We start from the raw sequence: 43,267 nt of genomic DNA, 5'->3' as shown, positions 1-43,267 counted from the left end.
TGCTACCCAGACTGACCGCGATGACAACATCTCGGCCCCGGGCAGAGACAGCGCCATGCTGGATACCGTTGCGCCAACTGCACCGACGGTGACTATTGTGGATGATGCCAACAATGATGGACTCATCAGTCGTCCGGAGCTGGGCACTGATGATGTGCAGCTGTCTGCAACGGTCAACCATGCTCAATTTGCCGCCGGAGATTTGGTTACCCTGCAGATCAGCAACGGCAGTACCGTCAATACCGTGAAGCTGAAGTTGGTCAATGGCGAGCTGCAGTTCGATGATGGCTCTGCCGCGACCGGTTACAGCTATAACAATGGTGTCATTACCTGGACTGAAATTGTTGCAGCCGGGGCGACCATTACCGTGACGGCGACCCAGACAGATCCTGCCGGCAACGTTTCCGGTACAGGCAGCGATACCGCTGTGGTTACCGGCACCAACAATGATGTTGTGACCTCGCCTGAAGATGTCACTCTGCATGGCAACGTATTGACCAACGATCCGGGCAATACCACAGTCGTCAGCTTCGTCATCGCAGGCAGTACCACCACTTACAACGCCGGACAAACAGCCACCATCAGCGGCATAGGTACCATAGTTATCAATGCCAATGGCAGCTATACCTTCACCCCCAATGCCAACTGGAATGGGGAAGTGCCGGATATTACCTACACCACGTCAACCGGTGATACCGCTGTACTTGATATCACTATCTCGCCGGTCAACGATGAATTCACCGACAACGATGAAAACGTCAATGTCGATGAAGACAGCACCACGGGTATCTCCGGAAACGTGATTGACGGCAGCAGTGTCGATGGCCCCGTCACGGTTCAAAGCTTCAGCATTGCCGGTCAAACAGGGCCATTTGTACTGGGTACCGCTTACGTCATTGATGGCGTCGGAACGCTGACTCTGTCCACCAATGGTGCGTACAGCTTCATACCGGCACTGAACTACTTTGGCAATGTCCCCGCTATCACCTATGTGTTGACTGACGGTGACAGCACAAATACCTCAACACTGAATATCACTGTGAATCAGGTTGATGATGCCGTCAGCATCACAGATCCGGCTGCCATGAGCTTTGATGAAGGCGATTTGCAGGGGGGCACCAATGGAGGCAGCAGTCCTCAGGTACAGTCTGGTCAATTTACCGTGACGGCACCTGATGGTCTGAACCGCATTGTATTCAGCGTCGGCGGTAACACCACGTCAGTAACTCTGGCTATGCTGCTGGCAGCCACTCCTGAGTCACCCGTTGAGATTCAGGGCCAATATGGCACTGTAGAAATCACTGATTTCAGCAATGGCGTAGTGAGCTTTAACTATGTGCTGTCCAGCGCCCAGAATCATTCTGCCAATGATCCTTTGGTTGATAGCTTCAGCATCACCGCCTATGACACAGATGGTGATTCCAGCAACACCAATCTGAACGTCAGTATCTATGACGATGATGTTCAGACAACCATAGACACCAATGGCATTGATGTTCTGGTAGATGGCTTTGAGGCCTCCGGTATTGTCGGGGAATGGACCGCATGGACAGGTGGTAATCCTTTGAGACGTTTCGACAGTGACGATAACGATACCGGCCTTGACCAAATGCGCTGGGGTGCAGCCACTGACTCTGCGTCATCAGGTTATGGCTTCATCGACAACGACGCGGCATTAAATGGTGTACTGAGCCTGAACCAGGATATTAATCTTGGGGTGTTCACTCACTACAACCTGCCCATTTATGGTCAGGCGATTACAGCAGCAACCTTGACCGTCACCTTCACCATTACTGACTCTTATGGGGTTGTGACACCGATAACCATCAATATCAACTTCACCCACAATGAGACACCCAACAACAGTGATCCTGAGGCATCAAGAGATATCATTACCATTGGTCAGCCTGAAGTTACCTTCGAGTATGAAGGGGACTTCTACACCATTAAGGTACTGGGTTTCGTTGATGAACAGGGGCAACTGGTAAACACCGTCAGAACCTATGAAAACCAGTCCAACAGCTATCAACTGATCGCCCGCATTGTTGAAGGCGTGGGTTATAGCCTGCCGGATAAGGAAGGTAATGTACTCAACAACGACTTGGGTGCCGATGAATTGTCGGTAGTGGGAGCCGCCGCCGGTACAGATACCGGAACCCCGGTTTACACAGGTGTGGGTACACAAATTCAGGGAACTTACGGGGTACTGACCATCCAGGCTGACGGCAGCTATGTGTATCAGCTGACGGCCAGTGCAGATACCATTCCTGAAGGCGCTCAGGAGAACTTTATCTACACTGCCCGGGATGCCGATGGGGATGTCTCAACCAACCGCCTGATTATTGGCGTTACACCTGAAGACTTTAACGGTATTCCGGTTGGTACAGATCTGACAGTTGAAACCAACGACGGTAACGACACGGTTATAGTGCAGAACGGTGACAACTCCAGTACGCCGGATCAGGTACAGGTATTCATCGCCGATAACCTTGAAGGCACCATACTCAACAGCAGTGGCGTTGAAACCACAGTCACAACACCGTCCTCGCCAGTGACCGGCTATACCAATGGCAGCGCCAACCAGGTCATCAGTACCGGTCAGGGACAGGACTATGTTGAAGCAGGTACAGGTAACGATGTCATCTATGCCGGTGCAACAGGTAACTCCCAATCTGGCAATACCGATGCCGATATCGAGTTGACTTCAACCTTTATCAGCAATCTGCGGATCATGACCGGAAACCTGGGTTCTATTACCGATAGCAATGGCCTGCTTAAAGCCGCAGACATTAACGGTCTGACTGCCGACATAGTCAATGGCGGTGAGGGCAATGATGAGATCTACGGTCAGTCCGGCTCCGACATTCTGTTTGGCAGTGATGGCAACGATGTGCTGGATGGCGGACGCCACAATGATGGTCTGCGCGGCGGTGCCGGTGACGATACCCTGATCGGTGGCCTGGGAGACGACATCCTCAGGGGCGACAGCGGCAGTGATACCTTCGTATGGCAGGCCGGTGATTTCGGTACTGACCATGTGATGGACTTTAACGTCAACCGGGATGTGCTGGACCTGGAAGATATACTTCAGGGCGAAAACCAGAATACTCTGGAAGACTATCTGAACTTCTCACTGGATAACGGCTCAACGATCATCTCTATCGACGCCGACCTCAATGGCATCTACGAGCAGTCGATTGTGCTGGATGGCGTTGACCTGTTCAATCTGTACGGCATGACAGAGTCAGACATCATCAACGGCTTGTTTGATGATGGCGCTCTGGTGGTCAATATCGCCGATACCTCACCGGCACCGAATCCTATCCTGCCGGATCCAATTGATGACAACGGAGGAATAATTCCGTAAACGAATCTAGACAGAGGCTTGTAAAAATGCACGCCTCTGTCACAATTCAACCATTAAAATAACTTTCACGTTTTCATTTGCATAAGGGATCGCAAGCGTCGTGGTAGCAACTGTATCCAAATCGTCAGAGCAATGGACTATCTCAGCATCACAGCGAGTTACTGAAGACCCGTTGCTGGATGCTTTGGTGTTGCTGACCCAACACTTTGGCAATCCCTGCTCCGCTGATTCGCTGTCGGCAGGATTGCCGATGTCGGAAGCGGTACTCACGCCGGATCTGGTACCTCAGGCCGCTTCTCGCGGAGGCCTGAGTGCCAAGCTGTTCCGTAAGGGGCTGGATCAGGTTTCCGACATCATGTTGCCCTGTATCCTGTTGTTGAAAGACAAAAAAGCCTGCCTGTTGATGGAGCTCAACCTGCAGGCCGATACGGCAACGATTCAACTGCCCGACAGTGGTGGCAAACAAACCCTGTCTATTGAAGAACTGGAAACCCTGTATGTAGGTTACCTGTTTCTGGTTAAACAGCTGTACCGTGAAGATAAAGGGATGGATGCCTTTCTCCACCAGACAGATAAACACTGGCTGTGGAATATCATCAGGGATTCAGCCCCGATCTATCGTGATGCCATGATTGCCTCTATTCTGGTCAACCTGTTTGCGCTGATCTCGCCGCTGTTCGTAATGAACGTTTATGACAAGATCCTGCCAAACCTGGCATTTGAATCACTCTGGGTATTGTCTATCGGTGCCGGGCTGGCTTATCTGTTCGACTTCATAATGCGCCAGCTGAGAAGCTACTTAATTGATGTTGCTGGTAAAAAGGTCGATATCATAGTGTCGTCCAAGCTGTTTGCCAAAGCCATGGGTGTCCCCTTGGCCAAGCGCAGCCCCAGTGTTGGGGCCATGGCAAAACAGCTGGGGGAATTTGACAGCATTCGTGAATTTCTCGCCTCAGCCACAGTAACCACTCTGGTGGATCTGCCCTTTGCGTTGCTGTTTTTCACCATCATCTATGTAGTATCGGGTGATCTGGTGCTTGTCCCCATTCTTTGCGGCGCGATCATCATAGGCTACACCCTGTACATCCAGCCCAAACTCAAGGATGCCGTTGAGGAAAGCAGCAAGTTTTCCAGCGTTAAACATGGTCATCTGATTGAAAGCCTGGCCTCATTGGAGTCCATCAAAGCCTATGGCGCTGAGGGACTGGTACAGAAAAGCTGGCAGCAAATGACAGGCCACTCGGCAAACTGGCAGCTCAAAGCAAAGAAGTTGACCAACAGTGTATCCAACGTGGCCAACTTTGTTGTTCAGCTCTGTGTGGTATGCGTGGTCGTGCTCGGGGTATACCGTATATCCGATGGTGATATTTCCATGGGGGGCATTATTGCAGCAGTAATGCTCAGCAGCCGGGCTATCTCTCCCCTCGCCCAGCTGGCTAACCTGATGACCCGTGGCAATCACACCATGAGCGCGCTGAAGCAGTTGGATCAAATCATGACTCAGGATGATGAGTTCGATGACAAAGGTCATCTGATCAGCATTGAGCGGCTCAATGGCAAGATCGAACTGGATCATGTCAACTTTGCCTACCCGGAAACCGAAAATAATGTGCTGAATAATATTTCGCTGTCCATTCAGCCGGGCGAACGCATCGCCATCATTGGCCGTAACGGTTCCGGCAAGAGTACTCTGGCCAAATTGATCATTGGTCTGTTCCAGCCCAGCAGCGGCAACATACGCTATGACGGGTTGGATTCACAGCAAATACACCCGGCTGATTTACGTCGTAATTTTGGTTACTTGCCTCAGGACGTCACTCTGTTTCATGGCTCTATCCGGGACAACATATTGTTCGGCACCCGCCAGGTCACAGAACATCAGCTTATCCGTGCCGTACAGTTGTCCGGCGTAGGTTTATTTACCCATCAGGAATCCGAAGGACTGGAGAAACAGGTCGGTGAAGGCGGCCAGTCACTGTCCCGGGGGCAACGCCAGTGTGTCTCTTTGGCGCGGGCCATTTTGAATGACCCTCCGATGTTGATGATGGATGAACCTACCGCCAGTCTGGATGCCCGGGCCGAAAAGCAATTCATCCGCGCCATGCAGAATGTCAGCCAGCAACGCTCACTGTTGCTGATCACCCATAAAATGCATCTGCTCAAACTGGTTGACCGCATCATAGTGCTGGACAAAGGCCGTATGCTCGCCGATGGCCCACGGGATAAGGTACTGGATCAACTCAGCCAGGGATTGATGGCCGGGGAGGCAAAATCATGAATAAGCGCCTCACCGCTGAAGATATGGAAATGGTTGATGACATCTATGGTGCCATGCTGACCGACGCGCCCAGCGGGCACAGACTGATCATCTGGTCCCTTACAGCGATGATGCTGATCTTCTTTATCTGGGCTTACTTCTCGGAACTGGATCAGGTGACCACAGGTGAAGGCAAGGTTATCCCCTCATCCCAGGTGCAGGTAATTCAGAGTCTGGATGGCGGTATTCTGGAGGAACTCTATATCACTGAAGGAACAGTGGTCACCAAGGGACAATCACTGGCACGTATCGATGATACCCGCTTCCGCTCTGACTTTGCGCAGCAGGAACAGGAATCCGATAGCCTGCAGGCCAACGTGATCCGTCTGCAGAGTGAACTGGATAGTCTGGTGGTGGCAGACATGTCTACCGACTGGAAAGAGCAGGTGCAAATCAACAAACAGTCCCTGAATTTCCCAGCTGATTTGTTACAGCGACAGGAACGGCTGATCAAAAGACAGATGGATGAATACCACGGGCGCCTTGATAACCTCAGCAATCAACTGGAGATCCTGGCCCGGCAAATCCAGCAGCGACAGCAGGAGTCCGCTGAGCTGAACTCAAAAATCAACACCCTGACCAACAGCTTTCGCCTCGTCAGCCGCGAGTTGGAGTTGACCCGCCCGCTGGCAGAAAAAGGCATTGTCGCTGAAGTTGAACTGCTCAAGCTGGAACGGACAGTCAACGATATTCAGGGTGAACTGCAATCCTTACGCCTGATGCGTCCCAAAATCAAAGCATCATTGGATGAAGCGATCCTCAAGCGCCGCGAAGCCGTGTTTAACTTCGGCGCAGAAGCCAGGGCACAGCTTAATGAATTGCAAACCCGCCTGTCCCGAATGAATGAAGCTCAGGTCGGCGCGGCGGATAAGCTCAACAAAGCCGTTATCTCCTCTCCCGTAAACGGCACGATTAAAACCATGCATATCAATACCCTGGGTGGCGTGGTCAAACCCGGCGTGGACATTATTGAAATTGTCCCTTCGGAAGACCAGCTGCTTATTGAAACCAAGATCCTGCCAAAGGACATTGCTTTCCTGCACCCCGGCCTTCCGGCTGTGGTTAAGGTCAGCGCTTATGACTTCACGCGTTACGGCGGGTTGCAAGGCACAGTGGAACACATCAGTGCCGATACCAGCCAAGACGAAGAAGGCAACAGTTATTATCTGATAAGAGTAAGAACCGAGCAGTCCAGTCTTACCAAAAAGGACGGAACGCTCATGCCCATTATCCCCGGCATGCTGACATCAGTGGATATCATTACCGGCAAGCGTTCTATTCTTGAATACATTCTTAACCCAATCTTGCGAGCCAAAGACACTGCTCTGCGGGAGCGATAAGGCTTGATATACAGGGGGAGTCCGATGAAATTGTTTAACAAATCTGCGAGATACAGTGCGACAGCGGTAGCTGTGGCGGCCCTGTTGATGCCAACACTGGGTTACAGTGACACACTGGAGCAAGCAGTCGCCAAAACACTGGATACCAATCCAGAGTTAAAAGTTGCATTCAATCGATTCAAAGCCAAGGAAGCACAAATAGATCAAGCATTCTCAGGCTATTTGCCAAATGTTGAAGTCAGCGCCGGTTGGGGACTGGAAAATACCGACAGTCCCTCGACCCGACGCAATACTCTCAACAAAAGTGGCGAAATCGAACTAAAACGTGGCGAAGCCGGGATCAGCATCCGCCAGATGTTGTTTGACGGCATGCGCACCAGCAGTGAAGTCGATCGCTCGACCTATGAAACCACAGCAGAGCAATGGACCCTGATTGCTGCCGCCGAAGATATCGCGCTGGAAGTGGCGCGGGTTTATCTTAATTTTCTGCAGGCAGAGCAGGTGCTGACTCTGGCCCAAAAGAACCTGCAAACGCACACCGAGATCTACAACCAGATCAAACAACGCACCAATTCCGGTCTGGGGTCGACAGCCGATCTGTCTCAGGTGACCGGTCGTCTGGCCAGAGCCAACGCTAATGTGATTGCCGCGCAAAACAACCTGTATGATGCCATTGCTGAATACCGCAATATCACAGGGGCAGTGCCCAGTGACATGATCATGCCGGTACCGGATGCCGACCAAATTCCGGCAACCTATGAAAACGCCATCAAAACAGCCAGTGAATATCACCCGGTACTCAAGTCAGCCAGTCAGGATATTCTGGCTGCGGAAAGTGAAAAGGGTGCCCGGGAGTCCAGCTACTACCCCAGCATCACCATTGAGCTGAATGGTAACTGGAACAATGATCTGAACGGAGAGAATGGTCGCAGTTTCACCAGCGATGTCGGAGGCTACAGCAATGACCTGCAGGCCATGGTGCGGATGAGATATGACCTGTTTGCCGGTGGTCGTGATGCCGCCCAAAACCGTGAGTCGGCTTATAAGATCAATGAAGCCAAAGAGATCCGCGAACGCGCATATCGCCAAATCGTGGAAGGTGCCTCACTGGCATGGAATGCCTATGAGTTGTTGCCCCCTCAGAAACAGTACATTCGTCAGCACGTCGTTGCGGCCAAAGAAACTCAGGTCGCCTACGCCCAGCAATTCAATCTGGGACAGCGTTCACTGTTGGATTTGCTGGATACGGAAAATGAACTGTTTGAAGCAAGGAAAGATTATCTGCGAGCAGAGTTCGACGAAACGCTGGCCCAATACCGGGTATTGAATGCCACCGGACAGTTACTGAACTCCATGCAGGTAACCCGTCCGGATACCTGGCGAGGTGACAGTGACTATGAAGGCGGCGCCTTTTAATGGTCACATCTGGGGCTGCCAAGGCAGCCCCTTCTTGCAAAACTCACAGGACAGTTCCCAAGAGGATGGGTTAATCTTTAATATTATTGGAAAAATACTCAGGAAGGTTTGATTTGGCGACACCCAAACAACCCACACCTTCCCGAACAATAAGGATGTTTACTTCTGGATACGCAACGCAGGGACAGGCTTAACGGCAGCTCGCACTCGGTCATCCGGCTGGGTCTGGTGTTGCTGCTCGCTGCAATCAGTCCTATCTCCGCAGCGCCCACCCAAACGCTCAATGCCAACCTTATTGTTACCCAATTAGAAAGAAATTACGGCCCCCGAGCAGGGAAACGAGCCACAGCCTGGTTCAATACCATGCGGGCAGCGCAACACCTGTCTGAGCGGGACAAGCTGACAGAGGTAAATCGATTCTTCAATCTATTTACCTTTATTGATGACATCAAACTCTGGGGTGAGTCCAATTACTGGGCTACACCGCTGGAGTTCATTGGTGCCAGCGGCGGAGACTGTGAGGACTTCTCCATCGCAAAATATTTTACCCTGCTGCAAATCGGGGTCCCTGAAGACAAACTGCGTATCGCTATGGTTAAGGCGAAAACGGTAGATCAATACCATATGGTACTGACCTATTACGAAACGCCCGGCTCAGTACCTTTGGTGCTGGATAATCTGGATCCTCAGATAAAACCGGCCACCCAGCGCCGGGATCTGGTTCCCGTATACAGCTTTAACGGTAAGCAGCTTTGGCTTAACAAACAAAAAGGACAGGGTGAGCTGGCTGGCTCTGCCAAACGGCTCAAAAAATGGAATGATCTTACCCACAGACTTGAGGTTGACCGGTTACGGCAACCCAAAATTAAACTGGAGTAGCCTCTCATGACACTGTTCCGACAGCTCTATTCGCTGCTGTTTGGCCTGTTTCTGTTGGTTGTTACCGGACTTGGTCTGGTGCAATTCACTGAAACCCGCAGCTTTCTGACCAAGCAAATGGAATCGGACCTGAACAATGCCAGCAATTCGCTGGGCCTAATGCTTTCACCGGCCCTGGAAGCCGGGGATAACGCCACCGTCGACACTCTGGTGAACGTTATCTTTGAAGGGGGTTACTACCAGAGCATCGAGCTGACCTGGCTAGTCGACGGTCATCAACAGGTTTGGAAAAATCCGACAAAAATCAGTGGAGTACCTAAGTGGTTCATCGATCTTGAGCTGTTTGATCAGATCAATACCGAAACCACCATTACCTCCGGCTGGCTGCAGTTGGCCACATTGAAAATCACCGCCAACCCGGGCATTGGTTATCACGAACTGTGGCGCATTCTGAGCAACACTTTTATTTTGTTTGCGCTGTTCTTTCTGGTTGCCATCCTCAGTGCCCGCCTCGGATTAACCTGGATCCTAAGGCCTCTGCATCAGTTGTCAGTACATGCCCAGGATGTTGCCAACCGAAAATTCGGACCGGACATGCCGCTGCCCAAAACCACAGAGCTGCAGCAGGTGGTACTGGCATTCAACAGCATGGCTAACCAGCTTAAGCAGGTATTTCAGTCACTGGATGATGAGGTGACGGCGCTGCGCAAAAAGAATCTGGTCGATCAGGTATCCAATCTCCCCAATCGTCAGTACCTGATGGATCGGGTCTCCAGCTGGCTGGATGAACCCGGCTCAGGTGCGCTGTTTCTGGTGAAGATGGACTGGCTTGAGCAGGTTCACAGCAAATTTGGTTATCAGGTTCGGGACGAAACCATACGTTTGCTGTCCAGCCGGCTGCAGGAAAATCTGCAGAGCATTGCACCGGGGGTTATCACCCGTATTGCTGCGTATGAGTTTGCTTTCCTGGTCACAGATGTGGAGCGGGAACAGCTAAACCAGTATCTGCAAACTCTTATCAGGACAATCAATCAGGAAGTGGCCAAAGCGGAAGGCAAGCCTAATCAGGGATACGCCATAGGTATCGCCGAACGGGTCGGCGACATGACTCAGTCAGATATCATGGCGCAAACCGACAATGCACTGCAGCAAGCCATTAAAGAAGCCAAGGTTTATCATTGGTTTGCAGTCAATCAGCAGCAACTGTTCTCGCGTGAACAATGGCGTGAAAGATTAACCTGTGCATTCGACAACAGCCAATTCTTCTTCCGCTGGCAGGAAGTGGCTGACAGCACACATCAGAAAGTCATCCATAGGGAACTTTTCTGTCAGCTGCAACTGGCAGACGGTCAGCGCATCCATGCCGGTCAGTTCATGCCTTATGTAGAATTACTTTCAATGGGTTCTCAGCTTGATAAGTGTTTGATCCAGAAGCTATCTGATGATCAATTGTTGGCACGCAATCCCGAGCCTGTCGCCGTCAACCTGACCCATCAGAGCATCAGCGATCCTGAATTCCATACCTGGCTGAACAAATTTCTCGCCAAGTCAGACAAGGACAACAAGCTGTGCTTTGAAATCCCTGAGTCTGCGGTATACAGTGCTCCGGAAGCCTGTGAAGCACTTTGCAGCATCATTCATGAACATGGTGCCCAGTTTGGCATCGACCACTTTGGTCGCCAGTTTGGTTCGATGAACTACCTGCAAACCCTGCGTCCAGGCTATGTCAAACTGGATCAGGCATTTGCCCACTATGATGAGAACCAGCACAACAGTGAGCTGTGCCGGGCTTTGATCAATGTCGCGAAGGGACTGAGTATTCAGGTGATTGTCACCGGCATTCAGGAGGATCTACAGCTGAAGAGCTTCAGCGGCCTGGATATTCAGGGATTTCAGGGCTTTATCAAGCCCCCTCAGGATGTCTGAGACCAACCCGGAAACGTGGAAAGCAGCCACAAATCGGATAGCAAAAAGCCCGCAGATGATGCGGGCTTTTTGTTGTATTTGGTCGGTGATAGAGGATTCGAACCTCTGACCCTCTGCTCCCAAAGCAGATGCGCTACCGGACTGCGCTAATCACCGATACTTTTGCACTTGATTATCGACTGTGCTGCCGATTTCACCCCTGGGTAGGGGAATGGGGTGGCTAATGGGACTCGAACCCACGACAACTGGAATCACAATCCAGGGCTCTACCAACTGAGCTATAGCCACCACAGTTCTGCTAACAAAAAACCCGCATAACCTGCGGGTTTTTTGTCGTATCTGGTCGGTGATAGAGGATTCGAACCTCTGACCCTCTGCTCCCAAAGCAGATGCGCTACCGGACTGCGCTAATCACCGAAAGAAACTTTTAAACTGGTCGGTGATAGAGGATTCGAACCTCTGACCCTCTGCTCCCAAAGCAGATGCGCTACCGGACTGCGCTAATCACCGATACATTTGCACTTGATTGTCGACTGTGCTGCCGATTTTCACCCTGAGGTGGCGGAATGGGGTGGCTAATGGGACTCGAACCCACGACAACTGGAATCACAATCCAGGGCTCTACCAACTGAGCTATAGCCACCATATCCGTGTTGCTGACAACTTCAAGGTCCAACTGGTGCACCCAGAAGGATTCGAACCCTCGGCCTCACCCTCCGGAGGGGTGCGCTCTATCCAACTGAGCTATGGGTGCCTGCCTTGTCAGCGGGGCATATACTAGGATTTTCTCCGGGGCTCGTCCAGCACTGTTTTTGCTTTTTTTATCTAACTGCTCAACTTTTAACTACACAGGCCTGTTTTTGTAGTTTCATACCCCATATTTATTACTTGGTTATTAAGCACATATATGTTAATTGTATGACTGGTAACCAGGCCGGAATAAATCCAATAATTATTCATAACAGGCGATATGTTCAGGGACCGTTTAGACAGGGATGAAGATACCGGGGACGCCACCATCATAACCCGGGGATTGAGAGCCAAGATCAGGCGCCAGCAGGATCTTGTTGCCAAGTACCGGCGCGCCGACAAGATCCAGAAAGCCCTGCTGGAGATCTCCAACGCAGCCATCAAAGCCAGTTCCCTGTCCGAGTTTTACAGCTTCCTGCATCAGCAACTGAATAACGTTATCGCCGCCGACAACTTCTACATCGCCACATACGACCCGGTATCCAGAGAATTCGCTATTCCGTTTTTCGCCGATGAGAAGGACTCCCACCCTGCTGAACTCTACCCGGATCAGGATCTGAACCAATTACTCAGCAAAGGGATGACAGGTTATGTATTCCGTACCCGCCGTTCGTTATTGGCGGACAATCAAATCTATCAGCAACTGTTGGCCGCCGGAGAAGTCATAGGTCTGGGCAGTGACTGCCACCAATGGCTGGGCGTACCTATCCTGTCAAACAATGTCACGACTGGCGTACTGACAGTGCAAAGCTATGATGACAACATTCGCTACAGCGAAGTGGAAGTCGAGTTATTGGAGTTCATCAGCCAGCATATTTCCGGTGTACTTGACCGACTGGCGCAACAGGAACAACTGGAGCGTGCCATCTCCCAGCGAACCCGCGAGCTGAGTCAGGCCTATGACAAGCTGAAAGGTGAAGTGGCTGACCGGCGCAAAGCTGAAGCCTTACAAAAATCGCTCTATGAAATTGCCAACCTGGCCGCCGCCAAACTGGACGACACCGCGTTTTACCGACAGATCCACCGGGTGCTGAATCATCTGCTGCCTGCCAGCAATTGCTATATTGGCCTGTTGGACGAGGACAGCGGCAATATCAGCTTCCCGTTTTATATGTCACAGCAGGGTACCTCGTATCCCGAGCCCCGCAGTCGCCAGGATGGGTTGACTGAGTATCTGCTGGGTCAGCGCCGCCCGCTGATGCTGGACAATGCCGATATCAGACGACTTATCAAAGAAGGCAAGCTCTATCACCAGTCCCCCAAACTCAATCACACCGAGGATATTCATCAGTGGATAGGCGTGCCCCTGTTTATTCAGGGCAAGGTCATGGGGGTGCTGGCGATTTACAGCTTTAACGAACGCCACAGTTTCGCGCAGGGAGACATGGAACTGCTGACCTTCGTCTCCCAGCATATTGCCACCGCTATCGAGCGCAAACTCAGTGCCCAGTCACTGCATCACTCATACGAGCAACTGGAGATCATGGTGACCGCCCGCACCAGGGAGCTGGCCCACACCAATCTGGAACTGGAGAAAGAGATCCAGCAACGCCGCAAAGTCGAGCAGCAGCTGCTGTATGACGCCAATCATGATGGCCTGACCGGGCTGCCCAACCGCGCCATGTTTATGGAACGGCTCGAGCAGGCGTGCAAACATTTACGCCGTCATACCCAGGATAAGTTCGCGGTATTGTTTATCGATCTCGATCGCTTCAAGTTGATCAACGATACCCTAGGACATCTTGAGGGGGACAGATTCCTCATCCAAACCGCCAAACGCCTGAAAACCTGTATCAGGGATTGTGATACCCTGGGTCGTCTCGGCGGTGATGAGTTTGTGATTCTGCTGGACTCCATCGGTAACCGGGATGACGTGCATGACATCTGCAAACGGGTGCTCAGCGAATTGGCCAAACCCTATCAACTGGATAGCCAACAGTTTCGCTCCGGCGGCAGTATCGGCGTTGCCATCGCCAGTGCCCAGGACAACAGCGAATCCATTCTGAAAAGTGCCGACAACGCCATGTATCAGGCCAAAGCCAAAGGCAAAGGCTGTTATGTGATTTATGATCCCAAATCACCGGCGAACAACACTGCGGATTCGGGACTAGGGGACGCACTGCGACTGGCATTGCTCAGGCAGGAGATCGGCATTCAGTATCTGCCTGTCTATGATCTGGCCAGAATGAAACTGGTGGCATTGGAAGCACGTGCCTACTGGCAACATCCAGTGAAAGGAAAACTGCATCAAAACCGGTTGCGGGATATCGCCGAGCAGGCACACCTGGAACGCGAGCTGGACTGGCTGACACTGGATTTGATTTCCCAGGAATATGCTCAGCTGTCACGCATTTACCATACCCCCAAACTGCAACTGACTATCAGCAGCATCCATGGCAAAAAACGCGAGTCGCTGGAGCTGCTGCACAAACGCCTGGCATCCAGCCAGTGTCCGGCGGCAGATTTGTGGCTGATGTTCCATGAAAAAGCACTGGTGCAGGATACCGAAAATCACATCAATATGTTCGATAGCCTGAGCAAGCTGGGCGTGAATCTTGGACTTTACAGCTATGGCACCAGCTACAGTTCACTCTCGAGTCTGACCTTTATGCCAATTAAGGCAATCAAGCTGGATGCCAGTTTCGCCACTCATCTGGACAGCAGCCACCACTACCGGCTGGCCAAAGCCAGTTGTCTGGCCGCTTCCGTGCTGGGATTGCAGGTTTTCGCCACTGGCATTGAAGATACCGAGGCGCACCGCCAGTTCATTGAAATGGGGGTGCCCTTCGGTCAGGGACCGCTGCTGGGAAGCAGCATCGAAATGCCGCCTGCACGCAAATCAGCGTAAGGTTAGGGACGTTGCGAATAAGTCCCGTGCGTGCTCTGCGAGTGCTGACAGCTTCTAGATGCGCGGTGCAGTTTGAAGTTAATGGCCCTAGTCCTTATCGAGAACTGCAACAAAGCAGATAGAGCTGTCAGCCTCGCCCTACGGGGCTTTAATGCAATCACGATTTCTTTGGTATTCAGCTTTGAAAGGCAACCAGCCTTCCTTTATCTGAATACCTCGAACTCGCTTCTGCTCATAAGCCAGAGTGCCGCGAGGACTTGTTCGCACCTCCCTTAGTTACCCTTATTCAGCATCGCCCGGATGTTTGAAATGTTGGCCTTGCCGGTGACCATACGTTCCTGGGCTGATTGCTGGGGTTTACGGTTTTCCCACACCAGATCATCCTGTGGCAGCTCTGCAAGAAAACGGCTTGGCTCGCAGCGCATGGTTTCACCGAACTGACGCCGCTCGCGACACATGACGAACCACAGTTCCTTCTGTGCGCGGGTAATACCCACATAGGCCAGACGCCGTTCTTCATCGACATTGTCTTCATCAATACTGGTCTGGTGCGGCAGAATCCGCTCTTCCATGCCCACCATAAACACATAGGGGAATTCCAGACCTTTGGAGGCATGCAGTGTCATCAGCTGCACCTGATCGCCACCCTCATCCTCCTGATTGCGCTCCATCATGTCGCGCAGTGTCAGCCGGGTCACCACTTCAGGCAGTGTCATGGGTTCATCCAGATCATCACCCTGCAGCATTTCGGTAACCCAGCGATACAGTTCAGAGATGTTCTTCATGCGCATCTCTGCCGCTTTGGCGCTGGTGCTGGTTTCATACAGATAATCTTCGTAATTGATCTTACGGATCAGCTGTTTGATGGCATCAACCCCCTCACCTCGGGTAGCCACTTCACCGGTATCGACAATAAAGCGGCCAAACTCATACAGGGTTGCCATGGCTGACGGGGTCAGTTCATGGTTCAGATCCGGATGGAAGATCGCCTCAAACATGGAGATATGTTTCTGATTGGCAAAGTTGCCCAACCGCTCCAGTGTGGCCGGGCCAATCCCCCGCTTGGGCAGATTCACAATCCGCAGAAACGCATTGTCATCATCGGGATTCACCACCAATCGCAGGTAGGCCATGATGTCCTTAATCTCAGCACGGGCGAAGAATGAAGTACCACCGCTGAGTTTGTAGGGAATACGGTTAGTCATCAGTGCCCGCTCCAGCAGCCGTGACTGATGGTTGCCCCGGTACAGAATGGCATATTCACCAAACTGGGTACGGCTAACGAACTTGTGGCGCACTATCTCAGCAACTACCCGCTCTGCTTCCTGCTCTTCGTTGGCCGCCATCAACACCCGCAGCGGCTCACCATGAGCCAGTTCAGAGAACAATGACTTGTCATACACGTGGGGATTGTTGGCGATCAGAATGTTGGCGGCATGCAGAATACGCTGACTGGAGCGATAATTTTGCTCCAGTTTAATCAGTTTAAGCTTGGGAAAGTCCTTGCCCAGCAACACCAGATTCTGGGGTTTGGCGCCGCGCCAGGAGTAAATCGACTGATCATCGTCGCCCACCACGGTAAAGCGGGCACGTTCACCCACAATCAGCTTCACCAACTCATACTGGCTGGTGTTGGTATCCTGGTATTCGTCCACCAGCAGATACTGAATGCGTTTTTGCCAGCGCTCGCGCACCTCGGTGTTATGACGCAGCAGCAGCGTAGGGATCAGAATCAGATCATCAAAGTCCAATGCATTGTAGGCCTTCATATGCTGGGCATAGCGCTGGTAAAGCAGTGCAAACAACTGTTCCTGCTCGCCTTTGGCTACCTTGCGGGCATGCTCGGGGATCACCAGCCCGCCCTTCCAGTTGGAAATGGCAGTAGCCAGCGCTTTGAGCAAATCCTTATCTTCCTGCAGCTCTTTTTCCGTGAGTTCTTTGAGCAGCGCCAGGGTGTCCTGATCATCAAACAGCGAAAACCCGGCCTTGAGGCCAACCGACTTATGTTCGCGTTTGAGGATCTCCAGCCCCAAAGTGTGGAAGGTAGAAATCCACAGACCTCTGGCTTCTTTGCGGCCCATCGACTGAGCAACCCGCTCTTTCATTTCACGCGCGGCTTTATTGGTAAATGTCACCGCCGCGATATTGCGGGCGTTGTAGCCACACTTCTGCACCAGATACGCGATCTTGTTGATGATCACCCGGGTTTTGCCACTGCCGGCACCCGCCAGCACCAGGCAGGGACCGGAAACATAATGAACGGCATCATTTTGTGCAGGATTGAGCTTCATGGGTTGGGACAGACCTCGATATCAAAAAAACGCCGCCGATTCTAACAGAAAGTGCCGCACTTGCACCCGACATGGATTTCCCCTAGCTTAGCATCCAGTGCCCACAAAATAACCAGTGTCAGTCAAACCGTCCTGGACTTACGCTCCTGCCAACGCGGCTTTGGCACTTACTGAACTTAGATCACATTTTAATGCCATTCAGTGATGTCATACTGATCTTATAACAGGCAACTATGTGATTTTTCAGTTAAAAGCCATTTTGTTCCGCGCTACCTCGCAGGATAGCAAGCAAATGGCGGCCTCTCTGCCCTGCCCAATACGGAGTATTCAGAATGAAAAAGTGGTTCGTGATCATGTTGATCATTGCCCTGCTGGCCTTTGGTACTGTGATTGGATTCAACTGGTTTGTTCAGCAAAAGACCAAAGAAGCCATAGCTAATATGCCGGAAGCTGTCTATCCGGTAACCGCGGTTAAACTTGAGCCAACCAACTGGCAACCCACCATCGACGCCATTGGTTTTATTGAACCCAACCAAGGTGTCACCATCGCCAACGAAGTATCCGGCATTGTCACTTCCATCGATTTTGAAAACGGTGCCCAGGTGCAACAGGGTGACATGCTCATCCAGCTGGATTCAGAAGTTCAGAAAGCCAACCTCAAGGCGCAACAGGTTCAGCTGCCCGCCATGAAAGCTGACTATGAACGTCTGCTGCGGCTGTACAAACAAAAATCGGTATCACAACAGGATCTGGATAACGCTCAGGCCAAATACATGGCAATGCAGGCCGATATCGCCAGCCTGGAAGCCACTATCAATCAACGTCAGATTGAAGCCCCCTTCTCCGGCAGTCTGGGGATCCGCTCGGTCAACCTGGGCCAATATCTGCAGGTCGGCACCAATATTGTCCGTCTTGAAGACACCAGCTCCATGAAGTTGCGCTTCACTGTTCCGCAAACTCAGCTGAGCCGGATAGCCGTTGGCCAGCCCGTGCACATTTATGTTGATGCTTATCCGCAGGATGTATTTACCGGACAGATTGCAGCGATTGAACCTGCCGTATTTTATCAAAGTGGCCTGATCCAGGTGCAGGCGCGCATTCCCAATGCTGATGGCAAGCTGCGCAGCGGTATGTTTGCCAAAGCGGCCATCATCCTGCCGGAACTCACCAACCAGCTGGTCGTGCCGCAAACCGCCATTAACTTTGCACTGTACGGCAACACCATTTATATCATCGACACCCAGGAGAAAGACGGAAAAGTCGAAAAACGCGTCAAGCAAGTGAACGTCAATGTGGTGGAACGCAATGGCAACAATGCGCTGATCACCGGGGATCTGAAAGCGGGTGATGAAATTGTCACTTCCGGTCTGGTGCGTTTGAGTAACCACAGTCTGGTGAAGGTCACTGAAAACGACGCCATGAAACTGCCTGCCCAAATGCCTGCACTGTAACGGGAGGCAATCATGACTTTTACCGATATTTTCATTAAGCGCCCGGTGCTGGCCGGCGCTATCAGCGTATTACTGCTGATTTTAGGTCTGAATGCGCTGTCAGGTATGCAGGTGCGCGAATATCCAAAAATGACCAATACGGTCATCCAGGTCGCGACGTCATACTATGGTGCTGATGCCAACCTGATTGAAGGCTTTATTACCCAGCCTCTGGAGCAGGCATTGGCTCAGGTCGACAATGTCGACTTCATGACTTCTGAGAGCTTTTTGGGGAACTCCAATATCTCGGTCACCATGAAGCTCAACACCGACCCCAATGGCGCACTGGCTGATGTACTGGCCAAAATCAACTCTGTGGCGTCGCAGCTCCCCAAGGAAGCCGAAGACCCCACGGTCACCATGTCGACCGGTTCACAGACGTCCACTCTGTATATTTCGTTTTCCAGTAAGGAACTGAATTCCAGTCAGATCACCGACTATCTGGAACGCGTGGTCAAACCCCAGCTGTTTACCATCAACGGTGTATCCACTGTGAATCTGTACGGCGGTACACCCTATGGTTTGAGAGTCTGGCCTGATCCTGAGCGCATGGGAGCCTACAACATTACCGCATCGGATCTGATGCAGGTGCTGCAGGCCAACAACTACCAGAGTGCCGTGGGCCAGATGGACTCCTACTTCACTTTGCTCAACGGCACCGCAGATACTCAGGTGGCGACTCCTGAGCAGCTTGAACAGCTGGTTATCGGCAGCAACAAAGGGCTGGTGGTGCGTTTGGGCGATGTAGCCAAAGTGACCCTCGCCAAAAGTCACGATATCTATCGCGCCCTGGCCGATGGCAAAGAAGCTGTGGTCATTGGCCTGAACGTTACGCCAACCGCCAACCCGCTGACTGTAGCGGCCGATGCCCGCGCCATGCTGCCGGAAATTGAACGCAACCTGCCACCATCAATGAAAGCGGAAATCCTCTACGATGCCTCGCTGTCTATTGATGAGTCCATCAATGAAGTGGCCAAAACGATTATCGAAGCGGCTGTCATTGTTATCGCAGTGGTCATGCTGTTTATGGGTTCACTGCGGGCTGTGGTTATCCCTATTATCACCATCCCCCTGTCACTGATTGGTGTGGGCGCGGTGATGCAGCTGTTTGGCTTCTCACTGAACCTGATGACCCTGCTGGCCATGGTGCTGGCTATTGGTCTGGTGGTGGATGATGCGATTGTGGTGGTAGAAAACGTCGACCGGCATATCAAGGAAGGGGAAACGCCATTCCGGGCGGCCATTATCGGTACCCGGGAAATTGCTGTGCCGGTGATCTCCATGACGATTACACTGGCTGCCGTATATGCCCCTATCGCACTGATGGGTGGCGTGACCGGTGCCCTGTTCAAGGAGTTTGCCCTGACGCTGGCCGGGGCGGTGTTTATCTCGGGTATAGTCGCGCTGACACTGTCACCCATGATGTGTTCACACATGCTCAAGAGCAACACCCAACCCAGCGCCTTTGAGCGCGGGGTCGAGTCTTTCCTTGGCAAATTACAGCACAAATACTCCAACGCACTGGAATCCGTGCTGGAACACAAACCTGTGGTCGTGGTGTTCGCCATTATCGTGTTCCTGTCTTTGCCTGTGATGTTCAAAGACATCCCATCACAGCTGGCGCCCAACGAAGATCAGGGCGTGGTGATGCTGATGGGTACTGCCCCATCCACCGCCAACCTGGACTACATTCAGGCCAACATGAAACTGGTAACTGACATTATTCAGGCCCAGCCTCAGTCAGCCGGTTCACTGGCGTTTATTGGTGTTCCCAGTTCCAACCAGGCCATGGGCATCGCGCCTTTGGTTCCCTGGAGTCAGCGTGACAAGAGTCAGGCACAGATGCAGAAGATCATTGGCGATCAGGCCAAAGAGATCCCTGGTATGGCGATAACCACCTTCCAGATGCCTCCTCTGCCCGGCGCTTCCAGCGGTCTGCCTATGCAGTTTGTGATCACCAGCTCCAATGCCTTTGAAAGTATTTTCAATATTGGTACCAACATTCTGGACAAAGTGCAGCGCAGCCCGCTGTTCGTCTATTCAGAAGTAAACCTGAAATATGACTCAGGCACCATGAAGGTCAATATTGACAGAGATCTGGCCGGCTCTTATGGCATTACCATGCAGGATATCGGGGTCACTCTCAGCACCATGATCACCGATGGCTATGTCAACCGGGTGAATATCGATGGCCGCTCCTATGAGGTGATCCCTCAGGTGGAACGTAAATATCGCGCCAATCCGGAAGATTTATCAAAATACTATGTGAAGGCTGCCGATGGCCGCTCTATTCCACTGTCCAGTCTGGTCAGCATTGATGTGGTTTCTGAGCCCCGCTCGTTGCCGCACTTCAACCAGATGAACTCAGTCACCATTGGCGCAGTGCTGGCTCCTGGGGTTGCCATGGGTGATGCCATTGACTTTATGAATGGCCTGGCAGAAACCGATTTGCCCAAAGGTTACAACCACAGTTTCCTGGGCGAAGCCCGTCAGTTTGTGGAAGAAGGCGATGCCCTGTATGTCACCTTTGGTCTGGCATTGGCCATCATCTTCCTGGTACTGGCCAGTCAGTTTGAAAGTGTCAGAGATCCTTTCGTTATCCTGATCACTGTGCCTCTGGCTATCAGCGGTGCTCTGATTGCACTGGGCTGGACCCATGTGTTTGGCCTGACGTCACTGAACATCTATACCCAGGTGGGCTTGATTACCCTGGTGGGGCTGATCTCCAAGCACGGTATTCTGATGTGCGAGGTGGCCAAGGAAGAGCAAATGCTGCATGGAGCCTCCAAAGTAGATGCCATCAAACATGCCGCAGCCATTCGTTTGCGCCCAATTCTGATGACGACCGCGGCGATGATCGCCGGTTTGATCCCGCTGCTGTTTGCCACCGGTGCCGGTGCCGCATCCCGCTTCAATATCGGTATTGTGATTGTCGCCGGTCTGGGTGTGGGTACCCTGTTTACCCTATTCGTACTGCCGGTGGTGTACACCTATCTGGCTGAACGACATGAACCTCTGCCAGTGTTTGACGAAAGTGAAGCCGCCCGGGCAAAACCTAAAGTTGCCACAGGGAATGATGCAACGCCTCCTGCAGAGGCCTGATGCAAGCCCAAACCACTGACAAAGCGCCCGCAATTGCGGGCGTTTTTCTTTCGGCCTGGCCTGGGCTACAATCACCTCAGTTTTTACTTACCCTATTCAGGCTCATCATGCTTAATCCAAAGAAAATTGAAGATATCGCCAAGCAACTGTCCGACAATCTGCCCCAGGGCCTTAAACAATTTGCCGATGACTTTGAAGAGCGCAGCAAAAAAATCCTGCAAAATCAGCTGATGAAACTGGATCTGGTATCCCGTGAAGAGTTTGAAGTGCAGCAGCATGTACTTTTGAAAACCCGCGAAAAACTGGAAGCCCTGCAGGCCAAGCTGGATGAACTGGAATCACGCCTGGCAGACAAGTGATTGCGCCGTCCCGCTAATACTATGGTCAGCGACTCATCTCAGTCTTAAAGACCGAATACAACACCGGGTTATGCCCGGTGTTGTCGTTAATACGCCCGCCCCCTTGCCAAATCTGTGTTCACCGGAATGCATATCTAAATCCCAGTGTCAGCGCGATATCCGTGCTGTTATCCATATTCAGCAGATTCTCTATCATCGCAAATTCAATGGCACTGCGATCAAATGCATAGCGGTAGCCTATGATGGCTTCGTTGACATCATCCGACATGGCACCGGCACGTTTCAGTGCCCCCTGAAATCTGTGATATTCCGCCATCAGGCTATGCCGGCCAATCCGGTATTCATAGGCCAGTGCCAGCGTAAAAGCATGATCCCGGTAATAGTGGCCGTATACCGACTCACCACCGTCATGAAAACTCATGCCTGCAGTGGAATAAAGATGGTGAGCACCATGGGTAAAGCTATAGTTGAGCTGGATTGCCTGTTCAAAATTACTTTCAGCAAACGGACCATCAGCAACAGTGTTGTAATACAGCGAGGCTCCGAGTGACAACCCATGGGCAGCACTTTGCAACAACTGATGTTGCAGGTAAGCAGTCAGGGCATTGGTGAGGGTTTCACCACTGAAATCCAGCAGCCCTTTATCCAGCGACTTCACCAGTATCCGGTTCTGATGTTTGACTGCCAGATCCCGGCCATTCTGAGAAAAACCAAAGGCATCATGAAACCAGATGGTCAGATTATCCAGATGATTGTCGCCGCTGAAACGCCAGCGATAGTTGAACTCAAACTGCCAGTCCGCAGTTAATTGGCGGTTCAATTCAATACTCAGGGTGTTGTGATAATAGTCAGCCAGGAAATCATCATTGTCGGCCCAGACACTGGCTGCCGTAGCGGACATGTTCATTTGGGTATCGCCTGGTTCACGGGCAAAACCGGATCTGAGCACAGGCGTCAGGTTGCTGGTTTGCATCGGTGCCTGAGCATATAACCGCAACGGCCCCCAGTCGTTCTGAGCGCTCACTGCCAACGATAAACTCCACAGACATACGCCGCCAGCTATCAAAATACTGCTTAGCTTCTTCATGGCTCCTCCCTGTCAATCGCCGCAAAATGTTAGCAAGGCTGCGCAATCAATAAACTGACTCGTTTCAAGTTTCAGACCTGTAAGGAAATTTTCATTATCTGTGCATACACTTCTTAAACCAAAACAGGCAGGAGTCGCATGATGGCACATTCCGATAAGCACCGCTTTCTGACCAGCCCAGTGCTGGCCACAGGCCAAACCTTCGAAGGCGAATCAGGTCTGCGGGTCAATGAAACCGCGACGCGGGCACGGGCGGGACTGCTGAATATACTGTCGATGCTGACTATCTTTATTCTGCTGTGGCAACCTGAGCTGGATCCGGTGATCTATGTGGGGCCCTACGTGATAGTTGATATGACCATGGCCGCCCTGTTTGGACTGACGCCCCTGTCACCCAGCGGTCTTGTTGGCACGGCTATCACTATGAAACTGCCACCACTGTGGAAACCCGCCAAACCCAAACAGTTTGCCTGGACACTGGGCGCTATCATGGGTGTCACCTGTCTGGTGTTTCGCCTGCTCGACTTCCCGGCAGGATGGTTATTGGCAGTACTGGGGATCTGCTTTGTGTTGACCTGGCTGGAGGCTGTGCTGGGATTTTGCGTCGGCTGCTGGCTGCATGCCAAACTGTTTGGCTGTGAAATCTGCCGCCTTAACTGAATGGCAGTTAACTCTCCAGGGTGTTACAAGCCGTAATACTTGTAGCCTGCTGCAACAGGCTTTAACGGACGGTAATCAGCAGGTTCAATCCAACATCGGGATGTAAAACCGCTGCTTACCGGTGCGCCAAACTGTTTGCGGGATCACTGTATTAGTGATTGTCCCTGCGGCAGTGGCGGGCTTATGGTTGTCTCTATCAAGATAACAATCATATAAGAGCATCCAGGCCCATGACAGTTGGCACCTCCTCTCCCTCAACCCAGCACTGCAGCTGGTTGGACAAAATCGAAAATCTGGGCAACCGTATCCCGGATATCACCATGTTGTTTTTGTTTGCGACCCTGATCTGTATCGGTCTGTCCTTTGCGCTGTCCCATATTCAGTTTGACTATGTGCATCCGCTGACCCAGGAGCCTATCCGGGTTGTGAACCTGCTGAGCGCCGACGGCATGATGGGGCTGTTCAGCTCCATGGTGAAAAACTTTGTCAACTTCCCGCCTCTGGGCATAGTGATTGTCGCGACTCTGGGGATCGGCATCGCCGAAGGCTCTGGCTACATCACCACAGCGCTGAAAAAACTATTGTCAGTGGTACCTATGTCGGCCGTGACCCCTTCGGTGATCTTTATCGGCATTCTGGCGCATGTGGCATCCGACTCCGCCTATGTAATATTGATGCCTGTATCGGCCTATATCTTCTATAAAACCGGCAAGCACCCACTGGCTGGTATTGCCGCCGGGTTTGCCGGTCTGGCCGGTGGCTTTACCGCTTCTTATACGCCATCGATTATCGACCCGATCCTGGCCGGCTTTACTGAAACCGGTGCCCACGTGCTGGACCCGAACTACAGCGTCAATGTGCTGTGCAACTACTTCTACTCAGTGGCTTCTACCTTCGCGGTCATCGTCACCTGCTGGTACATCACCGACAAGATTGTCGAGCCGCGCCTGGCCAGCACCATGCCGGTAGACACTGCGCCTGAAGACTTAGGACAGGACGAAGCCAATCCAGGCCAGTTGAGCGAGGCAGAAACCAAAGCCTTCCGCCTGGCCAACCTGACGCTGCTGGGCTTAATTGTGTTGTGCGCAGCCCTGATGGCACCAGCGGACTCACTGCTGCGCGCCGCCGATGGCTCGCTGACTCACCCTAATGCCCCGGCGATGAAGCTGATTGTGCCGCTGCTGCTGGTGTTCTTCGCCTTGCCCGGCCTGGTGTATGGCTTTGTCAGCAAGACCTTTACCTCGGCCAAAGACATCACCAAATCCATGGAGAAAATCACCGCCTCGCTGATCTCCTTTATCGTGTTTGCCTTTTTCTGCGCCCAGTTCCTCTACTGTTTCGGCCAGTCTAATATCGGCAGCTTGATTGCGCTGTCCGGCGCCGAAGGCCTGAAAGCCCTGAACATGCCGGGACAACTGACGATTCTGGGCGTCATTCTGCTGACCGCCTGTTTAAACCTTATCATCACCTCAGCATCCTCCAAGTGGGCCATTCTGGCGCCTGTGCTGGTGCCCATGTTGATGGCCGTGGGCCTGTCGCCGGAACTGACCCAGGCCGCCTTCAGGATTTCCGACAGCGCCATTAACGTCAGCACCCCCATGTTTGCTTTCTATCCGCTGATCATCTCCTACATGCAGAAATACAGCTCGCAGTCGGGTATCGGCACTCTGGTGGCCATGATGCTGCCCTACTCAGTGGGTCTGCTTATCGCGCTGACCACCATGCTGTATTTATTCTGGGGGCTGGATATTCCCCTGGGCTTCAACAGCGGGTATACCTATCCCACCACGTTAAATGCCGGTCAGTAAGGATTTGTGATGACGACCCAAGATACTTTGCTTTATTACTTCCGCCGCTATGTGGCAATCAGCAGCCAGTCCAATGCGGCGGCCACTGAAGTGCCGTCCACTCAGGGACAGGTGGAGCTGGCCAAACAGCTGCAGGCGGATCTCCATGATCTGGGATTCAGCCAGACTGAACTGCTGGACTGCGGCATTCTGCTTGCCAAACTGCCAGGCACCAAAGCCGGCGCCAAAACTCTGGGTTTTGTTGCTCATCTGGATACTGTGGATGTCGGCCTGAGCCCGGATATCAAACCCCAGCTGCTGAAATATGAAGGCGCGCCGCTGCTGCTGAATGCCCAGCAGGGGATCAGTGTGTCTGAGCACGAATGCCCCGAGCTGGCCAAATATCTGGGGCAGGAGATCCTGTTCAGCGATGGCACCAGCGTGCTCGGTGCCGACAATAAGGCCGCCATCGCCGTGATGATGACCCTGGCAAAAGCGCTGAGTGAGCACACCATAGAGCACAGCGATATTTACTTTGGTTTTGTGCCGGATGAAGAAATTGGCCTGCGCGGCGCCAAGCTCATGCCACTTGAGCGGTTCCCGGTTGACCACTGCTACACCATTGACTGCTGCGAGTGCGGTGAAGTGATATTTGAAACCTTCAATGCCGGCAGCGCCCGGCTTGAAGTTAAAGGCATTACCGCTCACCCTATGAGCGCCAAGAATGTGCTGGTAAACCCGAATCTGGTGGTGGCAGACTTTATCGCCATGGTGCAGGACATGGGTCGTCCCGAACTGACCGAAGGCCGTGAAGGCTATTTCTGGGTGACCGATATCAGCGGTAATCAGAACCGGGCTCAGGCCTCTGTGGCGATCCGCGACTTTGATGCCCACAGCTACCATGCCCGTAAACAGTATCTGCAAAATCTGCTGACCTTCCTGCGCCACAAGCATCCAAAGGCAGAGATCACACTGACGCTGACCGACGTTTACAGCAACATCGCCCAGGCCATGGGAGAAGATACATCAGCACTGGATAATCTGTATCAGGCGCTGCAGGATCTGGATATTCCGGCCAAAACCATTCCCATGCGCGGCGGCACCGACGGCTCAGCCCTGTCGGCCATGGGGCTGTTCACCCCCAACTTCTTTACCGGCGCCCATAACTTCCACAGCAAGTATGAGTTCCTGCCGCTGCCATCGTTTGTCGCCAGCTATCAGGTCGCCAAACGTCTGGTGGAACTGGCATAAGCGACTTAGAAGAGAAAAGAGAATCTAATCAAGAAGAACACGAAGGACGCGAAGAACAGCTCAAATAGCCATCTTTTTTTTTCCTTCGTGTCCTCTGTGTAGCAAACGGAGTGAGCGCTTCGTGGTGAAGCGCTTTTTCCATTAAAGAAAGGGATTACTTCAATACATCCTCCAGTGCCCGCAGGCACAGGGCGACGTTTTCACGGCGTGCACCAAAACCCATCAGGCCGATCCGCCAGGCTTTACCCGCCAGCGCACCCAAGCCCGCCCCAATCTCCAGATTGTACTGCTCCAGCAATTGCTTGCGCACCGCAGCGTCATCCACACCATCGGGAATATACACGGCATTGAGCTGTGGCAACCGGCTTGCGTCTTCAACCACAAACTCCAGTCCCTGCTTTTCAAGGCCAGCCTTCAGCAGCTGATGCATATCGCGATGACGCTGCCAGGCGTTTTCCAGCCCTTCGTTGGCCAGCAATCTGAGTGCCTCATGCAGGGCATACAGGGCGTTGACCGGCGCAGTATGGTGATAACTGCGTTTACCGGCCCCACTCCAGTAACCCATCACCAGGGTCTGATCCAAAAACCAGCTTTGCACCGGGGTTTTACGGGATTTGATTTTCTCTACCGCTGCCGGAGAGAAAGACACAGGCGATAACCCCGGCACGCAGGACAAGCACTTCTGCGACCCTGAGTAGATGGCATCTATGCCCCACTCGTCTACTCGCAGCTCAACCCCGCCCAGCGAGGTCACCGCATCGACAATGCTCAGGCAATTGTGTTGTTTGGCCAGCGCACACAGACCTTTGGCATCCGACAGCGCGCCGGTAGAGGTTTCAGCATGCACAAAAGCGAGGAATCTGGCATCGGGATTGGCATGCAGCGCCACTTCCACTTCGGCCAGATCCACCGGCTCACCCCACTCGTTGTCCACCATCACCACCTGACCGCCACAGCGCTCGACGTTCTGGCGCATACGTTCGCCAAACACACCATTGCGACACACGATCACCTTGTCACCCGGCTCCACCAGATTGACAAAGCAGGTTTCCATGCCGGCGCTGCCGGGCGCAGATACCGCCACAGTGACCTCATTTTCGGTTTGGAAAGCATACTGGATAAGCGCCTTGAGCTCGTCCATCATGCCGACAAACAAGGGATCCAGGTGACCAACTGTGGGTTTGGATTGCGCCGCCAGCACCTCAGGATAAACATCAGATGGCCCGGGCCCCATCAGAATGCGGCGGGGCGGATTAAAGGGCGGAAACTTGGGTGCAGCAATCATGTCATTCTCCTTCAATGGGCAGGTTCGACATCAGCCGTGCCCGCCGGGTTTAGAGTTATCACTCAGCAGCTTACGTTATCACATTCAGCCCGGCGTACAGCCCCTGCTTTAGGCTAACTTTGACTGGAAACGGGTTTTCAGCGTATTTCACCAAACCTGCTCCACTGCTCGGCAAACAAGGCAGAAACCGATGCACTCAACTTGTATAGACAAGTTTCAACCGACGTCAATAATGACCAAAGATAAAGACCCACAACAAACATTGGCAGTAACAACAGACGGCCACAGGTGACTTGTAAATCCATCCCAGGACGCTCAGCGACAATATCCTATTGTCAACAGTTACCAGCGGCATCTGATTGCTTCATATCGCTGCGTAAATGACTCAATTCACATGCAGTTCAAGCCATAACGGAGTTAAATAAGACCTGCTAAATCTTGTCCTGCAGTGAGAGATTTTTCTTCAAGACAAGGCCAGAGGTTGCGACGTGTAGCAGCGCTACACGAGCAGCCGATAACGCAGTATTGATGAAAAAGATCCACTGCCCTAAGTCAAAAACAGTTTATAAGCGGGGCTTGTTGTTTCTTCCTGATACACAAACCCCAGCTCATCCAAAAACTGCTGGAACAACTCCCCATCCTGCTTTGGTACTTCAAACCCCACCAGCACCCGGCCAAAGGCTGCGCCATGGTTGCGGTAGTGGAACAGACTGATATTCCACTTGCTGCGTGAGGTAGTAAGAAACTTCAGCAGCGCGCCCGGATGTTCAGGAAATTCAAAACTGAACAAGCGCTCTTGCAGTTGCTCCGGCGGACGACCACCCACCATATAGCGCACATGCAGTTTGGCGGTTTCATCGTGGGACAAGTCCTGCACTTCAAAGCCCTGTGCACTGAGGCCAGAGATAATCTCATCCAACTCAGCCTGACCGCTGCTTAAGCGAATACCGGCAAACACCACGGCACCATTACGGCCGCTGAAGCGATAGTTAAACTCTGTGATGGCGCGATTACCCAGATGCTCGCAAAAACGCAGGAAACTACCCGGGATTTCAGGCACTTTGACCGCCAGCACCGCCTCACGATGCTCGCCCAGCTCACAGCGCTCGGACACATATCTCAGGCTGTGAAAATTAACATTGGCACCGCTGAGAATGGCCGCGACTTTGGCAGGCTTGTCAGTGCCAAGCGCGGCAGTGTGCTTCTTAAGCCCGGCCAGTGCCAGCGCGGCAGTGTGCTTCTTAAGCCCGGCCAGTGCCAGCGCGCCGGCAGGCTCGGCAATCGCCCGGGTGTCTTCAAAGATATCCTTAACCGCCGCGCAGATCTCATCAGAGCTGACGGTCACCACCTCATCGACAAAGGCCTGCGCCAGCCGGAAAGTTTCCTCGCCGATGCGCTTGACCGCCACGCCATCGGCAAACAGCCCGACCTGAGCCAGGGTCACAGGCTCACCCGCCTCCATGGCAACTTTCAGACAAGCAGCATCCTCAGGCTCAACCGCGATAACCTTCACCTCAGGCATCACTGCCTTGTAGTAGGCGGCAATCCCGGCCACCAGCCCGCCACCGCCAACCGGTACATAAACAGCCTGCAGATCCTGCTGCTGTTGCAGCATCTCCTGCGCTACTGTGCCCTGCCCGGCGATCACCGCTTCATCATCAAATGGCGCGATATACACCCGCCCCTCTGCCGCCGCCTGGGCTTTGGCATGGTCATTGGCCATATCGAATGACTGGCCATGCAGCACCACAGTGCCGCCGCGGCGACGCACCGCATCCACCTTGATATCCGGCGTGGTAGTGGGCATGACGATCACCGCCGAGATCCCCAGACTGGAGGCGGACATCGCCACCCCCTGAGCATGGTTACCGGCCGAGGCACATATCACCCCCCGCGCCTGCTCAGCCTGGCTCAAGGCCGCAATGCGGTTGTAGGCACCGCGCAGTTTAAAGGAGTGCACCGGCTGCAGATCTTCACGCTTGAGCAGCACCTGACAACCCAGCCGGGCTGAGAGTTTGTCCATCGGCTGCAGAGGCGTGACACTGGCGATGTCATACACCCGCGAGCGCAAGATCCGCTGCAGGTAATAGTTGGCCAGATTTAACTGTGATTCTTTGGCAAGGGCCAGCATCAATCGTCCTCCCCTTTTTACTCAGACAACAGGCTTTTATCGCGCACTGCGCCCTTGTCGGCACTGGTGGCCAGCATGGCATAAGCCTTCAAAGCCAGAGATACAGGACGCACCCGCGCCAGCGGCTTCCACGCCAGCGGCCCTTTGGCCTGCATGGCCTCACGGCGCGCCTGCAACTCGGCCTCACTCACCTCCAGGGAGATACTGCGGCCGGGAATGTCGATCGAGATGGCATCGCCATTTTCAATCAGGGCAATAGTGCCGCCGGACGCCGCCTCGGGAGAAATATGACCGATAGACAAGCCGGATGTACCGCCGGAGAAGCGCCCGTCGGTGATCAGCGCGCACTGGGTGCCCAGACCGCGGGATTTGAGGTAGCTGGTGGGATACAGCATCTCCTGCATCCCCGGGCCGCCTTTGGGGCCTTCGTAGCGGATCACCACCACATCACCGGCCACCACTTCGCCGCCAAGGATGCCGGCCACCGCATCGTCCTGACTCTCATAGACTCTGGCGCTGCCTTTGAACGTCAGGTTGGACTCATCCACCCCGGCAGTTTTCACTATGCAGCCGTTTTCGGCGATATTGCCGGAAAGCACCGCCAGCCCGCCGTCCTGGCTGAAGGCAAATTCACGACTGCGGATACAGCCTTCACGGCGATCCACATCCAGCGTGTCCCAGCGACAATCCTGACTGAACGCCTGGGTGGTAGGAATACCGGCAGGCCCGGCGCGAAACATCTGCCGCACCTGCTCATCATCAGTGACAGTGACATCAAAGCGCGCCAGCACTGCCGTTAAATCGCCATCATCCAGTGCTACATGGCCCACATCGGTATGCAAGAGTCCGGCGCGGTTTAACTCACCCAGAATGCCCATTACGCCACCGGCGCGATGCACATCTTCCATATGATATTTAGGGGTGGAGGGCGCCACTTTACACAGGTGCGGCACCTTGCGTGACAGGCGGTCGATATCCGCCATGGTGAAGTCTACTTCCGCCTCCTGCGCCGCTGCCAGCAGGTGCAGCACGGTATTGGATGAGCCGCCCATGGCGATATCCAGAGTCATGGCGTTTTCAAAGGCCTTGAAGTTGGCGATATTGCGTGGCAGCACAGATTCATCATCCTGCTCATAATAACGTTTCGCCAGCGCCATCACCCGGCGGCCGGCCTGCAGAAACAGCTCACGGCGATCGGCATGGGTAGCCAGTAAAGAGCCATTGCCCGGCAACGACAGCCCCAGCGCTTCGGTCAAACAGTTCATGGAGTTGGCGGTAAACATGCCGGAGCAGCTGCCGCAGGTCGGGCAGGCACTGCGCTCGATTTTTTCTGAATCGGCATCACTGACGCGGTGATCGGCGCCGGCCACCATGGCATCCACCAGATCCAGCTTGATGATTTTATCCGACAGCTTGGTCTTGCCCGCTTCCATCGGGCCGCCGGAGACAAACACCACAGGGATATTCAAACGCAGCGCAGCCATCAGCATGCCCGGGGTGATCTTGTCGCAGTTGGAGATACACACCAGCGCATCGGCGCAGTGAGCATTGACCATGTACTCGACACTGTCGGCAATCAGTTCCCGCGATGGCAAGGAGTAAAGCATGCCGCTGTGGCCCATGGCGATGCCATCATCCACAGCTATGGTATTGAACTCTTTGGCAATACCACCGGCCTGCTCGATGGCACCGGCCACCAGCGCACCCATATCTTTAAGATGCACATGGCCAGGCACAAACTGGGTAAAGGAGTTGGCGATGGCGATAATGGGCTTGCCGAAATCCGAGTCTTTCACCCCGGTGGCACGCCACAATGCCCGCGCACCGGCCATGTTGCGTCCCTGAGTACTGGTTGCTGATCTTAACTTTGCCATCCTGGATCCTTACTGCTGACTGTTCTGTTCAATGATTAGATTCGGTAATTAGACGCGGGCAGCTCTGGCAGCCTGCTCATTCAATACGGTACACAAATTCACATCCACCAGCTTGGACAGCTGGTTGCTGAGCAGCTCAATCGCCCGCTCGGCCTCGACTGTCATGGCCAGCAGACTGCTGTCGCCCTGCTCACGCATCTGCATATGGGTTACCCTGAAACCACGGTGGCGCACCACCCGCAATACCCGCTCCAACACCTCAGGTTGGCGACTGACTTCCAACTCCAGTGAATGCATCATCTCTGTTTCTCCATACTGTCGAGCATTTGGTTATTGGCGGCGCCGGGGGGAACCAGGGGCCAGACGTTAAAGCCATCGTCGATGGCGACATGCAACATAAAAGGGCCGGGGGCGGCCAGCATTTCATCCAGCGCGCTGTCTACTTCACTGGCCTTACTGATATGCCGCCCGGGAATATTGAAAGCCGAAGCCAACAGCAGAAAATCCGGGTTATCGGACAGGTCGGTTTCACTCAGACGACCGTCGAAAAACAGCTGCTGCCACTGCTTGACCATGCCCAGCTTCTGATTGTTGAGCAGCAGAATTTTCACCGGCAAGCCCATGCGTTTGATGGTGGCCAGCTCCTGCACATTCATCATAAAAGAGCCGTCGCCGGATACCGCCACCACAGTGGCGTTGGGCCGGGCAAACTGAGCGCCAATGGCGGCGGGCAAACCAAAGCCCATGGTGCCAAGACCGGCGCTGGAGAGGTGATCCTCAGGGCGGGCAAAACTCATGTGCTGCGCCACCCACATCTGGTGCTGACCGACATCGCAGGCCACCACGCTGTCCTGCGGCAGTTTTTGTGACAGTTTGCGTGACAGGCTGTTAAGCATGGCCGGGGCATAGATAAGTTCGCCCGGATGGTCATAATCCCAGGCATGCTGTTGTTTAAGTGCGGCGACACTGTCACGCCAGGGCTGAATCGCCAGCTCCATGCTGATCGCCGGCAGCACATCACACAGATCGGCGGCGATTGCCACATCAGGGCGGCGCAGTTTGCCAAGCTCAGCCGCATCAATATCCAGGTGGATCACTTTGGCGTTGGGCGCAAAGGTCGACAGCTTACCTGTCACCCTGTCATCGAAGCGGGCGCCAATTACCAGCAGGAGATCGCACTCCTGCACCGCCAGATTGGCGGCTTTGAGACCATGCATGCCGAGCATACCCAGATACAACTCGTCATCACCAGGCACACAGCCCAGGCCTTTAAGGGTGCAGACAGAAGGCATTTGAGTTTGCCTGAGAAAACGGCGCAGCGGCTCAACCGCGCCGGCCATACCCACGCCACCGCCGACATAGGCCATCGGCTTGTGGGCACTGGCAATTAACGCGCGGGCCTGCTCCAACTGATCCGGCGATAGCGGAATGGGATCACTGACGGGCTGCAACGGACGGCGATACTCCAGCTGCGCCACCTGAATATCTTTGGGAATATCCACCAGCACGGGGCCGGGACGTCCTTCGGCGGCCAGTTCAAAAGCCTGATACAGAGTCGGGATCAGCTCATCAACTGAATTGACCATAAAGCTGTGCTTGGTGCAGGACAGCGACAGACCAAGCACATCGATCTCCTGGAAAGCATCGGTGCCAATCAGCGATCTCGGCACCTGCCCTGTGATAGCCACCACAGGCACTGAATCCAGCAGAGCATCGGCCAGCGCAGTAATCAGATTGGTGGCCCCCGGACCTGAGGTGGCCAGACATACACCGGTACGGCCGCTGGCCCTGGCATAACCCACCGCGGCAAAAGCCGCGCCCTGCTCGTGACGGGTCAGTACATGCTCAACCTCTCCGTCATATAGGGCATCGTATATCGGCATAATGGCACCACCCGGATAACCGAATACCCGATCTACACCATGGGCGGCCAGTACTTTGACTACGGCATCTGCGCCGCGGATCTGCCTGGTGTGATTATCCTGTTGTTGCTGCTGCGTCGTGTCTGTCATTTTTTCACTGCCCTGATAACGAAAAACCCCCCGGTCCTTTCGGAGCGGGGGGTTGACGATTTTGTCGCCTTTCGGCTGTCAACTGGCCATAAGCCGCCCCCGCTGTGACTTAATAATCACCACGGTAATAATCACTAGGATCAGCGCTGTTGCTGTTGTGATTAGAGCGGACAGAGGGTTAAACATGGGTTGACAGTTTCCTTGAATTCTTCAGTTCATCCCGGTTTGGCAGCCACAAAGGCGCCTGACCGATGAATACCTTTTAAGCAATAGCATAAAGCCGTTAACCAACACAACCACTAATCGCTTTGTTTCGTAACAATTCAAAAAATATTCAACTTGTCCGCCACCGGGTAAAAAACTGGACGCAGCCTCTGTGGCTAAGAAGACTGCGCCCAATGTTCACACTTATTGGGCAGAAATACGCTTCATATCTGTCATATAACCGCGCAGCTCTTCGCCGATGTACTCAACCGCCGTGTTGCGAATAGCTTGGTTCACTTCGATAAGACGTACGTTATCTACCTGATTACTGGTAGATTTCAGGCCAGCGCCCAGATACTCACTGGACATGGCATTGACGAAGTCACGCAGCAGTGGCACTGCCGCATGGTTGAACAGGTAGCAACCGTATTCCGCCGTATCGGAAATCACCACATTCATTTCATACAAACGCTTGCGGGCAATGGTGTTGGCGATCAGCGGTGTCTCGTGCAGTGACTCATAGTATGCAGACTCTTCGATAATACCGGCATCCACCATGGTATCGAACGCCAGCTCCACACCGGCCTTGATCATGGCCACCAGGAAAATGCCCTTGTCGAAATATTCCTGCTCGGCGATATGCCCGGTGTACTTGGGCGCACACTCAAAGCCGGTTTCATTGGTTTCGGCGCGCCAGCGCAGCAGATTGGCGTCATCGTTAGCCCAGTCCTGCATCATGGTGCGGGAAAATTCGCCGCTGATGATGTCGTCCATGTGCTTTTCAAACAGCGGCTTAAGCAGCGTCTTTAATTCTTCCGCCAGCTCGAAGGCGGCGATTTTGGCCGGGTTGGACAGGCGGTCCATCATATGGGTAATACCGCCGTGCTTGAGCGCCTCGGTCACGGTTTCCCAGCCCTGCTGAATGAGTTTGGCGGCGTAGCCTGGCTCAACACCGTCAGCGACCATTTTGTCATAACCCAGAATGGCACCGGTTTGCAGCATGCCACACAGGATGGTCTGCTCACCCATCAGATCGGATTTCACTTCAGCAATAAAGGAGGAGTGCAGTACCCCGGCGCGATCGCCCCCTGTGGCACTGGCATAGGCCTTGGCGATCTCCAGACCATCACCCTTGGGATCGTTTTCCGGATGGACGGCGATCAGGGTCGGCACGCCAAAACCACGCTTGTACTCTTCACGTACTTCGGTACCCGGACACTTGGGCGCCACCATGATGACTGTGATATCAGGGCGCACCTGCATGCCCTCTTCCACTATGTTAAAACCATGGGAGTAAGACAGGGTTGCGCCCTGCTTCATCAGTGGCATCACCGCATTGACCACAGGGGTGTGCTGTTTGTCCGGCGTCAGGTTAAGCACCAGATCGGCCTGCGGGATCAGCTCTTCAAAACTGCCCACGGTAAAACCGTTTTCAGTGGCTCGCTGCCAGGAAGCACGTTTCTCGGCAATCGCTTCCGCACGCAGGGCGTAGGCAATCTTCAGCCCTGAATCACGCATGTTCAGGCCCTGATTCAGCCCCTGGGCACCGCAGCCCAGAATCACTATGTTCCAGTCTTTGATGTAGTCGCAGCCATTGCTGAACTCATCCTTATCCATAAAGCGACACTGACCCAACTGGGACAACTGCTGACGTAAATTCAGGGTATTGAAGTAATTAGCCATCCTGCGCACCTACTGCTGATAAATGTTTGAATTTGCATAATCCCAGGCACCAAATTGTGGCCAGGATTTGCACTGTTTCACACTATATCCCATGGCAAATGTTGCTTGAAATGATATATTCACAAAATGTTGTTGCGCATTTTGCAACATAACCATCACTCGTTGGAAAATAATCAGCTTATGGATATCCGCTCACTGCAGCTCTACCTGCACTTGTGTGACAGCCTCAATTTCAGCCGCACGGCAGAGCAGATGCACATGAGCCCATCGACGCTCAGCCGGGCGCTGCAACGACTTGAGCAGCAGGTTGGCAGCAGTTTGATGGAGCGGGACAACAGATCGGTAGCCCTGACCCGGGCAGGAAGGGAGTTTCAGCACTTTGCCCGGCAAACGGTGGCAGACTGGCAGCAGCTCAAAGCCCGACTGGATCCCCAGACCCAGTTGACCGGCAGGCTGAACCTGTATTGCTCGGTCACCGCAGCCTACAGTCATCTGCCGGCATTACTGGATAAATTCCGGCGCGAACAACCGGCGGTAGAGATCAATCTGATCACCGGCGATGCCGCCAATGCGGTTGCCGAAGTGCAGCAGGGACGGGCGGATATCGCCATTGCCGCCAGACCGGACATACTGCCCACCAGCCTGGCCTTCATCGCTATCGATACCGTGGCGTTGCACCTGAGCGTGCCTGTGGTGCCCTGCCACACCCGGCAATTGCTGCAACAAAAGCCGGTTCCATGGGAGCAACTGCCGTTTATCGTGCCGGATCACGGCCCGGCAAGGCGTCGCTGTGATGCCTGGTTTCGGCAGATGGGAATAAGACCGACCATCTATGCTCAGGCTTCAGGACATGAAGCCATCACCTCTATGGTGGCGCTGGGCTGTGGCGTGAGTATTCTGCCGATGGCGGTGCTGGCTCACAGTCCGGTGCGGGACAGAATTGAACTGCTTGAATCTCCGGTGCCGATTGAGCCTTTTGTGCTGGGCTGCTGCTGCAAAAAACAACGCACTGATGATGGCATCATCAGTGCGTTTCTCAGTGTCATCAATCAATAGCGCTGTTAATCAACAGCCTGTTGAGCGGTGGCAATCCAACGAAGTATAGATTGCAGGATCAGAGTGTCTCATCCTTATCCGGCAGTGCTGACTGCAACTTGTCCGTCGGTTCTACCCGGGTCACCAACAGCTGATCAACCCGGAAAGAGTCGATGTCGACCACTTCAAACTTGTAGCCACCGTACACCACAAAATCGGTGCGTTTGGGGATTTTACGCAGCATGTACATTACGAAGCCGGCCACAGTTTCGTAATTCTCGCTGTAGGGAAACTCTTCAATATCGAACGCACGCATCACATCAGTGATTGGCGTTACACCATCAACCAGCCAGGAGTTGTTGTCACGGGCAACAATCTGCTCTTCCACATCATGCAGTGCCCAGGTGCCCATTACCGCACTTTGCAAATCATTACTGGTGACTATCCCCACCACCAGCGCGTACTCGTTCATCACCACGCCAAAATCGGCTCTGTGTTTCTTGAAGTACTCCATGGCTTCGGCCAGATTCAGAGTATCCGGAATAATCGGGCAGGAGTGCAGTACGCTGGAATCACTCAAATTCAGCTTCTTGCCGTTGATCAATTTGATCAGCAACTCTTTGGAATCCACAAAGCCCTTGATGTTTTCCAGCTGACCATCGCACACCAGAAACTTGGAGTGAGGATCTTCACCGATCTTGCGTTTGATATCCTCTTCGGTATCAGTGGTGAAAAAATACACAAGACTTTCCCGTGAGGTCATGGCGGCAGTGACCGGAATGGACTGCATCTCAAATACATTTTCGATCATCTGCTGCTCGCCGCGATCCAGCACCCCGGCTTCAGCACCGGCATCCATCACCGCATAAATATCGTCGGTGGTGATGTCATCGTTGCGTACAGTCGGCACGCTGAGCAGATTCATAATACCGTCGGCCAGCTTATTGAACAGCCACACCACAGGTTTGAGTACGGCAATACAAATCTGCATCGGCCCCACCAGCACCACAGCCACTTTTTCAGGGATCGCCATGGCGATGCGCTTGGGCATAAGATCGGCGATCAGAATAAACAGACTGGTTACCATGGCAAACGACAGCAAAAAGCTGACCTTATCCAGATAAGGCGCAGGCAGAACGCCCACCAGCAGCTCTTTGAAATAAGGCGTGAACGAGGACTCGCCCACAATACCACCGAGGATCGCCACGGCATTCAAACCAATTTGCACCACGGTAAAGAAGCTGCCTGGATGCTCCTGCAGCTGCAGTACCTTTCCGGCGCGCAGATCCCCCTCTTCCAGCGACTGACGCAGTCGCATTTTACGTGCGGCTGCGAGGGAGATCTCTGACATGGAGAAGAAGCAACTGACACTAATTAAACAGAATATAATCAATAAGTTTTCAAATAAGCCCATAAAGCACCTTGGAGCACGCTCCGGCAGAGAAACATGCGTTAAATTGGGAGAGCAGGTTTGAAACCTCAAGTCCAAACAGGAAATCGTGAGGAGCAAATAAGAGATTGAGTGCGGCTTAAGCCAGGCGTAAAAGGGACGTCACTTATATTCCCTGCATAGGGCTTAAGCACCTCTCCCTGAAGTTGAACAGCAAATCTGCTGCGCACATTATATACCCAGGCCCGCCGGATTGGCGAGGCCAGCGTCACACCCGCAGCCACGGTATGACCACTGCCACACAATTGACATCAGCAAAATGCAGTCGGTTACAACGCATTACCCGGTTAGCACTGCGGTTACGGCTTACGCAGCAATTCCCATCCTGACCCAGTCTCAGTTTCCAGTGGTTTCCAAAGTTGGCATTTTTCACCCTTGACTATACTTAGTGCAAACCACTTGGCGAAAGCATATGGAAATACTGGCAATCATCATAGTTTGTGTCGGTTTGACCGGCCTGCTGAGCGCTTTGTCTCCGGCGTTTCAAATCATTCACATGTCTGACTACCAGCACAATGGCTGGTTGGTGCTGGCCAGTATGATTCTGCTGTTTGTGCTCGGTTATATCGGCTTTGTATGGGTACTGGCCAGCAAGACGGTTAACTCGGTCGACATGGTGGTGTCAGCCATATTCTGTGGTGGCGGAGGCTTTGTTTACATCATCACCCGCATGAGCCGCCAGACCATAGGCGATCTGAAAAAGGTTGCCGAACAAAAACACTTTATGGCCTATCACGATTCCCTGACCGGACTGCCCAACCGACTCAGCCTTTACGAACAATTGGACGATCTGGCCAGTCAGCCTGAGGCCAACTTTTGTTTTATGCTGGTCGATGTCGACAACTTCAAGCCCATCAACGATACCTACGGTCATGATCATGGTGACATGGTGCTGCAAACCATCGCCAGACGATTGCAGAACACGATTCCGGCCAGCGCTCTGGCAGCCAGGATAGGTGGCGATGAGCTGGCGATTTTACTGCCTCAAAGTAACCTTGACGAAGCAATGGATGTTGCCAGACAGATCAAGGATAAGTTGGCGCAGCCGTTCAATTGCGGCCGTTTTCAGGAATCGGTTGAGGCCAGTATTGGTATCGCGGTCTTTCCCCAGGATGGCAAAGACAGGGAAAGCCTGATGGTATCAGCCGATATCGCCATGTATCAGGCAAAACGCAGCACCTGCAGCTTTCAGGTATATCACCCTGACATGGAACAGCCGCAGGTCGTTAACTATCACGACTGACTCCAAGACCATACTTAACTCAAAAGGAATTGATTTATGGCGATGGCCTGCGTCATGACCCGTGCGCTCAGTGGCGTTGACGCGCTGGCAGTCACAGTAGAAGTCCACCTGAGCAACGGCCTGCCTGCGTTTAATTTGGTCGGATTACCTGAGACCTCAGTCAAGGAATCACGGGAGCGGGTGCGCAGCGCTATCATCAATTCCGGTTTTGAATTTCCCATGCGTCGTATCACGGTCAATCTGGCGCCCGCGGAGCTCCCCAAACAGGGCGGACGCTACGATCTGCCCATCGCCATAGGCATCCTGGCAGCATCGGGGCAACTCCCACCACAAGCACTTAAAGATACCGAGTTTGCCGGAGAGCTGGCACTGTCTGGCGAAGTCAGGGAATGCCCCGGCATGCTGCCCATGATCATTCAGGCGCAACTGGCAGATCGCATGCTTATCCTGCCGGCGGGCAACCGGCCAGAAGCCGAACTGGTGGGCTATCACAAGGTCAGGTTTGCCACGCATCTGCAGCAGTTGAGTGCTGCCCTGCATGGTCAGCAGGAGTTCCCCGGGCTGACATCACAAACCGACTGGCTCGCACCGGCAACACCACAATCCAGCCATTGTATGAGTGAAGTCATAGGCCAGTATCAAGCCAAACAGGCATTGGAAATTGCTGCCGCCGGTTGCCATAATTTGCTCAAGTTAGGACGATACAGCCAACAACAGTTGCGTCCTATGTAAACCAATGACTTACAAATCACTCTTACTCACCATAACCATCACTTTCAGCCCTCTTGTAGCTGCTGACTCAGTGCCTGTGTCTCAAGTTATATCTATCCATGATGGCGATACATTCAATGCCAACATAGCTGAATGGCCTCCCATAGTTGGGCTTAACATTCCTGTCAGGATTCGAGGCATAGACACACCTGAACTTAGAGGCAAATGCCAGAAGGAAAAGGAGCTAGCCAGAGCAGCCAAACAGTTCACTGTTTCTCAACTCAGAGCAGCCAAACAGATTGAACTTAAAGACATATCCAGAGGTAAGTACTTCAGGCTCATAGCAAGCGTATACGTGGACGGAAAGAGCCTTGGAGACATACTCCTACAGCAGAAGCTTGCAGTCCCATACAGCGGCTCGAAGAAGCCCAACTGGTGTGATTAGCAGTCACTGAAAGCATTTAAGACGCAACTACAGTGTTTACCCTAAGCCGTGTCCAACAAAGGCACTGCTTGTCTTACTTTCAGGTAGTAGTAATGGCACCAATCAAACCCAAGACCAAAGCAATTAGTTATATCCGTTTCTCAACCCCTAAGCAGGCCAAAGGCGACAGCTACAGACGACAGATTGAAGCTGCACGCGTCTACTGCGCTCAGAACAACTTAGAGCTAGACGAAAGCATCCTTTTTGACGCTGGAGTGTCTGCATTCAAAGGTAAGAATGCCTGCGAGGGCGCATTGTCTGAGTTTATTAAAGGAGTTGAACGTGGTGACATACCTAACAATGTGACGCTTATTGTAGAGTCACTAGACAGGCTTTCGAGGATGGAAGTGAGCAAAGCTCTACAGCTTTTCCTGAACATCCTGAACCTTGGAGTAACCATCGTTACGCTTATCGACAAGTCGGTATTCAAGGAAGGGGCAGATATGGTTCAGCTCATGATGTCATTGTGCTCAATGCAAAGGGCTTATGATGAATCCAAAACCAAGAGTGTCAGGCTATCGGCTTCATGGAAAAGGAAAAAGCAGGAAGCCTATAACGGTGGAATTGTCACTCTCACAATCCCCCACTGGCTTAAAGTCGTCACCGATGAGAACGGAAAGCGCTGCTTCGAGGTGATAGAAGAACGTGCAGACAGGGTACGGAAAGCCTTTGAGCTTCTGGCTAGCGGTCTAGGACGTACTGCCACTGTACGCATTCTGAATGAGCAAGGTGTCTTAGCCCCATCAGGTAAGCCTTGGGCTAGGACTACTCTTGCAAGGCTAATCACCTGTGGTGCACCAATTGGACACTACCAGCCACATGTTGGAAACGCTTCAAACAGAGTACCTGTCGGTGAACTCATTACAGACTATTACCCATCAATCGTTGATGAAGACACGTATTGGGCTGTTCGTGGCCGCACAAAAGCGCTTAAAGGCAGCAATGCAGTACGCAAGCAGAAGCTCAACAACCTGTTCAGCAAGATAGCTAAATGCGCTTGCTGTGGCGCTAACATGCGCTATTCAGACAAAGGGACAAAAGCTAATGAGGTTTATCTTTGTTGTGCCAATCGTATTGATGGAAGGAACTGCAAGCTCCCCTACATGCAATACCAGCAAATCGAGATTGTCGCCCTTACTGTCTTAGCTCACTCCGGTCAGACGCTTATTGCCCCTGAGCGCAGTCATTCAATGAACGAGATTGAGAGCAAGAAGGGACAGCTTTATGAAGTTCAAGCACAGCTAGACAGGGTTACAGACGCAATCACTTCCATTGGACTTGATGAACGGCTAGCAGCCAAGCTTCAGGAATTAAGGCAGCAAGAAGCAGAGCTGAAAGAGTGGATTAAAGATGCTGAGACGCTTCCTAAGCCTATGTCGCCAGACAAACAGGTTGAGCTACTAGCTAAGGATTCAGGCCAGCTAGAGACGCGCCAAGACCTTTATCGGATGTTCCTGTCTACCAGCCTGGACTTACGTGTCGGGGAAGACTTCATTGTCATCAATGGCGTGAAGGTTACTCGCAGGTTCGACAAGGGAATGTGGTACTGGAGGTCTGAAACAGGACTTCATATTGGCTTCGAGATGGAAGGCTATGAACGACGTATGGCTGGCCTAAAGTCCCAACAGCAGCCTAAGTCCCGCCCTTAAGGGTTGCATGACGCATTGCTACGTGAAATCTGTGAGATAGCGAGGGGAGTTATCCGTCAGATTTCACAGCCCTTCCCTTTTTTCAACCATACATCATGGACATTTAGCGCCATCATCACGCACGATAATTTTATTTAGCTTTATTCACAACTTTACCCAAAGCAATGATGCTATTGGCTCTGAGGGTTACAAGGTACTTACCCACAGCAATTATCCTCATTTTATCCACAGGATGTCACCTGAATTGCAACTTGCAAATCCCTAAAAACCTCATCACACTGGTAGACAAGTTGGTGATTTTAAAGCCAATGAAAAAGGAGGAGCCCATCTGGACACCTCCCTCTGTACCACTAACGTAGCTCAGACACTAGAAACCAACTGCCTGTGCGTTGTAACGAATCAATATCATCCGCCAAGAAGACTCGACTCGTCATAACTGTAGCAGTTAAGCAGGGGATATCACAAGTGTTATGACCTGAGACTGCTGTATGAGATATACCAACAAGCTGTCTATGTCTTCCCCTCTTTGGGACAGACTTAGATGTAGGCGCACGCTTATCAAAGCAAAGCCTTTATTGGCAAAGCTATGCTGGTCAGTGCTCCGCTACACATTTGTAAGTGAGGTTTATTCAACGC

26 protein-coding genes, 6 tRNA genes and 1 pseudogene are annotated in these 43,267 nt (G+C 52.9%); 18 read left to right on the top strand and 15 right to left on the bottom strand.

The window, feature by feature from the left end; genetic code table 11:
* The 6 genes from ACRRUX_RS15225 to ACRRUX_RS15200 all read left to right on the top strand — a co-directional run.
* Positions 1-3,367 (top strand): choice-of-anchor K domain-containing protein (locus tag ACRRUX_RS15225; protein ID WP_432531834.1); only part of this gene is annotated, 3,367 nt, incomplete at its 5' end.
* Positions 3,368-3,467: 100 nt separating this feature from the next.
* On the top strand, positions 3,468-5,645 hold the full coding sequence (locus ACRRUX_RS15220; RefSeq protein ID WP_432531832.1) for a type I secretion system permease/ATPase: 2,178 nt from the start codon (positions 3,468-3,470) through the stop codon (positions 5,643-5,645).
* Positions 5,642-7,024: an HlyD family type I secretion periplasmic adaptor subunit gene (locus tag ACRRUX_RS15215; protein WP_432531830.1), complete on the top strand. Its 1,383-nt coding sequence runs from the start codon at positions 5,642-5,644 to the stop codon at positions 7,022-7,024. The genes ACRRUX_RS15220 and ACRRUX_RS15215 overlap by 4 nt, the downstream gene beginning before the upstream one ends.
* Before the next feature lie 24 nt (positions 7,025-7,048).
* Positions 7,049-8,440, top strand: coding sequence for a TolC family outer membrane protein (locus ACRRUX_RS15210; RefSeq protein ID WP_432531828.1), 1,392 nt, complete (start codon positions 7,049-7,051; stop codon positions 8,438-8,440).
* A 213-nt stretch (positions 8,441-8,653) separates the two neighbouring features.
* Positions 8,654-9,319: a transglutaminase-like cysteine peptidase gene (locus ACRRUX_RS15205; RefSeq protein ID WP_432531842.1), complete on the top strand. Its 666-nt coding sequence runs from the start codon at positions 8,654-8,656 to the stop codon at positions 9,317-9,319.
* A 6-nt stretch (positions 9,320-9,325) separates the two neighbouring features.
* A complete protein-coding gene (locus ACRRUX_RS15200) occupies positions 9,326-11,245 on the top strand; it encodes a bifunctional diguanylate cyclase/phosphodiesterase (RefSeq protein ID WP_432531826.1) in 1,920 nt (639 codons plus the stop codon).
* 79 nt (positions 11,246-11,324) lie between these two features.
* On the opposite strand, the gene ACRRUX_RS15195 is transcribed toward ACRRUX_RS15200, so the two are convergent.
* From ACRRUX_RS15195 to ACRRUX_RS15170, 6 genes are all read right to left on the bottom strand, one after another.
* Positions 11,325-11,401, bottom strand: a tRNA-Pro gene (locus ACRRUX_RS15195).
* Positions 11,402-11,457: 56 nt separating this feature from the next.
* Positions 11,458-11,533: transfer RNA gene (locus ACRRUX_RS15190), tRNA-His, on the bottom strand.
* 52 nt (positions 11,534-11,585) lie between these two features.
* Positions 11,586-11,662: transfer RNA gene (locus ACRRUX_RS15185), tRNA-Pro, on the bottom strand.
* 16 nt (positions 11,663-11,678) lie between these two features.
* Positions 11,679-11,755: transfer RNA gene (locus tag ACRRUX_RS15180), tRNA-Pro, on the bottom strand.
* Positions 11,756-11,812: 57 nt separating this feature from the next.
* Positions 11,813-11,888, bottom strand: a tRNA-His gene (locus tag ACRRUX_RS15175).
* Positions 11,889-11,922: 34 nt separating this feature from the next.
* Positions 11,923-11,999, bottom strand: a tRNA-Arg gene (locus ACRRUX_RS15170).
* A gap of 216 nt (positions 12,000-12,215) precedes the next feature.
* On the opposite strand from ACRRUX_RS15170, the gene ACRRUX_RS15165 reads away from it, so the two are divergent.
* The gene (locus ACRRUX_RS15165; protein ID WP_432531824.1) at positions 12,216-14,843 is read left to right on the top strand and encodes a diguanylate cyclase domain-containing protein; all 2,628 of its coding nucleotides are present in this window, start codon (positions 12,216-12,218) and stop codon (positions 14,841-14,843) included.
* A 272-nt stretch (positions 14,844-15,115) separates the two neighbouring features.
* Here ACRRUX_RS15165 and rep read toward each other — a convergent pair whose 3' ends face one another.
* Positions 15,116-17,134 carry a DNA helicase Rep gene (gene rep, locus ACRRUX_RS15160; RefSeq protein ID WP_432531822.1) on the bottom strand — a complete coding sequence of 673 codons (2,019 nt, stop codon included), beginning with the start codon at positions 17,132-17,134 and terminating at the stop codon, positions 15,116-15,118.
* 332 nt (positions 17,135-17,466) lie between these two features.
* Between rep and ACRRUX_RS15155 the strand changes: the two genes are divergently transcribed.
* The 3 genes from ACRRUX_RS15155 to ubiK all read left to right on the top strand — a co-directional run bounded on the left by ACRRUX_RS15155 (position 17,467) and on the right by ubiK (position 22,085).
* Positions 17,467-18,585: an efflux RND transporter periplasmic adaptor subunit gene (locus ACRRUX_RS15155; RefSeq protein WP_432531820.1), complete on the top strand. Its 1,119-nt coding sequence runs from the start codon at positions 17,467-17,469 to the stop codon at positions 18,583-18,585.
* A gap of 12 nt (positions 18,586-18,597) precedes the next feature.
* Entirely contained in the window at positions 18,598-21,726 is a 3,129-nt protein-coding gene (locus tag ACRRUX_RS15150; protein WP_432531818.1) for a multidrug efflux RND transporter permease subunit, read from the top strand.
* A gap of 107 nt (positions 21,727-21,833) precedes the next feature.
* Entirely contained in the window at positions 21,834-22,085 is a 252-nt protein-coding gene (ubiK, locus tag ACRRUX_RS15145; RefSeq protein ID WP_432531816.1) for a ubiquinone biosynthesis accessory factor UbiK, read from the top strand.
* A gap of 118 nt (positions 22,086-22,203) precedes the next feature.
* Here the strand turns inward: ubiK and ACRRUX_RS15140 are convergent, their stop codons facing one another.
* Positions 22,204-23,172, bottom strand: a complete 969-nt coding sequence (locus ACRRUX_RS15140; RefSeq protein WP_432531814.1) for a DUF3187 family protein — start codon at positions 23,170-23,172, stop codon at positions 22,204-22,206.
* A 138-nt stretch (positions 23,173-23,310) separates the two neighbouring features.
* On the opposite strand from ACRRUX_RS15140, the gene ACRRUX_RS15135 reads away from it, so the two are divergent.
* The 3 genes from ACRRUX_RS15135 (at position 23,311) to pepT (ending at position 26,870) form a co-directional block, all read left to right on the top strand.
* A complete protein-coding gene (locus ACRRUX_RS15135; RefSeq protein ID WP_432531812.1) occupies positions 23,311-23,832 on the top strand; it encodes a DUF4395 domain-containing protein in 522 nt (173 codons plus the stop codon).
* A 230-nt stretch (positions 23,833-24,062) separates the two neighbouring features.
* The gene (locus ACRRUX_RS15130; protein ID WP_432531810.1) at positions 24,063-25,640 is read left to right on the top strand and encodes an AbgT family transporter; all 1,578 of its coding nucleotides are present in this window, start codon (positions 24,063-24,065) and stop codon (positions 25,638-25,640) included.
* Positions 25,641-25,649: 9 nt separating this feature from the next.
* Positions 25,650-26,870 carry a peptidase T gene (pepT, locus tag ACRRUX_RS15125; protein WP_432531808.1) on the top strand — a complete coding sequence of 407 codons (1,221 nt, stop codon included), beginning with the start codon at positions 25,650-25,652 and terminating at the stop codon, positions 26,868-26,870.
* 154 nt (positions 26,871-27,024) lie between these two features.
* On the opposite strand, the gene ACRRUX_RS15120 is transcribed toward pepT, so the two are convergent.
* The 6 genes from ACRRUX_RS15120 to ilvC all read right to left on the bottom strand — a co-directional run bounded on the left by ACRRUX_RS15120 (position 27,025) and on the right by ilvC (position 36,059).
* A complete protein-coding gene (locus tag ACRRUX_RS15120; RefSeq protein WP_432531806.1) occupies positions 27,025-28,155 on the bottom strand; it encodes a pyridoxal-phosphate-dependent aminotransferase family protein in 1,131 nt (376 codons plus the stop codon).
* A gap of 547 nt (positions 28,156-28,702) precedes the next feature.
* Entirely contained in the window at positions 28,703-30,286 is a 1,584-nt protein-coding gene (ilvA, locus tag ACRRUX_RS15115; protein ID WP_432531840.1) for a threonine ammonia-lyase, biosynthetic, read from the bottom strand.
* Between the two features lie 17 nt (positions 30,287-30,303).
* Positions 30,304-32,160, bottom strand: a complete 1,857-nt coding sequence (gene ilvD / locus ACRRUX_RS15110) for a dihydroxy-acid dehydratase (protein WP_432531804.1) — start codon at positions 32,158-32,160, stop codon at positions 30,304-30,306.
* Positions 32,161-32,208: 48 nt separating this feature from the next.
* Positions 32,209-32,460: an acetolactate synthase 2 small subunit gene (ilvM, locus tag ACRRUX_RS15105; RefSeq protein ID WP_432531802.1), complete on the bottom strand. Its 252-nt coding sequence runs from the start codon at positions 32,458-32,460 to the stop codon at positions 32,209-32,211.
* Positions 32,457-34,172 (bottom strand): acetolactate synthase 2 catalytic subunit, encoded by a 1,716-nt coding sequence (gene ilvG / locus ACRRUX_RS15100; RefSeq protein WP_432531800.1) that lies wholly within the window; start codon positions 34,170-34,172, stop codon positions 32,457-32,459. Before ilvG ends, ilvM begins: the two co-directional genes overlap by 4 nt.
* A 408-nt stretch (positions 34,173-34,580) precedes the next feature.
* Positions 34,581-36,059, bottom strand: a complete 1,479-nt coding sequence (gene ilvC / locus ACRRUX_RS15095) for a ketol-acid reductoisomerase (RefSeq protein WP_432531798.1) — start codon at positions 36,057-36,059, stop codon at positions 34,581-34,583.
* Positions 36,060-36,239: 180 nt separating this feature from the next.
* Here ilvC and ilvY point away from each other — a divergent pair, with 180 nt between their 5' ends.
* Positions 36,240-37,115 carry an HTH-type transcriptional activator IlvY gene (ilvY, locus tag ACRRUX_RS15090; RefSeq protein WP_432531796.1) on the top strand — a complete coding sequence of 292 codons (876 nt, stop codon included), beginning with the start codon at positions 36,240-36,242 and terminating at the stop codon, positions 37,113-37,115.
* 58 nt (positions 37,116-37,173) lie between these two features.
* Here ilvY and ACRRUX_RS15085 read toward each other — a convergent pair whose 3' ends face one another.
* Positions 37,174-38,508 (bottom strand): hemolysin family protein, encoded by a 1,335-nt coding sequence (locus ACRRUX_RS15085; protein WP_432531794.1) that lies wholly within the window; start codon positions 38,506-38,508, stop codon positions 37,174-37,176.
* Between the two features lie 448 nt (positions 38,509-38,956).
* On the opposite strand from ACRRUX_RS15085, the gene ACRRUX_RS15080 reads away from it, so the two are divergent.
* From ACRRUX_RS15080 to ACRRUX_RS15065, 4 genes and pseudogenes are all read left to right on the top strand, one after another.
* Positions 38,957-39,787, top strand: a complete 831-nt coding sequence (locus ACRRUX_RS15080; protein ID WP_432531792.1) for a diguanylate cyclase domain-containing protein — start codon at positions 38,957-38,959, stop codon at positions 39,785-39,787.
* A gap of 36 nt (positions 39,788-39,823) precedes the next feature.
* A pseudogene (locus ACRRUX_RS15075) lies at positions 39,824-40,486 on the top strand (magnesium chelatase domain-containing protein); the annotation flags it as partial.
* A gap of 37 nt (positions 40,487-40,523) precedes the next feature.
* Positions 40,524-40,943, top strand: coding sequence for a thermonuclease family protein (locus ACRRUX_RS15070; RefSeq protein WP_432531790.1), 420 nt, complete (start codon positions 40,524-40,526; stop codon positions 40,941-40,943).
* Between the two features lie 92 nt (positions 40,944-41,035).
* The gene (locus ACRRUX_RS15065) at positions 41,036-42,631 is read left to right on the top strand and encodes a recombinase family protein (protein ID WP_432531788.1); all 1,596 of its coding nucleotides are present in this window, start codon (positions 41,036-41,038) and stop codon (positions 42,629-42,631) included.
* Positions 42,632-43,267 lie beyond the last annotated feature (636 nt).

Source organism: Shewanella sp. GXUN23E (assembly GCF_050865035.1).
Lineage (GTDB): Bacteria > Pseudomonadota > Gammaproteobacteria > Enterobacterales > Shewanellaceae > Shewanella.
Note: the sequence above shows the minus strand (reverse complement) of the source record. Positions and strands in the feature narration are given on the sequence as shown.

Excerpts from the sequence above, each read along its gene's own strand:
- ubiK (WP_432531816.1), top strand. The coding sequence starts at position 21,834 with ATGCTTAATCCAAAGAAAATTGAAGATATCGCCAAGCAACTGTCCGAC.
- ACRRUX_RS15065 (WP_432531788.1), top strand. The coding sequence starts at position 41,036 with ATGGCACCAATCAAACCCAAGACCAAAGCAATTAGTTATATCCGTTTC.
- ACRRUX_RS15080 (WP_432531792.1), top strand. The coding sequence starts at position 38,957 with ATGGAAATACTGGCAATCATCATAGTTTGTGTCGGTTTGACCGGCCTG.
- ACRRUX_RS15135 (WP_432531812.1), top strand. The coding sequence starts at position 23,311 with ATGATGGCACATTCCGATAAGCACCGCTTTCTGACCAGCCCAGTGCTG.
- ACRRUX_RS15140 (WP_432531814.1), bottom strand. The coding sequence starts at position 23,172 with ATGAAGAAGCTAAGCAGTATTTTGATAGCTGGCGGCGTATGTCTGTGG.
- ACRRUX_RS15130 (WP_432531810.1), top strand. The coding sequence starts at position 24,063 with ATGACAGTTGGCACCTCCTCTCCCTCAACCCAGCACTGCAGCTGGTTG.
- ACRRUX_RS15085 (WP_432531794.1), bottom strand. The coding sequence starts at position 38,508 with ATGGGCTTATTTGAAAACTTATTGATTATATTCTGTTTAATTAGTGTC.
- ACRRUX_RS15120 (WP_432531806.1), bottom strand. The coding sequence starts at position 28,155 with ATGATTGCTGCACCCAAGTTTCCGCCCTTTAATCCGCCCCGCCGCATT.
- ACRRUX_RS15215 (WP_432531830.1), top strand. The coding sequence starts at position 5,642 with ATGAATAAGCGCCTCACCGCTGAAGATATGGAAATGGTTGATGACATC.
- ACRRUX_RS15155 (WP_432531820.1), top strand. The coding sequence starts at position 17,467 with ATGAAAAAGTGGTTCGTGATCATGTTGATCATTGCCCTGCTGGCCTTT.
- rep (WP_432531822.1), bottom strand. The coding sequence starts at position 17,134 with ATGAAGCTCAATCCTGCACAAAATGATGCCGTTCATTATGTTTCCGGT.
- ilvG (WP_432531800.1), bottom strand. The coding sequence starts at position 34,172 with ATGACAGACACGACGCAGCAGCAACAACAGGATAATCACACCAGGCAG.
- ACRRUX_RS15070 (WP_432531790.1), top strand. The coding sequence starts at position 40,524 with ATGACTTACAAATCACTCTTACTCACCATAACCATCACTTTCAGCCCT.
- ACRRUX_RS15210 (WP_432531828.1), top strand. The coding sequence starts at position 7,049 with ATGAAATTGTTTAACAAATCTGCGAGATACAGTGCGACAGCGGTAGCT.
- pepT (WP_432531808.1), top strand. The coding sequence starts at position 25,650 with ATGACGACCCAAGATACTTTGCTTTATTACTTCCGCCGCTATGTGGCA.
- ACRRUX_RS15165 (WP_432531824.1), top strand. The coding sequence starts at position 12,216 with ATGTTCAGGGACCGTTTAGACAGGGATGAAGATACCGGGGACGCCACC.
- ilvM (WP_432531802.1), bottom strand. The coding sequence starts at position 32,460 with ATGATGCATTCACTGGAGTTGGAAGTCAGTCGCCAACCTGAGGTGTTG.
- ACRRUX_RS15200 (WP_432531826.1), top strand. The coding sequence starts at position 9,326 with ATGACACTGTTCCGACAGCTCTATTCGCTGCTGTTTGGCCTGTTTCTG.
- ilvA (WP_432531840.1), bottom strand. The coding sequence starts at position 30,286 with ATGCTGGCCCTTGCCAAAGAATCACAGTTAAATCTGGCCAACTATTAC.
- ACRRUX_RS15150 (WP_432531818.1), top strand. The coding sequence starts at position 18,598 with ATGACTTTTACCGATATTTTCATTAAGCGCCCGGTGCTGGCCGGCGCT.
- ilvD (WP_432531804.1), bottom strand. The coding sequence starts at position 32,160 with ATGGCAAAGTTAAGATCAGCAACCAGTACTCAGGGACGCAACATGGCC.
- ilvC (WP_432531798.1), bottom strand. The coding sequence starts at position 36,059 with ATGGCTAATTACTTCAATACCCTGAATTTACGTCAGCAGTTGTCCCAG.
- ilvY (WP_432531796.1), top strand. The coding sequence starts at position 36,240 with ATGGATATCCGCTCACTGCAGCTCTACCTGCACTTGTGTGACAGCCTC.